At 69.4% G+C, this 57,671-nt stretch carries 53 protein-coding genes and 1 pseudogene; 36 read left to right on the forward strand and 18 right to left on the reverse strand.

What is annotated here, in order from left to right; genetic code table 11:
* Window positions 1–206 (reverse strand): helix-turn-helix domain-containing protein (locus NS4_RS12590; protein WP_157106019.1); only part of this gene is annotated, 206 nt, incomplete at its 3' end.
* Between the two features lie 124 nt (window positions 207–330).
* Entirely contained in the window at window positions 331–1,968 is a 1,638-nt protein-coding gene (gene casG / locus NS4_RS12595; RefSeq protein ID WP_063059716.1) for a steroid-24-oyl-CoA synthetase, read from the reverse strand.
* A 767-nt stretch (window positions 1,969–2,735) separates the two neighbouring features.
* On the opposite strand from casG, the gene NS4_RS12600 reads away from it, so the two are divergent.
* The 5 genes from NS4_RS12600 (at window position 2,736) to NS4_RS12620 (ending at window position 7,223) form a co-directional block, all read left to right on the forward strand.
* Window positions 2,736–3,095 (forward strand): DUF4254 domain-containing protein, encoded by a 360-nt coding sequence (locus tag NS4_RS12600; protein WP_063059768.1) that lies wholly within the window; start codon window positions 2,736–2,738, stop codon window positions 3,093–3,095.
* Window positions 3,096–3,384: 289 nt separating this feature from the next.
* Window positions 3,385–4,032 carry a GntR family transcriptional regulator gene (locus tag NS4_RS12605; RefSeq protein ID WP_063059769.1) on the forward strand — a complete coding sequence of 216 codons (648 nt, stop codon included), beginning with the start codon at window positions 3,385–3,387 and terminating at the stop codon, window positions 4,030–4,032.
* Between the two features lie 81 nt (window positions 4,033–4,113).
* Window positions 4,114–4,977 carry a type I methionyl aminopeptidase gene (map, locus tag NS4_RS12610; protein WP_063059717.1) on the forward strand — a complete coding sequence of 288 codons (864 nt, stop codon included), beginning with the start codon at window positions 4,114–4,116 and terminating at the stop codon, window positions 4,975–4,977.
* Window positions 4,974–6,572, forward strand: a complete 1,599-nt coding sequence (locus tag NS4_RS12615; RefSeq protein ID WP_063059718.1) for a cobyric acid synthase — start codon at window positions 4,974–4,976, stop codon at window positions 6,570–6,572. The genes map and NS4_RS12615 overlap by 4 nt, the downstream gene beginning before the upstream one ends.
* An 87-nt stretch (window positions 6,573–6,659) precedes the next feature.
* The gene (locus tag NS4_RS12620) at window positions 6,660–7,223 is read left to right on the forward strand and encodes a hypothetical protein (RefSeq protein WP_063059719.1); all 564 of its coding nucleotides are present in this window, start codon (window positions 6,660–6,662) and stop codon (window positions 7,221–7,223) included.
* Between the two features lies 1 nt (window position 7,224).
* On the opposite strand, the gene NS4_RS12625 is transcribed toward NS4_RS12620, so the two are convergent.
* The gene (locus NS4_RS12625; protein ID WP_084487169.1) at window positions 7,225–8,256 is read right to left on the reverse strand and encodes an alpha/beta hydrolase; all 1,032 of its coding nucleotides are present in this window, start codon (window positions 8,254–8,256) and stop codon (window positions 7,225–7,227) included.
* A gap of 327 nt (window positions 8,257–8,583) precedes the next feature.
* On the opposite strand from NS4_RS12625, the gene mqo reads away from it, so the two are divergent.
* The 6 genes from mqo to NS4_RS12655 all read left to right on the forward strand — a co-directional run bounded on the left by mqo (window position 8,584) and on the right by NS4_RS12655 (window position 15,227).
* Window positions 8,584–10,032 (forward strand): malate dehydrogenase (quinone), encoded by a 1,449-nt coding sequence (mqo, locus tag NS4_RS12630; protein WP_063059771.1) that lies wholly within the window; start codon window positions 8,584–8,586, stop codon window positions 10,030–10,032.
* Window positions 10,033–10,162: 130 nt separating this feature from the next.
* Entirely contained in the window at window positions 10,163–10,612 is a 450-nt protein-coding gene (locus tag NS4_RS12635; RefSeq protein WP_030521743.1) for a GNAT family N-acetyltransferase, read from the forward strand.
* 123 nt (window positions 10,613–10,735) lie between these two features.
* Window positions 10,736–12,685, forward strand: a complete 1,950-nt coding sequence (locus NS4_RS12640) for a magnesium chelatase subunit D family protein (protein ID WP_245665335.1) — start codon at window positions 10,736–10,738, stop codon at window positions 12,683–12,685.
* Window positions 12,686–12,737: 52 nt separating this feature from the next.
* Window positions 12,738–13,352, forward strand: coding sequence for a cob(I)yrinic acid a,c-diamide adenosyltransferase (gene cobO, locus NS4_RS12645; RefSeq protein ID WP_063059720.1), 615 nt, complete (start codon window positions 12,738–12,740; stop codon window positions 13,350–13,352).
* Window positions 13,353–13,419: 67 nt separating this feature from the next.
* Window positions 13,420–14,826, forward strand: coding sequence for a cobyrinic acid a,c-diamide synthase CobB (locus tag NS4_RS12650; protein ID WP_063059721.1), 1,407 nt, complete (start codon window positions 13,420–13,422; stop codon window positions 14,824–14,826).
* 17 nt (window positions 14,827–14,843) lie between these two features.
* On the forward strand, window positions 14,844–15,227 hold the full coding sequence (locus tag NS4_RS12655; protein WP_063059773.1) for a cobalamin biosynthesis protein: 384 nt from the start codon (window positions 14,844–14,846) through the stop codon (window positions 15,225–15,227).
* Window positions 15,228–15,231: 4 nt separating this feature from the next.
* Here NS4_RS12655 and NS4_RS12660 read toward each other — a convergent pair whose 3' ends face one another.
* Complete coding sequence (locus NS4_RS12660) at window positions 15,232–16,143, reverse strand: alpha/beta fold hydrolase (RefSeq protein ID WP_063059722.1); 912 nt, start codon at window positions 16,141–16,143, stop codon at window positions 15,232–15,234.
* A 131-nt stretch (window positions 16,144–16,274) separates the two neighbouring features.
* Between NS4_RS12660 and NS4_RS12665 the strand changes: the two genes are divergently transcribed.
* Window positions 16,275–17,582: an MFS transporter gene (locus tag NS4_RS12665; RefSeq protein ID WP_245665328.1), complete on the forward strand. Its 1,308-nt coding sequence runs from the start codon at window positions 16,275–16,277 to the stop codon at window positions 17,580–17,582.
* On the opposite strand, the gene NS4_RS12670 is transcribed toward NS4_RS12665, so the two are convergent.
* Both NS4_RS12670 and NS4_RS12675 read right to left on the reverse strand, forming a co-directional pair.
* On the reverse strand, window positions 17,579–18,709 hold the full coding sequence (locus NS4_RS12670) for an Rv3169 family protein (RefSeq protein WP_063059723.1): 1,131 nt from the start codon (window positions 18,707–18,709) through the stop codon (window positions 17,579–17,581). The two genes, NS4_RS12665 and NS4_RS12670, sit on opposite strands and share 4 nt — an antisense overlap.
* 1 nt (window position 18,710) lies before the next feature.
* Complete coding sequence (locus NS4_RS12675) at window positions 18,711–19,844, reverse strand: phosphotransferase family protein (RefSeq protein ID WP_369690210.1); 1,134 nt, start codon at window positions 19,842–19,844, stop codon at window positions 18,711–18,713.
* Between the two features lie 312 nt (window positions 19,845–20,156).
* Between NS4_RS12675 and NS4_RS12680 the strand changes: the two genes are divergently transcribed.
* A complete protein-coding gene (locus NS4_RS12680) occupies window positions 20,157–20,786 on the forward strand; it encodes a DUF305 domain-containing protein (RefSeq protein ID WP_439955780.1) in 630 nt (209 codons plus the stop codon).
* A gap of 39 nt (window positions 20,787–20,825) precedes the next feature.
* A complete protein-coding gene (locus NS4_RS12685) occupies window positions 20,826–21,236 on the forward strand; it encodes a PPOX class F420-dependent oxidoreductase (protein ID WP_063059776.1) in 411 nt (136 codons plus the stop codon).
* 24 nt (window positions 21,237–21,260) lie between these two features.
* On the opposite strand, the gene NS4_RS12690 is transcribed toward NS4_RS12685, so the two are convergent.
* From NS4_RS12690 to yaaA, 3 genes are all read right to left on the reverse strand, one after another.
* Entirely contained in the window at window positions 21,261–22,742 is a 1,482-nt protein-coding gene (locus NS4_RS12690; RefSeq protein WP_063059724.1) for an MFS transporter, read from the reverse strand.
* A 6-nt stretch (window positions 22,743–22,748) separates the two neighbouring features.
* On the reverse strand, window positions 22,749–24,020 hold the full coding sequence (gene cobA / locus NS4_RS12695) for a uroporphyrinogen-III C-methyltransferase (protein WP_063059725.1): 1,272 nt from the start codon (window positions 24,018–24,020) through the stop codon (window positions 22,749–22,751).
* 67 nt (window positions 24,021–24,087) lie between these two features.
* Entirely contained in the window at window positions 24,088–24,831 is a 744-nt protein-coding gene (gene yaaA, locus NS4_RS12700; RefSeq protein ID WP_063059726.1) for a peroxide stress protein YaaA, read from the reverse strand.
* A gap of 148 nt (window positions 24,832–24,979) precedes the next feature.
* Here yaaA and NS4_RS12705 point away from each other — a divergent pair, with 148 nt between their 5' ends.
* On the forward strand, window positions 24,980–26,737 hold the full coding sequence (locus tag NS4_RS12705) for a proline--tRNA ligase (RefSeq protein ID WP_063059777.1): 1,758 nt from the start codon (window positions 24,980–24,982) through the stop codon (window positions 26,735–26,737).
* On the opposite strand, the gene NS4_RS12710 is transcribed toward NS4_RS12705, so the two are convergent.
* Window positions 26,699–27,352, reverse strand: a complete 654-nt coding sequence (locus NS4_RS12710; RefSeq protein WP_063059727.1) for a TetR/AcrR family transcriptional regulator — start codon at window positions 27,350–27,352, stop codon at window positions 26,699–26,701. The genes NS4_RS12705 and NS4_RS12710 overlap by 39 nt on opposite strands.
* 329 nt (window positions 27,353–27,681) lie before the next feature.
* Here NS4_RS12710 and NS4_RS12720 point away from each other — a divergent pair.
* From NS4_RS12720 to NS4_RS12735, 4 genes and pseudogenes are all read left to right on the forward strand, one after another.
* Window positions 27,682–27,978, forward strand: a pseudogene (locus NS4_RS12720) (diacylglycerol kinase); the annotation flags it as partial.
* A gap of 110 nt (window positions 27,979–28,088) precedes the next feature.
* The gene (locus tag NS4_RS12725) at window positions 28,089–28,277 is read left to right on the forward strand and encodes a hypothetical protein (RefSeq protein WP_063059730.1); all 189 of its coding nucleotides are present in this window, start codon (window positions 28,089–28,091) and stop codon (window positions 28,275–28,277) included.
* An 86-nt stretch (window positions 28,278–28,363) separates the two neighbouring features.
* Window positions 28,364–30,259, forward strand: a complete 1,896-nt coding sequence (locus NS4_RS12730; RefSeq protein ID WP_245665330.1) for a hypothetical protein — start codon at window positions 28,364–28,366, stop codon at window positions 30,257–30,259.
* A 247-nt stretch (window positions 30,260–30,506) separates the two neighbouring features.
* Entirely contained in the window at window positions 30,507–31,442 is a 936-nt protein-coding gene (locus NS4_RS12735; protein WP_063059731.1) for a hypothetical protein, read from the forward strand.
* A 12-nt stretch (window positions 31,443–31,454) separates the two neighbouring features.
* On the opposite strand, the gene NS4_RS12740 is transcribed toward NS4_RS12735, so the two are convergent.
* Both NS4_RS12740 and NS4_RS12745 read right to left on the reverse strand, forming a co-directional pair.
* Entirely contained in the window at window positions 31,455–31,889 is a 435-nt protein-coding gene (locus NS4_RS12740) for a ferritin-like domain-containing protein (protein WP_063059732.1), read from the reverse strand.
* Window positions 31,886–32,449, reverse strand: a complete 564-nt coding sequence (locus NS4_RS12745; RefSeq protein ID WP_369690211.1) for a hypothetical protein — start codon at window positions 32,447–32,449, stop codon at window positions 31,886–31,888. The genes NS4_RS12740 and NS4_RS12745 overlap by 4 nt, the downstream gene beginning before the upstream one ends.
* Before the next feature lie 159 nt (window positions 32,450–32,608).
* Between NS4_RS12745 and rimP the strand changes: the two genes are divergently transcribed.
* The 11 genes from rimP (at window position 32,609) to truB (ending at window position 43,929) form a co-directional block, all read left to right on the forward strand.
* Window positions 32,609–33,232, forward strand: coding sequence for a ribosome maturation factor RimP (gene rimP / locus NS4_RS12750; protein ID WP_063059734.1), 624 nt, complete (start codon window positions 32,609–32,611; stop codon window positions 33,230–33,232).
* Window positions 33,229–34,257: a transcription termination factor NusA gene (gene nusA / locus NS4_RS12755; protein WP_063059735.1), complete on the forward strand. Its 1,029-nt coding sequence runs from the start codon at window positions 33,229–33,231 to the stop codon at window positions 34,255–34,257. Before rimP ends, nusA begins: the two co-directional genes overlap by 4 nt.
* Before the next feature lie 266 nt (window positions 34,258–34,523).
* Complete coding sequence (locus NS4_RS33355) at window positions 34,524–34,745, forward strand: YlxR family protein (protein WP_245665331.1); 222 nt, start codon at window positions 34,524–34,526, stop codon at window positions 34,743–34,745.
* 108 nt (window positions 34,746–34,853) lie between these two features.
* Entirely contained in the window at window positions 34,854–37,835 is a 2,982-nt protein-coding gene (infB, locus tag NS4_RS12760) for a translation initiation factor IF-2 (RefSeq protein WP_063059736.1), read from the forward strand.
* A 119-nt stretch (window positions 37,836–37,954) separates the two neighbouring features.
* Window positions 37,955–38,245: a DUF503 domain-containing protein gene (locus tag NS4_RS12765; protein WP_030521718.1), complete on the forward strand. Its 291-nt coding sequence runs from the start codon at window positions 37,955–37,957 to the stop codon at window positions 38,243–38,245.
* Window positions 38,246–38,336: 91 nt separating this feature from the next.
* Complete coding sequence (gene rbfA, locus NS4_RS12770; protein WP_063059737.1) at window positions 38,337–38,777, forward strand: 30S ribosome-binding factor RbfA; 441 nt, start codon at window positions 38,337–38,339, stop codon at window positions 38,775–38,777.
* Between the two features lie 9 nt (window positions 38,778–38,786).
* A complete protein-coding gene (locus NS4_RS12775; RefSeq protein ID WP_063059738.1) occupies window positions 38,787–39,794 on the forward strand; it encodes a DHH family phosphoesterase in 1,008 nt (335 codons plus the stop codon).
* A gap of 95 nt (window positions 39,795–39,889) precedes the next feature.
* The gene (locus NS4_RS12780; RefSeq protein WP_063059739.1) at window positions 39,890–41,239 is read left to right on the forward strand and encodes an MATE family efflux transporter; all 1,350 of its coding nucleotides are present in this window, start codon (window positions 39,890–39,892) and stop codon (window positions 41,237–41,239) included.
* Window positions 41,240–41,308: 69 nt separating this feature from the next.
* Window positions 41,309–42,268 (forward strand): metallophosphoesterase family protein, encoded by a 960-nt coding sequence (locus NS4_RS12785; protein WP_157106022.1) that lies wholly within the window; start codon window positions 41,309–41,311, stop codon window positions 42,266–42,268.
* 93 nt (window positions 42,269–42,361) lie between these two features.
* Complete coding sequence (gene npt, locus NS4_RS12790) at window positions 42,362–43,030, forward strand: 4'-phosphopantetheinyl transferase Npt (protein ID WP_063059740.1); 669 nt, start codon at window positions 42,362–42,364, stop codon at window positions 43,028–43,030.
* A complete protein-coding gene (gene truB, locus NS4_RS12795) occupies window positions 43,030–43,929 on the forward strand; it encodes a tRNA pseudouridine(55) synthase TruB (RefSeq protein WP_063059741.1) in 900 nt (299 codons plus the stop codon). Before npt ends, truB begins: the two co-directional genes overlap by 1 nt.
* A gap of 10 nt (window positions 43,930–43,939) precedes the next feature.
* Here the strand turns inward: truB and NS4_RS12800 are convergent, their stop codons facing one another.
* From NS4_RS12800 to NS4_RS12810, 3 genes are read right to left on the reverse strand one after another with little or no spacing between them, the layout of a single operon-like run.
* On the reverse strand, window positions 43,940–44,623 hold the full coding sequence (locus NS4_RS12800) for a GntR family transcriptional regulator (protein ID WP_063059742.1): 684 nt from the start codon (window positions 44,621–44,623) through the stop codon (window positions 43,940–43,942).
* Window positions 44,610–45,341, reverse strand: a complete 732-nt coding sequence (locus NS4_RS12805; RefSeq protein ID WP_063059743.1) for a maleate cis-trans isomerase family protein — start codon at window positions 45,339–45,341, stop codon at window positions 44,610–44,612. Before NS4_RS12805 ends, NS4_RS12800 begins: the two co-directional genes overlap by 14 nt.
* A gap of 44 nt (window positions 45,342–45,385) precedes the next feature.
* Entirely contained in the window at window positions 45,386–46,105 is a 720-nt protein-coding gene (locus NS4_RS12810; RefSeq protein ID WP_218020341.1) for a maleate cis-trans isomerase family protein, read from the reverse strand.
* Between the two features lie 107 nt (window positions 46,106–46,212).
* Between NS4_RS12810 and NS4_RS12815 the strand changes: the two genes are divergently transcribed.
* Together NS4_RS12815 and NS4_RS12820 are read left to right on the forward strand one after the other, a co-directional pair.
* A complete protein-coding gene (locus NS4_RS12815) occupies window positions 46,213–47,178 on the forward strand; it encodes a D-2-hydroxyacid dehydrogenase (RefSeq protein WP_063059745.1) in 966 nt (321 codons plus the stop codon).
* 13 nt (window positions 47,179–47,191) lie between these two features.
* Entirely contained in the window at window positions 47,192–48,595 is a 1,404-nt protein-coding gene (locus NS4_RS12820; protein WP_084487172.1) for an amidase, read from the forward strand.
* A 460-nt stretch (window positions 48,596–49,055) separates the two neighbouring features.
* Here the strand turns inward: NS4_RS12820 and NS4_RS12825 are convergent, their stop codons facing one another.
* The 3 genes from NS4_RS12825 to NS4_RS12835 all read right to left on the reverse strand — a co-directional run bounded on the left by NS4_RS12825 (window position 49,056) and on the right by NS4_RS12835 (window position 51,868).
* Complete coding sequence (locus NS4_RS12825) at window positions 49,056–49,568, reverse strand: DUF3830 family protein (RefSeq protein WP_063059747.1); 513 nt, start codon at window positions 49,566–49,568, stop codon at window positions 49,056–49,058.
* Window positions 49,569–49,626: 58 nt separating this feature from the next.
* A complete protein-coding gene (locus NS4_RS12830) occupies window positions 49,627–50,874 on the reverse strand; it encodes an aspartate aminotransferase family protein (protein WP_063059748.1) in 1,248 nt (415 codons plus the stop codon).
* A 250-nt stretch (window positions 50,875–51,124) separates the two neighbouring features.
* Window positions 51,125–51,868: a metal-dependent transcriptional regulator gene (locus NS4_RS12835; RefSeq protein ID WP_084487173.1), complete on the reverse strand. Its 744-nt coding sequence runs from the start codon at window positions 51,866–51,868 to the stop codon at window positions 51,125–51,127.
* A 192-nt stretch (window positions 51,869–52,060) separates the two neighbouring features.
* On the opposite strand from NS4_RS12835, the gene NS4_RS12840 reads away from it, so the two are divergent.
* The 4 genes from NS4_RS12840 to NS4_RS12855 all read left to right on the forward strand — a co-directional run bounded on the left by NS4_RS12840 (window position 52,061) and on the right by NS4_RS12855 (window position 57,571).
* Entirely contained in the window at window positions 52,061–53,026 is a 966-nt protein-coding gene (locus tag NS4_RS12840) for a bifunctional riboflavin kinase/FAD synthetase (protein WP_084487174.1), read from the forward strand.
* Window positions 53,027–53,214: 188 nt separating this feature from the next.
* Window positions 53,215–53,484 carry a 30S ribosomal protein S15 gene (gene rpsO / locus NS4_RS12845; RefSeq protein ID WP_063059750.1) on the forward strand — a complete coding sequence of 90 codons (270 nt, stop codon included), beginning with the start codon at window positions 53,215–53,217 and terminating at the stop codon, window positions 53,482–53,484.
* A 399-nt stretch (window positions 53,485–53,883) separates the two neighbouring features.
* Entirely contained in the window at window positions 53,884–56,181 is a 2,298-nt protein-coding gene (locus tag NS4_RS12850) for a polyribonucleotide nucleotidyltransferase (protein ID WP_063059751.1), read from the forward strand.
* Window positions 56,156–57,571, forward strand: coding sequence for a M16 family metallopeptidase (locus NS4_RS12855; protein ID WP_084487175.1), 1,416 nt, complete (start codon window positions 56,156–56,158; stop codon window positions 57,569–57,571). The genes NS4_RS12850 and NS4_RS12855 overlap by 26 nt, the downstream gene beginning before the upstream one ends.
* The last annotated feature ends 100 nt before the right edge of the window (window positions 57,572–57,671 follow it).

The following is a 57,671-nucleotide window of genomic DNA, read 5'->3' on the forward strand; positions in this document are numbered from 1 at the left end:
TCGACGCCGTAGAGGTCCAGCATGGTCATGAGGGTGCGGCGCTGGGGGCGGGCCTGGGCGGTCTCGATGCGGTACAGCGTGGTCACATTGATGCCGGTTCGCGCGCTGACGTCTTCCTTGCTCAACTTCGCGTCGTCGCGCATCTCCAGCAGTAGCACCGAGAGCCGGCGCAGGCCCGCCGTGAGGACGGTGCGTTTGCCTGCCATGTCATCCCTTTCCCTCGCGCCCGGCGCGTCCCGCAGACCACGATCCTCGCCCGCCGCGCTCCCTGTCGAGCAACAATAACGAGGAAAGACCGGCGGTGGGCCGGCACTGGTCACAAACCGGCGTTCACGGCCCGATCTCGCGGCGCATGATCTTTCCGGTCGCGTTGCGCGGCAGTGGCGACGCGGTGATCGTCCAGCGTTCGGGCACCTTGAAATACGCGAGGCGCTCGGCGACGAACGCGCGCAGCTCGCCGGCGTCGAGGGCGTCGGGCTCGTCGGTCACCACCACCGCCGAGACCCGCTGTCCCAGATCGTCGTCGGGCACACCGAGGACCGCCGATTCCCGCACCGCGGGATGTTCGTCGAGGACGTTCTCGATCTCGGTGGGGTACACATTCTCTCCGCCGCGCAGAATGAGATCGGTTCGACGCCCGGCCATCCGGAGCCGCCCGTCGGCCAGCGTGCCGAAATCGCCGGTCCGCAACCAGCGTTCACCGTCGATCGCCGCGGAGGTGGCGGCCTCGTCCCGCCAATAGCCGAGCATGACGTAGGGGCTGCGCACCCAGATCTCGCCTTCGGTGCCCTCGGCCACCGGATCTCCGGCCGGGTCCCGGATCTCCACGGACACACCGAAGATCGGCCGCCCGACCGTCTCCGGGTCGGCGGCGAGTTCGCCCGGCGTCGCTACGGTGGCGGCGGTACCGCTCTCGGTGAGGCCGTAACTGGTGGTGAGTGCGATTCCGGTCCCGGGCAGCCGGGTGCGTAGTCGCTGCTGGAAGGCCGGTGAGGACGGGGCCGCGTTCAGGGACAACGCGGTGAGCGCGGACAGGTCGTAACCGGCCGGATCGTGTTCGAGCAGCCGGGCGGCCAGTGTCGGCACGGCACCCCAGTTGGTCACGCGCTCCCGCGCCATCAGCGACAGCACCCGGTCGGCTTCGAATGCGCCGGTGTGCACGATCACCGCCGCACCTGTCGCGAGCCGGGGGACGACCAGGTTGTGCAGGCTGGCGATATGGAACAGGGGGGAGGTGAGCAGGAACCGCTTATCGCTCGGCTCCCGGTGCGCGCGTCCGGCCAGCGCCGCGCCGAGCGCGTCGGTGTAGCGGTGGTAATCGGTGATCGCGATGAGGTTGCGGTGGGTGTGTACCACTCCTTTGGGGCGGCCGGTGGTTCCGCTGGTGTAGAGGACGACGGCCGGATCGTCCTCGCCGACAGGTATCACCGGGGCCGGGCCCTGATATTCGGCGATCAGCCGGGGCAGGTCGGCGGTAGTGGTGAGAACGGGCACGCCGGTGTCCGCGGCGAGGGCGGCACGTGGGTCGTCGGCGACGACGACCGCCGGTCCGGTGTGCCGGATGCCGAATTCGACCTCCGGTGCGGCCCACCACGCGTTGTAGGCGACCGCGACCGCGCCCAGACACTGTGCCGCCCAGAAGGTGATCACCCATTCGGGGCCGTTGGCGGCCAGGATGCCGATCCGGTCGCCGCGGCCGACGCCGTACCGGTCGGCCAGTGCGCGGGCCAGCGCCTGGGCGTCGGCGGCATGCTCGGCGAAGGAGATCCGCCGGTCGGCGGTGACCAGGTAATCGCGTTCACCCCACGCCTGCGAGCGGTCGAGCAGTTCGCGCAGTGACCGGTGCCGGTGACGCCGGACGGCGAGCGGGGCGCCGAGCACTGTCTCGGTGGACAGTTCGAACGGTCCGCCGGGGCCGGTGAGCTCGGCGGCCGCCTGCGCGGCTCGGGGGTCGGGGGCACTGCTCATGGGTCACATCCTTGTCGGCGACTGTCCACAGCATCCATACCGCACAGCGTGGACGGGACGGCGACCGACCGTCGTGGCCGGGGCGGCCGCGGTTCTCCTCGATCCAGCGAAGGGTCCACGGTCCAGGGCATCCGGCGGAGATGGCAAATGGCCGGCAACCGATGTGGTGTGTTCGAGCGTGCATCCAGAGTGCAAGACCGGATGGCCACCGCGGGATCCGGTGTGGCCGCGCGCCGGCGCCGAGTAGCAGGCTCCTGACGGCGGGCGAAGTGGCCGGGGGTGTTGTGTCACAGGACCATAGGGATCGGTATGGTTCACGGTGTACGCCGCGCGCAGATCTCGGCACGGTTGCGATGTGGTCGCATAACGCGATGTCGTGCCTGGTCTCGACGCTGCGCCGGGTATGGTTCGCGGCGGCGGGGATTCGGACCGCCGACGGGAAGGATATTGGCGGGTACGCGTTTTCGGCGGGACCGCGTCCGGGTTCCGTGGAAGGGATCGTTAGGCTCGCGCACGACGCTGTTCGCAACATTGCGTATCGAAGTCTTGTGTTCTTGCATATGTAAGAGCATGATCCAGCTAGCCTTGTTGTGAACAACGATCCGATGTCCGGGATTACCGAATCGAGAGCCGATCATGTTGGTACAGAGTGTGATGGTGCCGGGTGAGTTCGAGGGGTGCGGATGAGCGCACTCACTCTGGGAACCCTGCCGACTGCGCCACAACTGCTGTGCGCCTTCCAAGGGCGGCGGATCCAGGAGCGTGTGCTGTTGCGTTTCGCGCACGCACTGGTCGAACTGCACAAGCGCCGCGCGCAGGTTCGAGATATGGCGCAGATAGCGGAAATTGATTGTCGCAGAACAGAGCTCGTGGATGACATCAACGACTGGATCACCCGTAGGATGCCCCAGCACCGCAACGGCGCCTCGCTGCACACCGAAAGCCTCGGTTCGGTGATCGACCGGATGGCGCTCAGCTGGGTGGCCGCGAATCAGGCGATCGAAGCCGACGGAGTGCGCAGCGACCGGACGCATCGGCACTGGTACCACCTCGCCGAACTGGTCGACGGGTACACCGATTTGATCGCCGAGGTGGCGGGCGGGCGCCGGCGCCTGCCGGTGCAGTAGGGGTTCGGCGGATCACCGCCACGTTCAGTCCGCTGGACGTCGTCGAACCTTCTGATGGGCACGCGAAAGACCGAAGATTGTCGAATGGCCTAGACCTGTTGTCACCGTACGGCGAATGCCTGGTTAACGCATCGGTACAGGCCAATTGGAGGTAGTTTCTGCCATGAGGCAGACCGAAGGGGTCGTAGGCGCCGTGACGGCGCGCGAGGACCTCGACACAGAGGCAGCCGCGGTGCCGGGAATCACCGCCCTGTCGAAGGTTTACCGAGTACGGGCCGAGCTGGACACGATGCTCGGCGAGCTACGCCCCGGCGACCGGGTACCGGCCGAGCGGGAACTGGCCGGACGTTTCGGAGTCGCCCGGGAAACCGTCCGGCACGCCCTGCGGGATCTCGCGGTCGAGGGCCGCATTCGCAGACAGGGCCGCGGAACCGTGCTGGCCCGTCCGAAGGTGGTGCGGCCCCTGGCGCCCGAACCCACCGTCGAGGACGGATCCGGGGTCGTGCGCAGTCTGCTCTCCTGGGAGGACACCGAGGCCGATGCCGAGATCGCCAGGGATCTGGAACTTCCGCTGCATACCCCGATCATGACCCTGGAACGCCTGCTGCACGCCGACGGCGAACCGATCGCGCTGGAACGGATCGATCTGTCGCTGGATCGTTTCGGCTGGCTGCGTGCGGGTTTCGATCCGCTCGGCTCGCTGTCGGCGACGATCGGCAGCTCCGGTGTCGAATACGGCGGTGCCACCGAGCGTATCGAGACCGTGCTCGCCGCACCCCGGGAAGCCGGTTTACTCGGCTGCCGGCCCGCGGTCCCGCTGATCCGGGTGGTGCGCCGCGGGATGGACACCCAGGGTCGCCCGATCGAACGGGTCGCGGCCCTCTATCGAGGTGATCGGGTCGCTTTCGAAGTCCGTACCGGCGCCCGTATCCGCTGAGGCGGAGCTGCGCGGGGCGCGCTGCGCCGTCGGGGACCGTTCCCGGCGACCGCCCGGCCTGCGCCGACTATTCTGGAGCGCATGTCCGTGCGTACCCGCCAGCCACTGCTTCCAGGAACCCCTACTCCGATCCGTGAGGTCCCGCGTGGGATCGAACGGCCGGAGTACGTCTGGAAGAAAACGGCCAAGGAGGGTTCCGAACCCTGGGTGCAGACCCCCGAGACCATCGAGAAGATGCGGATCGCCGGGCAGATCGCCGCTCGGGCGCTGGCCGAGGCGGGTAAGGCGGTCGCGCCGGGCGTCACCACCGACGAGCTCGACCGGATCGCCCACGAATACATGTGCGACCACGGCGCCTACCCGTCGACACTCGGGTACAAGGGCTTCCCCAAATCGTGCTGCACCTCGCTCAACGAGGTGATCTGCCACGGCATCCCCGACAGCACGGTGATCCAGGACGGTGACATCGTCAATATCGATGTCACCGCCTACATCCACGGCGTGCACGGCGACACCAACGCCACCTTCCTCGCCGGGGAGGTCGACGAAGAAGTGAAACTGCTGGTCGAACGCACCGAAGAGGCGACCGCGCGGGCCATCAAGGCGGTACGTCCCGGGCGGGCGCTGAACGTGATCGGCCGGGTGATCGAGTCCTACGCGAACCGTTTCGGCTACGGCGTCGTCCGGGATTTCACCGGGCACGGGGTCGGGCCGACCTTCCACAGTGGCCTGGTGATCCTGCACTACGACCAGCCCGCGGTCGAATCGGTGATCGAACCGGGAATGACGTTCACCATCGAACCCATGATCAACCTGGGCGGTATCGATTACGAGATCTGGGACGACGGCTGGACCGTGGTCACTAAGGACCGTAAGTGGACGGCGCAGTTCGAGCACACACTGGTGGTCACCGAGACCGGCGCCGAGATCCTCACCCTGCCGTGAGCCGGCCCGGCGGGGCGCTGCTGATCGCCGGGACGACCTCCGACGCGGGTAAGAGCGTGGTGGTCGCCGGCATCTGCCGGATGCTGCGGCGGCGGGGGGTGCGGGTGGCGCCGTTCAAGGCGCAGAACATGTCGAACAACTCCGTGGTCACCCTGGACGGCGGGGAGATCGGGCGGGCCCAGGCGCTGCAGGCCCACGCGTGCGGGTTGGAACCGAGCGTGCGGTTCAACCCGATCCTGCTGAAACCCGGGAGCGACCGGCGTTCCCAGCTGGTGGTGCGCGGCCGGGTGGTGGACACGGTGGGCGCCGCGGACTATTTCACCCATCGCACCCGGTTGCGTGAGGTGGTGGCCGCCGAACTCGCCGCCCTGCGCGCGGAGTTCGATGTGGTGATCTGTGAGGGAGCGGGCTCGCCCGCCGAGATCAACCTGCGGCCCACCGATCTGGCGAATATGGGCCTGGCCCGGGCCGCGGACCTCCCGGTACTCGTGGTCGGCGATATCGACCGGGGCGGGGTGCTGGCACACCTGTTCGGCACGCTCGCGGTACTGGAACCCGAAGATCAACGGCTGATCGCCGGATTCGTGATCAACAAATTCCGCGGCGACGTGGAGCTGTTGCGGCCGGGCCTGGACCAGCTGACCGCGCGCACCGGACGCCCGACGCTCGGGGTGCTGCCGTACTGCGACGAACTGTGGCTCGACGCCGAGGATTCGCTGGGCACCGTGGCCGGGGCCGCGGTGGGCCGTCCCGCCGCCCCGATCGGGCGTGAATGGCTCACCGTCGCGGCCGTGCGGTTGCCGCGGATATCGAATTCGACCGATGTGGAGGCGCTGGCCTGCGAACCCGGTGTCGGCGTGCGCTGGGTGAGCGACCCCGCGGCGCTGGCCGGCGCCGACCTGGTCGTCCTGCCGGGGAGCAAGGCCACCGTGGACGATCTGGCCTGGCTGCGGCAGAACGGTATAGCGGACGCGCTGGCTCGCCGGGCCGCGGTGGGCGGGCCGATTCTCGGCATCTGCGGGGGCTATCAGATGCTCGGCCGCCGGATCGTGGACACGGTGGAATCGGGCGCGGGGGAGGTGGCCGGGCTGGGACTGCTCGATATGGATATCGAATTCGGCCGGCAGAAGGTGTTGCGCCGTACGACCGCGGCCGGTGCCGCGCCGGAGACTACTGCGGCCGGATACGAGATCCATCACGGCCGGGTCCGGCGTACCGCCGAGCAGCCGTGGCTGTACCTCACCGGTTGGGCGGACGCGGCGGCGGACGGCGCCGGTCCGGTGACCGGGGAGCGCGTTCCGGAGGGCGGGGTGCGGGGAGCGGTCTGGGGCACCCACCTGCACGGGCTGCTGGAATCCGACGAATTCCGGCGGAGTTGGCTCACCGAGGTCGCCCGGTGTGCCGGACGCACCGGGTTCACGGTGGCACCCGGGACCAGGGTGGCGGCAGTGCGGGCGGCGCAACTGGACCTGCTGGCCGATCTGGTGTCCGCGCATCTCGACGTCGCCGGGCTGGACCGGCTCCTCGCCGAGGGCGTCCCCGCCGGGCTGCCGAGTCTCGGATCCACCCTGGAAGCGCTTTCGGGCGCGGGCTGACCGTCGCCACGGATCCGGAGTCACGATCTCGGCGCTGTCGACCCGGGCGGCCCCATGGCGCGCGCGGGCGGTGTAGCGTCAACCGGCATGGAATCTCGGCACATCGCGGTCGGTGACCGGGACTGGACGGTGCGGGTGGACGGGCCGGTCACCCAGCATTGCGTGCTGCTGCTTCCCGATTCCGGTGATCCACCGGAGGTCTACGACCGGGTGTGCGCACGCCTGCACAGTTCCGATCTGCGGACCATCGTGTTCGAAACGGCCGAGGGGCTCGACACCGCCGGGGTGTACGCGGCCCTCGACGAGATCGGCGTGCCCTGGGCCAATGTCGCGGGCCGGGGCACCGGCGCCAGCGTGGCCTGGGAAGTCTGCGCGAAGGGTTTCGGCCGCTTCGTGAGCCTGGTGGTCGCCGATCGCGGGCATCCGGCCGTGCCCGACGGGGACGGGGAGGTCTTGGACCCCGCATGTCCGGCGGTCGAACTGCCCACCACGGTGCTGGTGACCAAACGGTTGCCGCGCCCGGTGGCCGACAGTTCCGGCCGCCATGTCTACGGCGAGTTCCGCGTGGTCGGCGTCGACGTCGACAATGTCGCCACCGAAGCCGATCAGCAGTTCGCGACCGAGATCGTGCTGCGGACCAGTATGTGGTGACTCAGGCCGACCGGGCGGCCAGCCAGTCCAGCCAGTTGTCCAGTTCCCGGAAGGCCTCGGTTCGCGGGCCCTCGGCGGACAGGAACACATCGTGGCGGGCGCCGTCGATCGGGACGATATTGGTGCGGTCGCCCAGGCAGCCCGCCCAGCGCTGGATCTGCGCGACGTCGAGGACCGCGTCCGCGACGTCCACCGCGGGCCCGTATTCGCGGGCGAACCTGGTGAGCTTGGAGCGCAGCAGCAATGCGGGCACCCCGATGTCCAGGCCGCGGTGCAGCCGTGCCTGCCCCAGCCGGATCGCGCGCAACCAGCCGGCCCGCACCGGGAAACCGTGCCGCGGCTTCCAGTCCAGGTCGTAGTCCCATTCCCCGGCCACGCTGTGGTGCAGGCTGTCGCCGTAGGCGCTGGATTTGCCCAGCGGCAGCGCCGACTTCGCCCGGAAGCGGCCCACCGTCTTGATGAGCTGGGTACCCACCGTGCGCACATAGGCCGGACCCTGCAGGTCGAACCACGGGCTGTTCAGCACCAGCCCGCTGATACCGGCGGCCGCCGTTCCCCCGGCGCGTTGCAACCGGTCCAGCCACAACGAGGTCACCAGACCACCGGTCGAATGGGCCACCACCAGCACGTTCGCCTCGGTTTCGGTGGTGATCAACCGGAGCGAATCGTCGAGTTCCCGGTCGTAGAGGGCCAGGTCGCCGATGTAGTGGGGGGTCTGGCCCGGTTGCAGTGATCGGCCACATTTGCGCAGATCCAGCGCGTAGAACCGGTGCCCGCGGGCGGTGAAGTGCTCGGCGACGTGCCGCTGGAAGAAATAGTCGGTGAAACCGTGCACGTACAGCACCGCGTCGGCCGTGGCCACCGCGCCGGCCGTGGGCAGATGCCGGACGAGGGTGGCGACGATCTCGCCTTCACCGTCGGGATCGGGTCCGAGTTCGAGGGTGCGATATTCGTACCCGTCACCGAGCACATCCGGCTGCCAGTCGGCGGCTCGGCCGAGGGCGCTGATACCGGCCGCGGATTCGTTCGTCACGGCCTCCAATCTAGGCGACCGATCAGTAGCAACGGCAGGCCCGAAGGTGACGAGGAGGAGGAATCTACGTCACAATCGCCGCCCTGGCTGCGGATTCCGCGCGTGTCGAGGTGCACAATTGGCAGTAGTGAACGACGGGTAACCTACATTCGGCCGAGCCCGGAGGGCTCACCATCGCGACCCGTACACAACTGCACAAGAGCCCGTGCCCCAGCGGGCCGCATCCACGGATGTGCGCCCCGCGCATCAGGACAAGGAAGTCGAACACCCGTGCCGAACGCTGCCCAGACTGAAAAGACCGATGTAGTCCTCATCGGTGCCGGCATCATGAGCGCCACTCTCGGCGCGCTGCTGCGTCAGCTGCAGCCGGACTGGTCGATCTCGGTGTTCGAACGGCTCGACGCCGCCGCGGCCGAGAGCAGTGATCCGTGGAACAACGCCGGTACCGGGCATTCGGCCCTGTGTGAGCTCAATTACAGCCCGCAGAAGCCGGACGGTTCGGTCGATATCGGCAAGGCCGTCGATATCAACGAGCGGTTCCAGGTTTCCCGCCAGTTCTGGGCCTACGCGGTGGAGAACGGGATCCTGAGCGATCCCTCCCGATTCATCAACCCCATCCCGCACGTGAGTTTCGTGCACGGCGCCGCCGATGTGGAGTACCTGCGCAAGCGGTACGAGGCGCTGTCGCGGCATCCGCTGTTCGCCGGGATGGAGTACATCGACAGCCCCGACGAGTTCGCCCGCCGGCTGCCGCTGATGGCCCGCGGCCGCGATTTCTCCGATCCCATCGCCCTCAACTGGTCCGACGGCGGCACCGATATCGATTTCGGTTCGCTGACCAAGGAGCTGCTCGCCCATATCGGTGCCAGTGGCGGGGAGATCGGCTTCGGTAACGAGGTCCGTAACCTGTCCAAGCAGAAGGACGGCAGCTGGAAGGTCACGGTGCGCAACACCCGGACCGGACGCACTCGCACGCTGATCAGCAAGTTCGTCTTCGTCGGGGCCGGGGGCGGGGCGCTGCCGCTGCTGCAGAAGGCCGGGATCAAGGAGATCCGTGGTTTCGCGGGATTCCCGGTCTCGGGTCAGTTCCTGCGGTGCACCAATCCCGAACTGATCGCGAAACACGCAGCCAAGGTGTACGGCAAAGCGGCGGTCGGTGCGCCGCCGATGTCGGTGCCGCATCTGGACACCCGCGTCATCAAGGGCAAGCCCGGTCTGCTGTTCGGCCCCTACGCCGGTTGGACCCCCAAGTTCCTCAAGGACGGCAGCAATGCCGACCTGTTCAAATCGATCAAACCCGGCAATCTGGCACCGATGCTCGGCGTCGGCGTCACCGAGCTGAGCCTGGTCAAATACCTGGTCACCGAGCTGATGAAATCACAGTCCGGCCGGGTGTACACCATGGAGGAATTCATCCCGCGCGCCGAGGGCCGCGATTGGGAACTCATCACGGCCGGCCAGCGGGTGCAGGTGATCCGCCGTAAGGGCGTCGGAGGTGTCCTCGAACTGGGTACCGCCGTCATCGCGGCGCAGGACGGCTCCATCGCCGGTCTGCTGGGCGCCTCACCCGGCGCCTCCACCTGTGTCACCGCCATGCTGGACGTCCTGGAACGCTGCTTCCCGGCCGAGTACGAGCAGTGGACGCCCAAGCTGAAGGAAATGGTTCCGTCGCTGGGTGTGAAGTTGTCGGAGAACCAGCGCCTGTTCGGCGAGGTGTGGGACTGGACGGGTAAGGCGTTGCAGCTCGACCGGTCCGCTACGCCTGCCGGGGTCTGATCCGGAAGAATTCGCGTTCGACGGTCCGCGGGGTCGCAACCTCGTGGACCGCGCTCTGTCGTGGCCGCACGCGGCGGTGTGCTCGCGGCGTTCGCGTGCATCTGACGTCGAGGTGTGATAGCAAGGCGCGATGATGTCTACGGTTGCACTCCGCCGGTCATGGGCGCAGGATCTCGATACCCCCACCCTGTACGAGTTGCTGAAGCTGCGTGTCGAAGTGTTCGTGGTCGAGCAGAAATGCGCGTACCCGGAGCTGGACGGACAGGATCTGCTGCCGGAGACCCGGCATCTGTGGCTCGACGACGAGGGCGAGGTCATCGCGACCCTGCGCCTGCTCGAAGAGCACGAGGACGGCGTCAAATCCTTCCGTATCGGGCGGTTGTGCACCGCGGTCGAGGCCCGCGGTCACGGATACACCACCCGGCTGCTGCAGGCCGCCCTCGCCGAGACCGGATCGCATACCGTCCGGCTCAACGCCCAGACCTATCTGATCGATCTCTACACCAAGCACGGGTTCGAAGTGGACGGCGCGGAGTTCATCGAGGACGGCGTCGCGCACGTACCGATGCGCAAGGGGTAGCCGCCGGGCCCTTCCGCCCGTCTCGGGCAGGGGAGGGCCGGGCCGGGCGGCGGCACGTTTTAGAGTGGGGCCGTGTCCTCCACCGAAACCGCCCGGCCCGCATCCCGACCGATCGCCTCCGCCGTGGACGGTGGTGAGGCCGGGTTCCCGTTCTCCGCGGTGGTCGGGCAGGAGCAGTTGCAACTGGCGCTGATCCTGTGCGCTGTGCATCCCGGTATCGGTGGCGTGCTCGTGCGCGGTGAGAAGGGGACCGCGAAATCCACGGTGGTGCGGGCGCTGGCGCGGTTGCTGCCGCCGGTGGTCGACGAATCGGGCGCGCGCCCGGCGCGGCTGGTGGAACTCCCGGTCGGCGCCACCGAGGACCGGGTCGTCGGCTCCCTGGATCTGGAACGGGTGCTGCGCGACGGCGAACAGGCCTTCCGGCCCGGACTGCTCGCCGCCGCCCATCACGGTGTGCTCTACGTGGACGAGGTCAACCTGCTGCACGACCACCTGGTGGATGTGCTGCTGGACGCGGCGGCCATGGGCCGGGTGCACATCGAACGCGACGGCGTCTCGCACTCCCATCCGGCCCGGTTCGTACTGGTCGGCACCATGAACCCGGAAGAAGGTGAGCTGCGGCCGCAGCTGCTCGACCGTTTCGGCCTGACGGTGGATGTGACCGCCTCCCGCGACGTGGACGTCCGGATGGCCGTGGTCCGGCGCCGCCTCGACTACGAGGCCGATCCCAACGGTTTCGCGGCCGCCTACGCCGCCGCGGACGCCGAGATCGCCGACCGCGTTCTCACCGCCCGCGACCGACTGCCCGAGGTCGCGCTCGACGATGTGGAACTGCGGCGTATCGCCGCGGTCTGTGCCTCCTTCGACGTCGACGGTATGCGGGCCGATCTGGTGGTGGCCCGTACCGCTGTCGCCCACGCCGCCTGGTGCGGCCGCGGCAGTGTCACCGCCGACGATGTACGCGTCGCCGCCGAGCTGGCGCTGCCGCACCGGCGGCGGCGTGACCCGTTCGACGAACCGGGGATCACCTCCGAACAGCTCGACGACGCCCTGCGTGACGCGGTCGAGCAGGCCGGCGATCAGCAGCACGCACCGGCCGGCGACGAGGCGCCGGGGTCTCGGGGTCCCGTCGATCCCGACGACGACCCGGACGGTCCCGGTGGCGGCGGCGAGGCGCCCGGCGCGGACACCGAGCCGGGCGAGAACTCCGGCAACAACCCGGGTGGCGCGGGCGGGACCGGACAGGCGGGCGCGCCGGTCGCGGCGCCGGTCCGGCCGCCGCGGTGGGAGGTGCCGGGCGTGGGCGAGGGTGCGCCGGGCCGGCGGTCCCGGGCACAGACCCGGCAGGGCAGGGTGGTGAACACGACACCCGCGCCCACCGGCGGCCTGCATCTGCTTGGCACGCTGCGGGCCGCGGCGCCGCATCAGCGGGCGCGCGGCCGGCGCACCGGACCGCTGGTGCTCGCGCCCGGTGATCTGCGCGGGGCCTACCGCGAAGGACGCGAGGGCAATCTGGTGCTCTTCGTGGTCGACACCTCCGGTTCCATGGCCGCCCGTGACCGGCTGTCCGCGGTGACCGGCGCGGTGGTGACCCTGCTGCGCGACGCCTATCAGCGGCGCGACAAGGTCGCGGTGATCTCGGTGCGCGGCAGCGAAGCCGAGCTGGTACTACCGCCCACCTCTTCGATCGATATCGCCGTCCGCCGCCTGACCGGCTTGCGTACCGGCGGAAAGACTCCGCTCGCCGCGGGGCTGCGCACCGCGCGGGAGGTGGTCTACCGCGAACGCGTCCGCGACCCGCAGCGCCGGCCCATGCTGGTGCTGCTCACCGACGGCCGCGCCACCGGGGGCACCGATCCGGTGCTGCGGGCCCGCGCGGCGGCCGCCCGGCTCGCTCGCGACGGTGTCACCTCCGTTGTCGTCGACTGCGAACGCGGCATGGTCCGGCTGGGTCTGGCCGCCGAACTGGCGGCCGCGCTGGGCGGTACGGCCGTCCGGCTCACCGAACTGACCGGCGCCTCGGTGGCCGAGGTGGTCCGCTCGGGCGCCTCGGGCGGCGCGCGGGCCGCGTAGGCCCCGGTCGCACCGGGACGAGCACGAAAACCGAATCAGATCAGGAGTTCCCATGCCCAAAGGGATGCCCGAGCACATACCCGACGACGGACTGACCACCCGGCAGCGCCGTAATCTGCCGGTGCTCGCCGTGCACACCGGTCCGGGCAAGGGTAAGTCCACCGCGGCCTTCGGGATGGCGTTGCGCGCCTGGAACCAGGGTTTCGATGTGGCGGTGTTCCAGTTCGTCAAGAGCGCCAAGTGGAAGGTCGGCGAGGAAGCGGCGTTCCGTGAACTCGGCCGGCTGCACGACGAGTCCGGTGTGGGCGGGCCGGTGCAGTGGCACAAGATGGGCGAGGGCTGGTCGTGGACTCGTAAACAGGGCACCGAAATCGATCACGCGGCCGCGGCGCTGGCCGGCTGGCAGGAGATCGCGCGGCGGCTACGTGCCGAAGAGCACCGGTTCTATGTGCTCGACGAATTCACCTACCCCCTGAAATGGGGGTGGGTGGATGTGGCCGAGGTCGTCGAGACCCTGCGCGAGCGTCCGGGCAACCAGCATGTCGTCATCACCGGCCGGGACGCGCCGCCGGAACTGGTGGAGGCGGCGGACCTGGTGACCGAGATGACCAAGGTGCGCCACCCCATGGACGCGGGCCGCAAGGGCCAACGGGGTATCGAATGGTGAGCGGGCCCCGGGGTACCGCGGTCCGGCGCGCCGCCCGCCGCTGCCGCTCGACCGGGACCGGCGTGCGATGAACGCCGCCCCGGGGATAGTGCTCGCCGCCCCGGCCTCCGGCAGCGGGAAGACCACAGTCGCGACCGGGCTCATCGGCGCGCTGCGCCGTGCGGGCCGCCGGGTGGCGCCCTTCAAGGTGGGGCCCGACTACATCGACCCCGGTTATCACGGCCTCGCCGCCGGCCGCCCCGGTCGTAACCTCGACCCGGTGCTGGTCGGGCACGACCGGATCGCCCCGCTCTACCGCCACGGTGCCCGCGACTGCGATATCGCGGTGGTGGAAGGGGTGATGGGCCTGTTCGACGGGCGGATCGACGAACAGGCCGCCGACCCCGTCGCGGAAGGCTCCACGGCCCAGGTGGCGAGCCTGCTGGGGCTACCGGTGGTCCTGGTCGTGGACGCCCGCGGCCACAGCCAGAGCCTGGCCGCGCTGCTGCACGGGTTCGCCACCTTCGACTCGGGTGTGCGGCTGGGTGGAGTGGTGCTCAACCGGGTCGGTAGCGCCCGGCACGAACAGGTGTTGCGCGCGGCCTGCGACCGGGTGGGCCTGCCGGTGCTCGGCGCGCTGCCCCGGCTGGCCGAACTCGAGGTCCCGTCCCGGCATCTGGGTCTGATTCCGGCGGTGGAACACGGCCTCGCGGCGATGCGGGCGGTGGATGCGATGACCGATCTGGCCGCACGCCATATCGATCTCGCCGCGGTCGCGGCGCTGGCCGTCGCGCCGGAGTCCGGGCCGAGCTGGGACGCGGCCCGGGAAGTCGCGGACGGCGTAGCGGTACCGGCCGGGTCGGATCCGGTGATCGCGGTAGCCGGGGGACCCGCCTTCACCTTCGGCTACGCCGAACACCGGGAACTGCTCACCGCCGCGGGCGCCCGGGTGGTCGTGATCGACCCGCTGCACGACACCCTGCCGGACGAGACCGCGGGCCTGGTGCTGCCGGGCGGATTCCCGGAAGAGCACGCGGGGACTTTGGCGGCCAACACCGGACTGCGCGTCGCGGTGGCGGAGCGGGCCCGGGCGGGGCTGCCCGTGCACGCCGAATGCGCTGGGCTGCTGTACCTCACCCGATCCCTGGACGGCCATCCGATGGCGGGCCTGGTCGACGCGGTCGCCGAGTTCGGACCCCGCCTGACGCTGGGCTACCGAGAGGCGGTGGCGCTGGCCGATTCCGTGCTCTGGCGGACCGGTGAGCGGGTACGCGGGCACGAATTCCATCGGACCCGACTCGTGGAATCCGGCGGTGCCCCGCCCGCCTGGGGATGGCGTACCGCCGGGGAACAAGTGCGTGAGGGTGCGCTCGTGCACCGGGTGCACGCGTCCTACCTGCACACCCACCCGGCCGGAAACCCGGGTGCCGTGCGCCGGTTCGTCGCCGCCGCGCGCGCCCATCAGCGCATCCGCCCCGCCGTGCGGGCACGGTGACCGGGGGAGACCGGCGGTTGGAAGCCGGCCCCGCGGCGTACCCGCGAGCACTCGCGGTCGGTCTCGGCCTGCGCCCGGATCTGCCGACCGAGCGGATTCTCGCGGCGCTGGCGGAAGCGTTTCCCGGGCACCGGATAGCGTGCCTGGCGACCCTGGATCGCCGGGCCGGCGAGCCGGGCCCCCGCGCTGCCGCCGCCGTGCTGGGCGTGCCACTGTACGGCTATTCCGTCGAGCGGTTGGCGCGGGTGCCGGTGCCGAATCCGTCGGAGCGGGTGGCCGCCGCGCTGGGAATTCCCGGTGTAGCCGAGGCCGCGGCGCTGCTGGCCGGTACCGGGCCCGTAGTCGTGCCGCGACAGGTGGCCGGGGGTGTGGTGGTCGCCGCGACCGCCGCGCACGGTTGAGCCCTCAGCGTTCTCGTTTCCCGTGGCAATCTCGGTCGATCAGACCGCGTAGTGCCGCAATGATCGTCTCGGGCTGTTCCTCCGGCAGGAAATGGCCACACTTCACCGTTCCGGTGCGCAGGTCCGAGGCCCATCCGGTCCATATTGCCGCCGGGTCGAACGGGAGGACCGTATCGCCCGGATCTTGCCAGAGGGCGGTGACCGGCATATCGAGCCGACGGCCGGACGCGCGGTCGGCCTCGTCATGCGCGTTGTCGACGTATGCGCTCGCGCGGTAGTCCGCGCAGAGGGCATGGATGGCGTCGGGTTCCCTTGCGGCGGAGAGGTACTCGGCACGGACATCCCTGGGGATTGCATCGGATATCCGGGTCCAGCTGTCGAAGAAGTGCCCGAAGAACAGGTCGGGGTCGGCTCGGATCATGCGCTCGGCCAGCTCGGTCGGTTGCGCCAGCAGGTAGAGGTGAAACGCGAAGATGCCGGCTGTTCCCTGGAGTGTGGCCCACATATCAGCGGCCGGGAGGACATCCAGAACGGCGAGGTGGCTGACCGCCTCCGGATGGTCCAGGCCCGCCCGGAACGCGACCAGCCCACCTCTGTCGTGGCCGGCGAGCGCGAAGCGGCTGTGGCCGAGGGATCGCATGAGCGAGACGATGTCGTCGGCCATCGTCCGTTTCGAATAGGTGTGACCGTCCGGTGCGGCGACCGGTTTGTCGCTGCTGCCGTAGCCGCGCAGATCCGGGCAGATCACCTGGTGATCACGGGCGAGGTCGGCGGCGACATGGCGCCACGCGAGGTGCGTTTGCGGAAAACCGTGCAGCAGCACGATCGGCGTGCCGGATCCGGCGACGGCCACCTCGAGCCGCACGTCGCCGACTCGGATCCGTTCGTAACCGAACCCCGGTATTCGGATAGCCATGCTCGGACGGTAGCGGTCGCCACCGACAACGCGAGGTCGGCGAGACGGAGGCGGCCGAAAGAACTTGTCCTTCGACGAGGAAGGCCGATTTCTGCCAGCGCGCGCCGGGCGAGGGTTCTTACCGTCGAACCGTGACCACATTCGCCTCCACTCACGAGGACACCATCGGTAGAGCGTCGGTGACCTTCATGTCTATCGCTGCGGCGCTGGGAACAGCGACGATCTATCCGCTTCAGCCGGCCGTCGCCGAGGTGTCGGCCTCGCTGGGGGTAACCGTCGCCGCCATGGGCGTGGCGCTGGCGTGCGGCCCGGTGGGATACATGCTGGGCCTTGCGCTGCTCGTCCCTCTCGTCGACAGGTTCTCACCACGAATTGTTCTCGCGCTGCAGTTCCTGGCGCTCACTGCCGCACTTGTGCTGACAGCTGTCAGTGGCGTGGTGTGGTTGATCGGGCCGGCGATGCTGGTCACGGGAGCGTGTTCTTCGGTCGGAGCGGGGTTGAGTTCGGTGGTGGGGCGATCGGCCCCGCCGTCGCGCCGTTCGACGAGCTTGGGCATTGTCACCGCGGGGATTTCGGCCGGCATCCTCGCAGGACGAATACTGGGCGGGTGGCTGACCGACCTGGTGGGCTGGCAGAACATGCTCCTGCTGGCCGCGGCGGCATGCGTAGTAGTCGCGGCAGTCTGCCTGCGTGCCCTGCCCGCCTCCAAGGGAAGTGTTACTCAGGGATACCTGGCGGCGCTCGTGTCGACTCCTACCCTGTTCCGTCGGAGCAGAGTCCTGCGGAGCGGCGCGGTGCGTGGCGCTCTCTGGTTTTTCGCATTCTGCGCGGTGTGGTCCGGAATCGCTGTCGCGCTGTCGGAACCACCGTTCTCGCTCTCGGCCGAACAGATCGGGCTGTATGGACTTGCCGGTCTCTCGGGCATCCTCGCGACTCGGATCGCGGGTAGGTGGACAGACCGAGTCGGACCTCGGCCGGTCATCCGGGTCGGGTTGGCCGTAGCAGGTGCATCGTGTGTGCTCCTCGCCTACGGATTGTCCGACGTGGCAGTAACACTCGTTGCTCTCGCGCTCTTCGATGCCGGCCTCTTTGCCGCACAAGTGGCGAATCAAACCACGATCCTGGCGATAAACCCGGCCGCGCCGGCGCAGTTCAACGCCGCCTATATGCTGGTGTACTTCATCGGCGGAAGCCTCGGGACGGGCTTGGGAACAGCGGCGGTCGCCGGTATCGGGTGGCCGGCATGCGTTGCGATCTGCGGTGCGGCGATAGCCGTTGCCGGCGCGCTGACGATGTCCATGGGTGCGGGCGGTACCGATGAGGCCGATCGAGTTGTGTGCCGGGAATCGGATAGCCCGGACTCCGTCGAACAGTCGAAGCAGCGGAGCGTTCCGATTCCGACACGCCACAGCTTCAGCGGCGGCGACAACACTCTCTAAGGTGCCACCGACAGCAGATCCGCGAAACCGGTGGGGTCGTGCCGGCCGACGCTGGCGTGTTCGAACAACCCCCAGCCCTCGGCGTCCCCGCAGCGGGCGTGCGCGATGTGGTCGGTGACGCCCCACGGGATCCGCCCGGCGACCGCCGGATCGGTGAGGTCGTAGCTGTTGGCCCACGACCAGTCGCGGCCCTTCCACTGCCCGTGCTGCCAGTCCGGGTCGCCGCCGTAACCACAGCCGATGTGCAGCGGTATCCCGGTGACGGTGCGGATATCGATGGTCAGCGGTTTCCCGTCGGGAGTCCGCAGTTCCAGGCTCGCGCGCTCGGGATGGCGGGTCCCGGACCGGTAGTCGATGGTGATCCGCGGCCAGCCCAGCTGTTCCACCGATCCGTCCGGGAACACCCGGACGGCATCGTTGAGGGTCCGGTAGCCGTCGGGGTTCTCCTGGATGATCACCACCACCGCGAAATCGTCGAATCGCAGGGGCACATACAGCCACCAGAACCCACCGGCGCCTTCGGCGGCCGCCCGGCCCGGCGGTTCGGCCTCACCGACGGGACGGATACCCCAGGAGCGATCCCGGGTGCCGGTCCAGATCGCCGGATCCACGGTGATGTCCTCACCGCCGATCGCGAGCGTGCCCGCCCACGAGCCGACCTGGGCGAAGCGGGACGCGTCCAGGGTCGGACGGTTACCGGCCAGCATGACGTGCGGCTGTTCCTGCACGGCGGGGAAGGCGCCGGTCCAGGTGAGGTCGAGACCCAGGTCCTCGTGTTCGCACACCACCCGGATGCGGCGCAGTGGTTCGACCACTTCGATCCGGTAACCGCCGACCGCCATGTCCAGGCTCCGGTCACCGCGTGCGTCGGAGAACCGCACCGAGGTGATCTCGTCGCCGCGGCGGACCGCGGCGTAGGCGTCGGCGACACCCAGGTTCGGGTACACCCCGAATCCGGTCACCAGCATGATCGCGCCGTCGCGGTTGTGCGCGTTGAAATAGCTGCGGTCGTAGAAGTTCCGGTCGCTGGTCGCGGTCCGGGCGATGGGCAGCGGTGTCTGATGGATCGGGTACTCGTCCAGGGGCCCCGGGGCGGTGGCCGGGGTGTGGGCGGTGGTTTCGCTCATCTCAGTCCCATCCGTAGGTGCCGTCGAGCATGGCTTCCAGGGTGGCGCGGTGCATGATGTAGTCGTCGCGCTCCGCCGGGGCGGTGTCCTCGCCCATATGGATCATCCGGCGTTTGATCCGGGCCATGACGATCGCGTGCCGCAGCGCGGCGTAGGTGAGGTAGAAGTCCAGATTCGTGACGGTGTGGCCACTGACCTTCTCGTAGTGCGCGACGACCTCGTCGCGGCGCAGGAAATCGGGGAGGCCTGGAAAACCGAATCCGGTGGCGATGTCCTGGAAGAAGCGGTGCAGGAAGATCATCCAGGCCAGATCGAGTTCGCGCGGGCCCAGTCCGGCCATCTCCCAGTCCAATACGGCGACCGGCGAGAACCCTTCGTAGATGATATTGCCGGGCCGGGCATCACCCCAGCTCAGCACATCGGGCCCGGGATCGTCGGGAAAGTTGCGGTCGAGCCAGTCGAAAGCGCGCTCGATGAGCGGAATCTCGTAGCCGTCGCCGGCCAGTGCCCAGTGGTACCACCTCCGGTCCGATTCGATGTGGCGGCGCAGCGCCGGTCCCGGCCCGTCCAGTTCGGGGAACCGCTGTGCCGGGTCGGGCAGTGCGTGGATCCGGGCCAGGACATCGAGGGTGTTGCGGGTGAGTTCGGCCCGCTCGGCAGCGGTCGCGTCGTAGAGCCAGCCGGCGAACACGTAGGGCGGATTGTCCCCCGGGATGCGGCCGGGTACCCGGTCCATCACGAAGAACGGCGCGCCGCAGGCCGCGCTGTCGGTTTCCAGCCAGCGCAATCGTGGTACCGGGACATCGGTGGCGGCGGCGATCTCGGTGATGACCCGGTACTGCAGTTCCAGATCGTATTTCTCGAAGACCGGGAACGCGCCCTCCTCCGGGATCATCCGCGCGACGAAGGCGCCGCCCTCGGTGCGGCCGCCGGATTTCCAGTGCGCGTCGAACAACACCGAGGCACTGGACAAGCCCCCGGACAGCGGCCGTTGCAGGTCACTGATCACCGGCGCTCCGTCGGCTCCGACCTTGTGGCGTAACCATTCGGAGAGTTGCCCGGCCAGCGCCTCCAGATCACGTTCGCTGGTGGTGAGCCGCATATGTTCGGTGGGGTTCACATCGTCGGGCATCATCGTCCTCCTGACGCCATCCGGCCTCGGCGCGGAGCGGCGCACACCGTCTCGCCTGACACGACGCTGGGCCGCCCGCGTGCGGGAGACTGTAACGTGTTTCAGTCTCGGGTGGTGCCGATTCGGCGGATCACCGGCCGCGTGGCGCGAATCGCTCCCCGGGCGCGGCCGGCCGACCATAATTCCTTCGATGGCCGGGGTGAGCCGCTCGGCCGGGTGGGAGGATCACGATGAGCGTGGCGCTGTGCCGGCGCGACCGAGTGAGATGGGGTGCGGCGGGCTCGCGCCCCCGTCCCGGCAGGCGGGGAGGCCCGCGTGAAGCGCTTACGTGACGCGATCGCCGTGCTGGTGGCGGCGGTACTGCTCCTGATGCTGGGAGCGGCTCTGCGTCCGCTGTTCGTCGACGACCCGCCGGCGCCGGAGATCCTGTCCGCCACCGAGATCGGATTCGTCCAGGACATGGCAACCCATCACCATCAGGCACTGGTGATGGTGCAGCGGCTCGATCCCGGCGTCGCCCCCGCGGTGCGGGGTCTGGCCCGGCAGATCGAGGACGCCCAGCTCTCCGAGATCGGCACCCTGCTGGGCTGGTTGCGGCTGGCCGGAGCGCCGGCCGCGGGCGCGGAGCCGATGAGCTGGATGCCCACGCGGACCCACGATCACCACGCCGCCCACGGCCCGGGCGCGGCCGGGATGCCGGGGATGGCCACTCAGGCCGAACTGGACGATCTGTCGGCCGCGCGGGGCCGCGCCGCCGCAATCCTGTTCCTGCACCTGATGCAGCGCCACCACGAAGGCGGTATCGCCATGGCCCGGGTGGCCGACGCGCTGCTCGCCGAGGGAGTGGTGAAACAGGCGGCCCGGGAGATGATCACCGCGCAGACCCAGGAGTCGGGGCTGATGACTCTGCTGCTGGCGGAGCTGGAGGCGAATCCGCCGCGGTGAGCCGGAATGAACACCCACCGGAGCCGGTTGCTCGTGTGCATGAACGCTATCTCGTTGCCCGACACCGTCAAGAAGTACATCGACGATGCCAAGCTGTTCGTCACCGTGGCCACCATCGGTCGCGACGGGCACCCGCATCTGACCGTCACCTGGATCGATCGGGACGGCGACGAGTTGCTCTACTCCACTACGACCGATCGCGTCCAGGGCAAGAACCTGGCCCGCGATCCGCGCATCTCGGTGCTGATCGCGCCGCCGGACAACCCGTACGTCTACGCGGAGATCCGCGGTACCGCCACCCTCACCCCGGACCCCGACATGCTGGTCGGCGACCGGATGTCGATCAAATACACCGGAAAGCCGTACGCCGAGTTCAATCCGGCCTCGGTGGACGACGGCCCCCGGGTGGCGGTCCGGATCACCCCGACCAAGATCACCGGGAGGCTGTGACGCGGTGACCGGTGGTCGCCCGGCTCAGACCGACTGGGCCTCGTCCTGGGCGTGCTGGGCCCGGGCGACCTCTTCGGCCGTGTAGCGCAGGGTCAGCGCGATCAAACCCACCAGCAGCCCGCCGATCGCGGCCACCAGCAGGGCCAGGGTGTAGCCGTCACCGAGCGCGGTGATCTCCGCGGCCGTCATCTCGGCCGGTTTCTTGATGGTCCCGCCCTCGGACAAGGTCCGGGAGGCGGCCAGCGGGGTGAGTACGCCGATGGCGATGGGAGTCCCCAGATTCAGGAACATCTGACCGATCGCCGACAGCGGGCCGATCTCGTCCGGCGGCACTCCGACCAGCACACACAGCGGAATGAGCACCATGGCGATACCGATTCCGAAACCGATCACCGAGAACAGCGGCAGCAGGGTGGACCAGTAGCCGACGTCGGCGTCCAATGTCGAGCCGTAACCGAGACCGGCCATCAGCACCACCGCCGCGCCGACCAGCAGCCACCGGGGCGCGACGTGCAGCGCCAACCGGGTGGCCACCGCGCTGCCGAGGCCGACGCCGACGGTGAACGGGATGAACGAGATCCCGGCGACCAGCGGGCTGTAACCGACCACGTTCTGCACGAACAGGCCGGCGAAATAGGTGGTGGCGCCCAGTACGCCGCTGGCGAGCAGGATCACCACGAAGGTGGCGACGCGGTCGCGGCTGTCGAACAGGGTCCACGGCAGCAGGGGGTTGTCCACGTGCCGTTCCGCGAAGACGAAAACCGGCAGCAGTACCGCGCCCGCGATCAGGGTGCCGTAGACCAGCGGGTCACCCCAGCCGAGTTCCGGTCCCTCGGTGGCGCCCCAGACGATCAGGGCGCACGCCAGGGTACCGAGAAACGCGCCGCGCACGTCCAGAGTGAGCCGCTGATGATGGGTATCGCGAAGTGCGACCAGCGCGCCGATCACGATGAGCACACCGATCGGCACATTGATCAGGAAGATCCACCGCCAGCTGGCCTCGGTGAGCGCCCCGCCGATCACCAGCCCGCCGACCGAGCCCAGCGCGACCATCGAGCCGAAGATGGCGAAGGCCTGGTTGCGGACCTTACCCGGGGCGAAGGTGCTGGCGACCAGCGCGAACGCGGTGGGTGCGGCGAGCGCGGCGCCGGTGCCCTGGAAGGCGCGTGCGGCGACGAGCATCTGCTCGCTCTGCGCCAGCCCGCACAGCATGGAGGCCAGTGTGAACAGGCCGACACCGAGGATGAACATGCGCCGGCGGCCGAACGAGTCGCCGATCCGGCCGCCGAGCAGCATCAGGCCGGCGAACGGTAGCCCGTAGGCGGTGATGGTCCACGCGCTGCCCGAACTGGACAGGCCCATTTCCTCCTGCAACCGCGGCAGGGCCAGGATCACCACGGTGCCGTCCAGCACCACCATCAGCTGTAACCCGCTGAGTACGAGAATGGCGAGGCCGAAGGCTCGTTTCGTCACCGGATATTTGATAGCTGGGGGGTTATCGAGCACAGTGGGTCACTGTAACCGACTGTCGCCGGCCGCTACCGGCACGGCGCTGAACCCGGCCGTGGGCCCGATCACAATGATCGCGGGCGGCCGGATCTCCTCGGCGCGGACGCGTTCGGCCACATCGGCGAGGGTGGCCCGCAGTACCCGCTGGCCACGTAGGGTTCCCTCCTGGATCACCGTGGCCGGCGTCTCGGCGGGGCGGCCGCCCGCGCGCAGCACCGCCGCGAATTGCTCGATCCGCTCCACCGCCATCATCAGGACCAGGGTGCCGCGCAGCCGGGCCAATGCCGACCAATCGACCAGCGAATCCGGATGGTCCGGTGGGATATGGCCACTGACCACCACGAATTCATGGGTGACACCACGATGGGTGACCGGAATCCCCGCGGCCGCCGGAACCGAGATCGGGCTGGTCACTCCCGGCACCACCGTCACCGGCACCCCGGCGTCGACACAGGCCTCGAGTTCCTCGTAGCCGCGCCCGAATACATAGGGATCCCCGCCTTTGAGCCGGACCACGAATTTGCCCGCTCGGGCACCGTCCACCAACGCCTGGTTGATGGCGTCCTGCGCCATCGCGCGTCCGTACGGGATCTTGGCGGCGTCCACCACCTCGACATCGGGCCCCAGCTCGGCCAGCAGCTCCGGCGGGGCCAGCCGGTCGGCCACCACCAGATCGGCCCGGGCCAGGAGCCGACGGCCGCGCACGGTGATCAGGTCGGGATCGCCGGGTCCGCCGCCGACCAGGGCGACGCCGGGCGTCATGGGGGTCGCGTCGTCGGTGACCACACCTGATTGCAGTGCTTCCAGCAGCGCCGTGCGGACCGCGGCCGAGCGCCGATGCCTGCCGCCGGCCAGCACACCCAGGGTCATTCCGTCGTAGCGGGCGGTCGCCGGCGTGACCGCCGTCCCGGATTGCGCGTGATCGGCGCGGACACAGAAGATCCGGCGCCGGGTGGCCTCGGCGACGACGGCGGCGTTGGTCTCGGGTCTGTCGGTGCAGGCGATGGCATACCAGGCGCCGTCGAGATCACCGTCGGCGTAATCACGCAGGGTCAGCGCGATCTGACCCGCGGTGGCCATCGCCTCGACCGCGGGGGTGGCCTCCCGGGTGATCACCTCGACGGCCGCGCCGGCGGCGATGAGCAGGCCCAACCGGCGTTGTGCCACGCTGCCCCCACCCACGACGACGACCCGGCGTCCGTTCAGATCGAGCCCCACCAGGTAGTTCGAGTCCCCGGTGGACAGGTTGTCGGTATCGGCTGACGTGTTCGGCACAAGGCTCGAGCCTACGGCCCGGCGCGGTGCGGTCCGCAGCCGCCCGCCGGAGGTTCGGCGACCCGGGTCAGGTGAGGACGACCAGCTCGGTATCGGAGGCGACCTCGGTGCGTAGCCCGGCCTTGTTCGCGACCCGGGCGACCGCACGGATATCCCCGGGTTCGGCGCGGGTGAGTACGAGGGCACGGGCCAGGAGACCCTTGTGGTGCTTGTTGAAGTGGCTGACCACCGTGCGTGAGCCGTCCGGATGCTCGGTGAGCACCGTCGCGGTGACCGCGCCCGGTACCCGGCCGAGTTGCTGGTACGTGCCCGATCGCAGGTCCACCACGAGTTCGTCGCCGGCCGCGTCGCGCAGGGCCGGGCCCAGATGCTCACGCCAGACCGCGGCGAGGGTCGGCCGGCCCGGCAGTTTCGAACCGCCCGACAGCCGGTATGCGGGAATGGGATCGCCGGCCCGGACCGCGCCGAAAAGCGCCGAGCCGATCGCGATCCGGGCGAGTGCTCTCGCGCCCTGCGCCCGGGTGAAGGAACTCGCTGCCAGCGCGTCGTACAGGACGCCGGTATAGCGTTCCAGTGCCGGCCGGGTGGGGGAGGTGCGCACCGCGGCGTTACGGGCCAGCTCGGCCTCGGCGTTCTTACCGAGTCCCAGAGCGGCCCGGGCGGCGTCCGGGTCACCGGCCAGTGCGGCCAGGTCGCCGACCAGCAGTGCGCGGATCTCGGTGAGCGAGTCGAAGGCCAGCGCCGACAGATCCAGCGGGCCGCCGGAACCGCCGTCGGATTTGGTTTCGGAAGGGGGGAGCAGCACCAGCACGACCGGTTACGGTACCGGTCGCCGCCCTCTGTCCCCGCCGGCCCCGGCGGGGAAGGATCCGGGATGCGGCGCCCGCGCCGAGCGCACGGCGCCCACCACCGGTAATCGGATGTGGCCGGCGGGCGAACAGGGGCTACGCTGGGCAACCGTGATCACCCGCCTCTCCCGACTGTTCCTCCGTACGTTGCGCGACGATCCCGCCGACGCCGAGGTGCCCAGCCACAAGCTGCTGGTGCGCGCCGGCTATGTGCGCCGGATCGCGCCGGGTGTGTACTCGTGGCTGCCGCTGGGCCTGCGGGTGCTGCACAAGGTGGAGGAGGTGGTGCGCGAGGAGATGAACGCCATCGGCGCGCAGGAGATCTCGCTACCGGCGCTGCTGCCGCGCGACCCCTACGAGGCCACCAACCGCTGGACCGAATACGGTGACGCCCTGTTCCGGCTGCGGGACCGCAAGGGTGCGGATTATCTGCTGGGCCCCACCCACGAGGAACTGTTCACCCTCACCGTGAAGGGTGAGTACAACTCCTACAAGGACCTGCCGGTCACCCTGTACCAGATCCAGGCCAAGTACCGCGACGAGGAACGGCCCCGGGCCGGCATCCTGCGAGGCCGCGAATTCATCATGAAGGACTCCTACTCCTTCGATCTGGACGAGGACGGCCTGAAGGCCAGCTACACGGCGCACCGCGAGGCCTACCAGCGCATCTTCGACAGGCTCGGCGTGAAGTACGTGATCGTCGCCGCGACCTCCGGCGCCATGGGCGGCAGTGCCTCCGAGGAGTTCCTGGCCGACAGCCCGGTCGGCGAGGACACCTATGTGGTGTGCCGGGAATCCGGGTACGCCGCGAATGTGGAGGCCGTGGTCACCCCCGCGCCCGAGCCGCTGCCCCTCGCGGGGCAGCCCGAGGCGCAGGTCCACGACACCCCCGACACCCCTACCATCGCGACCCTGGTGGACTGGGCGAACGGTGCGGGAATCGCCGAACGCTACGGCCGCCCGGTCACCGCCGCGGACACGCTGAAGAACGTCATGGTGAAACTGCGGTATCCCGACGGGAAGACCGAGATCGTCGGTATCGGGGTGCCCGGTGATCGCGAGGTCGACGACAAGCGTCTCGGCGCGTCGGTCGAACCGGCCGAGGTGGAACTGCTCACCGACGCCGATTTCGCTGCCAACCCCTTCCTGGTGAAGGGCTATATCGGCCCGAAGGGGCTGCAGACCAACGGTATCCGCTACCTGGTCGATCCGCGGGTGGTCACCGGGACCTCCTGGATCACCGGCGCCGACGCGCCCGGCAAACATGTCGTCGGCCTGGTGTGCGGCCGTGATTTCACCCCGGACGGCACCATCGAGGCCGCGCAGGTGCGCGACGGGGATATGTCGCCCGACGGCCGTGGCCCGCTGGTCTCGGCGCGCGGTATCGAGATCGGCCACATCTTCCAGCTCGGTTACAAGTACACCGATGCCTTCGAGGTCGATGTGCTGGGGGAGAACGGTAAACCGGTGCGGCTCGTGATGGGGTCCTACGGGATCGGCGTCTCGCGCATGGTGGCGGTCATCGCCGAACAGCAGCACGACGACAAGGGTCTGCGCTGGCCGTCCGAGGTCGCGCCGTACGACGTGCATGTGGTGATCGCCAACAAGGACGAAGCGGCCCGAGCCGGGGCCGAGGAAGTGGTGTCGGCACTGGACGCGCAGGGCCTGGACATCCTCTTCGACGATCGCACCGCCTCGCCGGGGGTGAAGTTCAAGGACGCCGAACTGCTCGGTATGCCGTACGTGCTGGTGATCGGCCGGGGCTGGGCCGAGGGCAAGGTGGAGCTGCGCGATCGATTCACCGGGGAGACCCGCGACGTTCCCGCCGAATCAGCGGTCGAGGCGGTGCTCGCCCGGGTCCGCGGCTGACCCGTCGCTTCCTCGCCGGGCGGGCCGGCCTTGTGTGGCCTGCTCGGCGAGCTGGAGTGCGGCCGCCCGTGTCGCGGCCGCGGCGGTCTGCTCGCCGGTGATGGAAAAGCTGATGATCGCGCCCTCGTGCAGGCTCAGCAGCTGCACCGCGAGCCGGTCCGGGTCCGTGACCCCCGCCGCCGTGGCCAACTGCCGGAAGAGGTCGCGTAGCCAGGTCTTCTCGTCCACGATCACCCGCCGGCCCGGGTGGTCGGGTTCGGGCAGTTCGGCGAAGGCGTTGATGAAGCCGCAGCCACGGCTGTTGCCGGGCAGCCATTCCGGGAGAACGTCGAAGGGCACCAGTAGCCGCCGGATCGGATCGGTGTGCCCGGCCAGGTGGTCGGCGATCCGAGCGCGCCAGCGCCGGTCACGATCTTCGAGATAGGTGACGAGCAGACCGTCCTTGGAACCGAAGCGGTCGTACAGGGTGCGTTTGGTGACGCCGGATTCGGCGGCGATCGTATCGACGCCGACGGCATGGATACCGCGCGAGTAGAACAGTTCGGCGGCGGTGTCCAGGATGCGCCGGGCCGCCGGGGTGAGTGCCGGTTGCGCCCTGTCCGTCGTGCCGGTCATACGCACCTCCTTGCCTTCACAGGTCTGTGTACTTATCGTATAGGACTACGGACTTTACAGATCTGTGTAGTGGAGGTCGGTATGCGGCGGATGATGCGTGGTCTGGTGCGGTTCGCACGCGATTTCGCGCTGGGAATACACACGGCCCACGGGATACGGCACGGCGTAGTGCGCCCCGAGGGCGCGCGGGAGCCGGCCGCGGAGACGGCGGAGGAAGGCCGGGTGTGGGCGATGCGGGGTGGGTCGGTGGTCGCCGGCTGTGGGCTCGGATGGCCGAATTCCGTGGCGTCCGGGAGCTGAGTGGCCGGGGCAGGTGCGCCACCGGGTTCGGCCGCCCCGGCACCGTGGTCGAGCACATCACCCGCCTGCGCGACGATCTGCGACCGGACTGGGCCCGGCCGGCGCAACCCGGCGGGGCCTACCGGGGGGAGATCACCGGCGAACCCTCCTACGCGGTGGACATTCGTCCGTCCAGCCGGCACGGTGACCACAACTACGCGGCGATCCTGGCCGGTGTGGGCCGCGTGGTCAACGCCATATCGGCCGTGGTGGCCGCCGAACCGGGCATCCGAACCACCGGTGACCTGCCGTTGTACACCGGCCCGGGGCTCGCGGCTCTCGGCTGACCGAGTGGTCCTTCCTGCGGATTCGGCGGCGATCCGGCAACCCACCTAAGCTCGGATGCCGGAGCGTACGAGTCGCTGGCTCGGCGCCGAACATCCAGGGAAGGTGCTGTATGTATGAGCCCGAACGGTCCGGCCATCGCGAGCCGAACCTGACCGAATTGCGCGAACGGGCCGCGCACGGCGATTCCGACGCCGTCGCGCAACTGCTGGATATCGGGGACGAACGCACCGATGCCGTGGATTTGAGCGAGTACGACCTCGGCGTGGATACCGAGCACAACGCCGAGGCCGACAAGTAGGACTCACTCGTGGAAAACCGTCGCCGACCCGGCCGGAGCACCGATCTCACGGTGCTGCGGCCGGGTCGCTTGTAGGGTGGGTCGACATGGGAACCGCTCCGGCACTCACACCGGAGCGAACGTCTATCCGGAGCCCGGCGGCGTTGCCGGCGCACGCGCGGGCCGCGGTGTGGCAGCGGCTGCGCGCCCCCGGCGCCACCGTGCTGTGGTTGGCGGCCGGGCTCATCGCGGCACAGCTGGCGGTACGCGCGTGGGTGACCGCGAACGGATACTTCTACTGGGACGATCTGATCCTGGCCGGCCGGGCGGGGACCCTGCCGCTGCTATCCGGTGATCTGCTGCTGCACGATCACGACGGTCATTTCATGCCGTTGGCCTTCGCGGTGTCCTGGCTGGTCAACGCCGTGGCGCCGCTGAACTGGGGAGTGACGGCGGTGGTGTTGCTGGCCGGTCAGCTGGCGGCCTCGCTGGCGGTGCTGCGCATGCTGCTGGTGCTGCTCGGACGGCGCCGGACACTACTGATCCCCCTGGCTTTCTATCTGTTCTGCCCCCTGACCCTTCCTGCGTTCGCTTGGTGGTCGGCGGCGCTGAACGCCCTACCCCTGCAATTCGCGCTCGCCTGGGTGGTGGGCGACGCGGTGCTCCTGGACCGTACCGGCCGCCGTCGGTACGCGATTTCGGGAGTCCTGGTCACGACGGTGGGGTTGCTGTTCTTCGAAAAAGCGGTCGTGGTGCCGTTCGTGGCATTGGCCGTGGTGCTGCTGCGGCGCTACGTCGACGGGCGCCGCCCGGCCGTGGCGCAGGTGCTGCGACGCGGTGCGGGGCTGTGGGCCGGTGCCGCGGCGGTCCTGGCGCTGTGGACGGTGCTCTATCTGGCGGCCGCCGGGGTGTCGACCGGCGAGGGTGGTTCTGCCGACCTGGCCCATATGCTGCCCCGCGCGGCCTGGGCCGCAGTGGTGACCGCATTGCTGGGTGGGCCGTGGGGCTGGGAACGATGGGTGCCGTCCGCGCCGTGGGCGGTCGCCCCCGGCTGGGCGGTCTGGGCGGCGTGGGCGCTACTGGCCGTCGGGATACTCCTGACCATCCGGGCCCGGCGCGTGGTGTGGCCGGTATGGGTGGCGGCGGTGGTCTACCTACCTGCGGTCCAGATCCCGGTGGTCGTGATGCGGGCGGGGCCCAATACCGTCGACGAACTCATGATGTCGCTGCGTTACCTGGCCGATGCCGCGGTAATCCTCACCGCCGCGGGGGCGCTGATCTTACGGGCCTTCGTACGTGGCCGGGCGGCGGGCGGCACCCCGCGGGGACAGGCGTCGGAATACCGGCGGAGCGGCCGGTGGCGTGGACCTGTGCCGGCGACCGTCGTGGTGGCGGTGTTCGCGCTGAGCAGCCTGTGGTCCACCTACACTTTTACCCGTAGCTGGTCCGAGAACCCGACGAAAACTTATGTGACCACGGTGAAATCCGAGTTCGCGCACTGGGACGGTACCGCGCTGCTCGCTCAGGAGGTGCCGTGGAACGTGTTGAATCCGACGGCGCATCCCGAGAACGAGGCGGGGCGGGTGCTCTCGTCGATCGCCCCGCCCGGCGCCTTCGCCGACGCCACCGACCGCCTGCGCATGATCACCGACTCCGGCCGATTCACCGACGCCGAGGTGTGGTGGAATCGTGGCATCCGGCCCGGTCCGGAGCCGGGCTGCGGTTACCGGATCGGCGGGAATCTTCCGGTCCGGGTCCCCCTCGACGGCCCCATGATCGCGCACGAGTGGACCGCGCAGCTCAACTATTTCGCAGATCGGGACGCGACTCTCATCGTGGGCCTGGAACGTGGTGACCGGGTCGAGGCGCCGGTACGGGCCGGCCTCAACACCGTCTACGTGCGGATCGCCGGCAGCGGTTCGGCACTGATCATCCGCAACAGGACCCCGGGCTCGGTGGTGTGCGTGGGCACCGGTCCGGTCGGAGTCGCGTCGTACCCGTAGCGAGGTCGCGCGCCGCGCTCGCGGCCCGCGTGCCCCGCCCCCTGCTGTCGAAGACGCTTCGCGGGTATGTCTTCCCACTCCCGGTGGTAACGGCCGGGAGTGACGGTGGTTACGTGTCGGATGTCGTGTGGTGTCCGGGCCCACGGCCGAACTGCCGAATTGTTCCGTGTCGGCGGCGTGGGGTTTCGTGCACGGTACAGCGGCCGCGGTCGCGACTGCCGGGCGATGGTGAAGTGAGGCGGTGACGATGACCGAGGACGGTGCCTCCGTGGACTCCGTCACCGGGGAGTTGGCTATCAGACTCGGGGTGGTCGGTGGGTACGCCGGGGAGGCGATGCGCCGCGGCGTGCGGGACGCGGCCGGTGGTGCGCAGACGATCGCTTCGCTGGTGCAGGCGGATACGGCGGCCGCGCAGCGCGTCGAGCCGGCCGATATCGCCGCCCCGGACGCGCCCGGACCCGCGAAACCCCCGGCCCCGGCGGAGCGCGCCCTCCCGGAAGCGGAGCGTCCGCTCCAAGCGGAAAAGCGTTCCCCCTCGAACGATGAGCTCCCCGAAGCCGGTGCGGCCGATCACGATCCGGGCTCCCGTGACCGGTCGGCGGCCGGCGATTCTCCGAAATCCACGGCCACTGGTGCAGCGGTAGGCGACCGGCACGCTCCGGACCCGGCCGCGACACCGCACGCGGCGGCCGAGGCGCACCCGGGCCCGGACACCGCTGCCCCGGCCCCGGAACCACCCGGGACCGCCACCCACCCGTCGGACCCGGGGCAGCAACCGTCGGACCGGGGGCGACAACCGGAGGTGCCGGGGCAGCAGCAACCGGCGGTGCCGGCCCCCGCGGCGGACGACCGGCCCCGGGCCGACGCCACGCTGCCGCCGGGCGAGCCCATCGCCGCGGCGACCGGGCACCAGACCCCGTGGACTCCCGCGGGAGCGGAGCAGGCATCCGGCCATACACCCGGGCCCACACCGTGGAACTCGGGGGCGGGCTCGTCGATGCCCTACCTTCCCGGTATGCCGGGCGGCGGACTGGGATCCCTCACTCCACAGGAACGCCCACCGCGGGGCAGCGCCCCCTGGTCGCGTGGCCGCGGCAGTCAGGAGGAGACGGTCTTCCCACGGCCACGGCCCCGGCCGGACCGGCCGGCCTCGACCAACCGTACGGAATGGGCGCCGCCCTGATCCGGTACCGGATCAGGGCTGTCCGGGAAACGCGGTGGTCGACGGGGCGATACCGGCGACCGCCTGCCAGACGGCTCGCCGTCCGGCCGCTTCGGTGAGTGCTTCCAGACCGGTGCGCCGGATGAGCTCGGTACCGGCGCGTTCGATCACCGAGCGCCAGGCCACGGCGGTATCGGTTTCCACCACGACGGCCAGCCGTGCTGCCGACGCCGGGTCGGTGACCTCGACGGGCACCGTGTAGGCGGGCTCGGGGGGTGGTGCGGCTGCCCCGTCGCCGGTGAGGAGATCGACGGTGCCGTCCCGGCGGGCGCGGTGCGCGGCGGTGTGCTCGTTGACCGTGCGCCGCAGTTCCAAGCTCGAATGGGCGGCGATCAAGCCGTAGGCGTAGACCGCCCCGTATTCGGCGTCGAGGGCTTCCCGCAGTGCCTGCTGTTCGGTGCCGCTCATGCCAGCAGCACCCCCACCTGGACCGCACAGGCGGCACTGATCGAGGCGAGCAGCCCCGCCCGGTAGCCGGACTGGGTGACGGCCAGATCGGACGCGGCTCGCTGCGAAGCCGTGAGCTGATCGCGCAGCGCGGCGATACTCGGCGGCGCGTCCGGAGCCGGAGTCGTGGTGGGCGCCGGGGTGCGTACGGCGGGGGTCGTACCGTCGCCGTAGACACCGATCGCCCGGTCGATCTCGGTGCGCAGGGCCGCTGCGTGCGCGGTGCGTTCCGCGGCGATGACGGTGAGCGCGTCCGTGCGTTGCGGCTCGATCGCGATGGCGGCGGTGGCCGCCGCGGCGTCGCTGCGGGCCGAGAATTCTTGAGCGACCAGTACATCCGGTTCGGTGATCGGATCTTCCGCGCAAGCGGCCAGGGCGCCGACGGTGAACAACCCGACCGTGCCGCCGCCCGCGACCCGTAGCGCGGCACGGCGATTCATCCGGCGGGCGCTACCCGGCCGGTCGGGGGAGGGGCCGCGGGGACACCCGGCCGCGGGCCGGTCGGTAACGCGCTCGGTCACCGGACCATCGTGCCAGACCGGGCCTGCCACCCGGCTGCGGGCACCACCGCACGGACTTACCGGCGACCGCTGGTCCTTTACCTTCTCCGGGCGCGTTACGCTAGGTCACCGGCACAGAACATTTCCGTCCGCGTGACAACTGAACCAGGAGCTGCCCATATGCCCATGCCGACCGAGGAGAGGGTGAGCCGGCTCGTCGCCGGACTCGTCGCCGGTCGAGGATTCGATCTCGAGGGCGTCGAGGTTTCGACCGCGGCGGGCCAGACCCGGGTACGGGTTATCGTGGACAGTGACCGCAGCGCCGACCTGGACAGTATCGCCGAACTCAGCGCGCAGGTGTCGGCTTGCCTCGACGACGCGGACGACGAATTCGAGGCCGCCCGGTACCTGCTCGAGGTGACCACTCCCGGGATCGACCGCCCGCTCACGGCCCCCCGGCACTGGCGCCGCGCTCGCGGCCGCAAGGCCGAGATCACCTTGAAACCGGGCGTCGCGCCTCCCGAGCCCGGGCTGCCGACGCGCTTCACCGCCCGGATCGGTGTTCTCGACGACGACCGGATCGCGCTGGTACTGAGTGGTAAACCCGGACCGCGCCTGGTGAGCGTCGGTCTGGCCGATATCGCGCGCGCCGTGGTGGAGGTGGAGTTCTCCGCACCGAACGCGCGCGAACTCGAACTCGCCGGGGGCGTCGCCGCCGGCCGCCCACCCGCGGGAGTGGACGCCGCGGAGCCCACCGGAACTGCTGTCGCCGCGTCCGATTCGACCGAAGGGACCATGGAATGAACATCGAAATCGAAGCCCTGCGCGCCATCGTGGCGGATAAAGGGATCTCGATCGAAACCGTGATCTCCGCGATCGAATCCGCACTGCTCACCGCCTATAAGCACACCGAGGGCCATCAACCCAACGCCCGGGTCGAGATCAATCAGCGCACCGGAGTCGTGCGGGTGCTGGCCACCGAACTCGACGCCGACGGCAATGTGATCTCCGAATGGGACGACACCCCGGAGGGTTTCGGCCGGATCGCCGCCACTACCGCCCGGCAGGTCGTGCTGCAGCGGTTGCGCGATGCCGAGAACGAGAAATCGTTCGGCGAGTTCTCGACTCATGAGGGCGATATCGTCGGCGGCGTGGTGCAGCGCGATGCGCGCGCCAATGCCCGCGGCACGGTGGTGGTGCGGATCGGTAGCGAGTTGCACGGGACCGAGGGACTGATCCCGTCCGCCGAACAGGTGCCCGGCGAGAGCTACGAGCACGGCGACCGGATCAAGTGCTACGTGGTGGGGGTGTCGCGGGGCCCGCGGGGTCCGCAGATCACACTGTCGCGGACCCATCCCAATCTGGTCCGGCGGCTGTTCGCCCTCGAAGTGCCCGAGATCGCGGACGGGTCGGTGGAGATCGTGGCGGTGGCCCGGGAGGCGGGGCACCGGTCCAAGATCGCGGTACGTTCCACGGTGTCCGGGGTGAACGCCAAGGGCGCCTGTATCGGTCCGATGGGGCAGCGGGTGCGCAATGTGATGAGCGAACTGGCCGGGGAGAAGATCGACATCATCGATTACGCCGATGATCCGGCTACCTTCGTCGGTAATGCGCTCTCGCCGTCGAAAGTGGTTTCCGTCACAGTTGTGGACCCGGATGCCCGGGCGGCCCGGGTGGTCGTCCCCGATTTCCAGCTCTCGCTGGCCATCGGCAAGGAGGGGCAGAACGCCCGTCTCGCGGCCCGGCTCACCGGTTGGCGGATCGATATCCGCAGCGACGCGGCCCCGGACGCCGGAGGCGCGGTGCGAACGGAGGCGCATCGCCGGTGACACCCGACGCCGAATCGGAGTCTGCGCGACCGGTGGTTCGCGACCAGCGGACACGCCGCGCCGACTCGGTCCGCGTGCCGTCATCGGGGGCGGGGTTGGAGGGCGCGCGGCGGTCAGCGGTAGAGTGGTACGAGGTTCGGTCCGAGTCTTCGGTTACCGACCGCGAACGCGGCGATGAGTCGGCGGCGCTCCGGCGCCCTGCGACCCCCGTCCGGACGTGTGTCGGTTGCCGGAAACGAGAACCGGCCCCCGAACTGCTGAGGATTGTGGCGGGTGAACGTTCGACCGGCGACGGTACGGACATTGTCACGGTCGTTCCCGATCCGCGGCGCAGACTTTCCGGGCGGGGTGCGTGGCTGCACCCCCTGTCGGCTTGTCTGAGCACAGCGGTCCGGCGCCGAGCGATCGGCAGAGCACTACGAGTGTCCGGACATCTGGATATCTCAGCCGTGGAGCAACACCTCGAGAACAGGCACGAGCACTCATGAGCACACCGTGAAGTACCAACGATGAACGTCCATCGGAGTTAACCCGAGGTCGTGCGGGTCCCCGCCAGCAGGCGGGCGGCACTGCTCGACCTCTCAGTGAGGAGAGCAGTGGCAGGCAAGGCCCGCGTGCACGAGTTGGCCAAAGAACTCGGTGTCACGAGTAAAGAACTACTCGCGAAGCTCAAAGAGCAGGGCGAGTTCGTGAAGTCCGCGTCGTCGACGGTGGAGGCACCCGTCGCGCGTCGACTGCGCGAATCGTTCGCGGCGAAATCCGCCCCGGCGAAATCCGGATCCAACGGATCCAAGACCACCGCGCGTCCCGGCCCCGCGGGCGCGGCGAAACCGGCGGCGCCCGGTCCGCGTCCCGGCCCGCGGATTCCCGCGGCCACGAGCCCGGCCGATACCGCGCCGACCGCCGAGTCCACCGTGGCACCGGCTGCCGGTAACGGGCCGAAACCGGCGGCGCCCGGTCCGCGTCCCGGCCCCGCGGTGAAACCGGGTCCGGCGCCCACCCGGGAGCCCGAGCGCCCCCAGGCGCAGGCCCCGGCGGCCAAACCGGCCACCCCCGGCGCACGTCCGGCCGGCAATGCCCCGCGTCCCGGTCAGCCGCGTCCGGCCGCCCCCGGCCAGAGCCCGGCCCGCCCGGGCCCCAAACCCGGCCCCAAGACCCCGCGCGTGGGCAACAACCCGTTCTCCTCGGCTCCCGAACGTGAGCGCCCCAGCCCGCGTCCGCAGCCGGGCCCCCGCCCGACTCCGGGCCAGGGTGGTCCGCGTCCGGGTCCGGCGCAGGGTGGCCCGCGGCCGCAGGGCGGTCCCCGTCCCGGCCAGAGCGCCCCGCGTCCCGGCCCCGGCGGTCCGCGTCCGGCGGCTGCTCAGGGCGGTCCCCGCCCCGGTGGTCCGCGTCCCAGCCCCAACTCCATGCCGCCGCGTCCGACCCCCGGTGCCATGCCGCAGCGTTCGGCCCGTCCGGGTCCGGCCGCCGGTGGGCGTCCCGGTCGTCCCGGTGGCGGTCCCGGTGGCGGCGGTGGCCGTCCCGGCGGTGGTGGCGGCGGTTACCGCGGTGGCGGTGGCGGTGCCCCCGCGGGCACCGGTGCTCCCGCCGGTGGTGGCGGTTTCCGCGGTCGTCCCGGTGGCGGCGGTGGCCGTCCGGGTGGTCCCGGTGGCCGTGGTGGTGCGGCCGGTGCGTTCGGTCGCCCCGGCGGTGCGCCCCGGCGTGGTCGCAAGTCGAAGCGGCAGAAGCGCCAGGAATACGATTCGATGCAGGCCCCCTCGGTCGGCGGCGTGCGGTTGCCCCGTGGCAACGGTGAGGTGATCCGCCTCGCTCGCGGCGCGTCGCTGTCCGATTTCGCGGAGAAGATCGACGCGAACCCGGCCGCCTTGGTCCAGGCCCTGTTCAACCTGGGCGAAATGGTCACCGCGACCCAGTCGGTCAACGACGAGACCCTCGAGCTGCTCGGCGGCGAGATGAACTACGTCGTGCACGTGGTCAGCCCCGAGGACGAGGACCGCGAGCTGCTGGAATCGTTCGACCTGACCTACGGCGAGGACGAGGGCGGCGAGGAGGACCTCGAGCAGCGTCCGCCCGTGGTCACCGTCATGGGCCACGTCGATCACGGTAAGACCCGACTGCTGGACACCATCCGTAAGGCGAACGTCCGCGAGGGCGAGGCCGGCGGCATCACCCAGCACATCGGCGCCTACCAGGTGCTCACCCATCTGGGCGACGACGACCGGCTCATCACCTTCATCGACACCCCGGGTCACGAGGCGTTCACCGCCATGCGTGCCCGCGGCGCGAAGGCCACCGATATCGCGATCCTGGTGGTCGCCGCCGACGACGGCGTCATGCCGCAGACGGTGGAGGCGATCAACCACGCGCAGGCGGCCGACGTGCCGATCGTGGTGGCGGTCAACAAGATCGACAAGGAAGGCGCGAACCCGGAGAAGATCCGGCAGCAGCTGACCGAGTACGGGCTGGTGGCCGAGGAATACGGCGGCGACACCATGTTCGTCGACATCTCCGCCAAACAGGGCACCAATATCGACGCTCTGCTGGAGGCCGTGCTGCTCACCGCGGACGCCGCGCTCGACTTGCGGGCGAACCCGGAACAGGACGCCCAGGGTGTGGCCATCGAGGCGCATCTGGACCGCGGTCGCGGCCCGGTCGCCACGGTGCTCATCCAGCGCGGCACGCTGCGGGTCGGCGATTCCATCGTCGCCGGCGACGCCTACGGCCGCGTCCGCCGGATGGTCGACGAGCACGGCGTCGATGTCGAGGCTGCCCTGCCGTCGCGGCCGGTGCAGGTGGTCGGTTTCACCTCGGTGCCCGGCGCCGGTGACAACCTGCTGGTGGTGGACGAGGACCGTATCGCCCGCCAGATCGCCGACCGGCGCAACGCGCGTAAGCGCAACGCGCTGGCCGCACGCAGCCGCAAGCGCATCAGCCTGGAAGATCTGGATGCCGCGCTGAAGGAAACCAGCGAGTTGAACCTCATCCTCAAGGGTGACAACTCCGGTACCGTCGAGGCGCTCGAAGAGGCCTTGCTCGGGATCCAGATCGACGACGAGGTCCGGCTGCGGGTCATCGACCGCGGTGTCGGTGGTGTCACCGAGACGAACGTGAACCTGGCGTCGGCGTCGAACGCGATCATCATCGGGTTCAATGTCCGGGCCGAGGGCAAGGCGACCGAACTCGCCAACCGCGAAGGCGTGGATATCCGGTACTACTCGGTGATCTACCAGGCCATCGACGAGATCGAGAGCGCGCTCAAGGGCATGCTCAAGCCCATCTACGAAGAGGTGGAGCTGGGCCGGGCCGAGATCCGCGCCATCTTCCGCTCCTCGAAGATCGGTCTCATCGCCGGCTGCATGGTCACCTCGGGCAGCGTCAAGCGCAATGCGAAGGCCCGTCTGCTGCGCGACAACGTGGTGATCGCCGAATCCACGACGATCAACTCGTTGCGCCGGGAGAAGGACGATGCCACCGAGGTCCGCGAGGGCTTCGAATGCGGTATGACGCTGACCTACTCCGATATCAAGGAAGGCGACATCATCGAGGCCTACGAGTTGCGCGAGAAGCCGCGCGACTGAGCTGATGCGGACCGGGCGGAATTCCACCGCCCGGTCCGGTCATCGATATCGGCACAGCGGCGAACCGGCCCGTAGGGCGGTCCCGCCGGGCCGGAATGTCGCTATAACTGGGAGGTTGCGTGTACCTGGGTGCACTCGAATTCGACATCCTGCTGGGTGATGTGCACTCGTTGAAGGAGAAGCGTTCGGTGATCCGGCCGATTCTGGCCGAACTCCAGCGCTTCGGGGTGAGCACCGCCGAGGCGGGGGAACACGACCGGTATCGCCGCACCCTGCTCGGGGTGGCGATGGTGTCGGCCGGAATGGACCATCTGACGGCCGTGCTGGATCGATGCGAACGGCATGTCGCGGCACGCCCGGAGTTACAGTTGCTGGCAGTACGCCGGCGCGTCTTCGGGCCCGAGGACTGACCGGCCGCGAGTGATATCAGCGGTGGCCGCGGTCCGCGCGGCACTGTCGTGCGGACCGTCCCACCGTCGCTGAACAGGGAAAGGAGCGGCCATGGTGGATCAAGCCAGGGCACGCCGGCTCGCCAAGCGGATCTCCGCGATCGTAGCCACGGCAATCGAATACGAAATCAAGGATCCGCGGCTGCGTTTCGTCACCGTCACCGATGCGCGCGTGACCGGTGATCTGCACGATGCGACGATCTTCTACACAGTGATGGGCGAAACCGTCGACGCCGAACCAGACTACGCGGCCGCAGCCGCCGGCCTCGAGAAGGCAAAAGGGGTGCTGCGGTCCAAGGTGGGCGCCGGCACCGGGGTGAAATTCACCCCGACCCTCGGCTTCGTGCTCGATACCGTGCCCGACGCGGCGCGCCAGATGGAGGATCTGCTGGCGCGGGCGCGGGCCGCCGACGACGAAGTCGCGCGGGTGGCCGCCGAGGCCACCCCGGCGGGCGAGGCGGACCCGTACAAAGCCCCCCGCGACGACGACTGAGTCGCCGATATGACCACAACCGGTGCCGCTGCCGATTTCACCGCGGCCGTCGGGGCGCTGGACAGTGCGCGTTCGGTGACCGTCCTGTGTCATATCCAGCCCGACGCCGATACCCTCGGCAGCGGTCTGGCGCTGGCTGCGGTACTGGACCGCCGCGGTGTTCCGGTACGGGTGTCGTTCGCCGAACCGGCCGAGCCGGCCGCCGGACTGCGCACCCTGCCGGGGTTGCGGTTCCTGGTGCCGCCCACCGAGGTGCCGGCCGAGGTGGATCTGCTGGTCACGGTGGACTGCGGCAGCGTGGGCCGGCTCGGCGCACTTGCCGACCGGCTGCCCGGCGCGTCGCGCACGTTGGTGATCGACCATCATCGGTCCAACACCCGGTTCGGGGAGATCAACCTGATCGATCCCGACGCGGTGTCCACCGCCAGCGTGATCACGGCGCTACTGGACGCATGGGGGGAGCCCATCGATGCCGGAATCGCCCACTGCCTGTTCGCCGGGCTGGCCACCGACAGCGGGTCGTTCCGCTGGGTGACCCCCGGGACCCATGCGTTGGCCGAACGGTTGCTGGGCACCGGTATCGACGGTGCCGCCATCACCCGCACCCTGATGGACACCCATCCGTTCGCCTGGCTGCAGATGTTGTCGACGGTGCTCGCCTCGGCCCGGCTGGATCGCGCGGCGTGCGGCGGAACCGGGCTGGTCGCGGCTTTCGTCCTGGCCACCGATCTCGCGGAAGTGCGCCAGGAAGAGGCCGAGAGTGTGGTCGATATCGTGCGTGCGACCGCGGAGGCCGGTATCGCGGCCGTTTTCAAAGAGGCCCCGCCCACCGACGGACGGCGCCGCTGGACGGTATCGCTGCGGTCCAAGGACAGCGGGTCCGGTACCGGCGACGGCGCCGATGTCGCCGCGGTGGCCGCGGGGCTGGGCGGTGGCGGCCATCGCTACGCGGCCGGGTACACGACCTACGGCGAGCCGGCGGAAATTCTGGCGCAGTTGCGCACCGCCCTGGGCTAGCTCGCGAGCCACTCGACAGTTGAGGAGGCGCCCCCCTGCGCGCCCCGGGCCACCGGGCGCGTTCGCACGGCGCGAGTACGGATGGGAAGCCGACGATGCACACGGAGCTGACCGGGTCACCGGCCCCGGCGGTGGAGGCCGGGCCCCGGCGGATCCTGGGTCTGGCGCTGCCGACCCTGGGTGTGCTGGTGGCCGAACCGATCTACCTGCTGTTCGATCTCGCGGTGGTGGGCAGGCTGGGAGCGTCGGCGCTCGCGGGGCTGGCCGTCGGCGGCCTGATCCTCGCCCAGGTCAGTTCTCAGCTGACCTTCCTCGCCTACGGGACGACCGCCCGCTCGGCGCGCCGGCACGGCGCGGGGGACGAACCGGGAGCGGTCGCGGAGGGCGTACAGGCGAGCTGGCTGGCCGGCGGTATCGGGCTGGTGATAGTGCTGGTGGCGCAGGTGGCCGCGGTGCCGGTCGCCGGAGCCGTTGCGGGGGATGCGCAGATCGCGGCCGAGGCGCTGGCCTGGCTGCGGATCGCCCTGTTCGGGGTGCCGCTGATCCTGCTGTCCATGGCCGGGAACGGGTGGATGCGGGGTGTGCAGCAGACGCGGCGCCCCCTCACCTACGTGGTGCTCGGGCTGGGCCTGTCGGCGGTGCTGTGCCCGCTGCTGGTCCACGGCCTCGCCGGGCTGCCGCGGCTGGGACTGCCGGGTTCCGCGGTGGCCAATGTCGTGGGTCAGGCGGTGACGGGCGGGCTGTTCCTGAGCGCGCTCGTCCGGGCCCGGGTGCCGCTCGCGCCGCGGCTGCCGGTGATGTGGGCCCAGCTGGTGCTGGGCCGTGACCTGATTGCCCGCAGTCTCGCCTTCCAGGCGTGTTTCGTTTCGGCCGCCGCCGTCGCGTCCCGGTTCGGGGCGGCGTCGGTGGCGGCGCATCAGCTGGTCCTGCAACTGTGGAATTTCCTCGCGCTCACGCTGGATTCCCTGGCCATCGCGGCGCAGACGCTGGTGGGTTCGGCGCTGGGCGCCCGGAACGCGGCGGGAGCGCGGGCGGTGGCCCGTCGGGTGACCGGCTGGTCGGAGATATTCGCGCTGGGCCTGGCGGCCGCCTTCGCAGCGGGCGCGGTGCTGATTCCGCCGCTGTTCACCACCGACGCGGCGGTCCTGGACCGGACCGGCGTCGTGTGGTGGTACTTCGTGGCCATGATTCCGGTGGCCGGGGTGGTCTTCGCGCTGGACGGGGTGCTGCTGGGCGCGGGGGACGCCGCCTATCTGCGCACCACGACCCTGGGGGCGGCCCTGGTCGGTTTCCTGCCGGCGATCTGGTTGTCGCTGGCCTTCGATTGGGGGATCGGCGGAATCTGGTGCGGCCTGATCGCGTTCATGCTGTTGCGGCTGGCGGCGGTGAGCGCGCGGGCGCTGTCGGGGCGCTGGATCCGTGTCGGTGCCGTAATCCCGTCGTGAGCGGGTAACACGCGGCTGGTCCGGTACGGAGGTGCCGGGCGACGTAGGCGATATGCGAAGGTGGGTGTGGTGATACCCAAGTTGATGGCGGTGAGCGATATCCATGTCGGTCACCAGGGCAACAAACCGGTGGTCGAGGAGATCCGTCCCGATTCCCCGGAGGACTGGTTGATCGTCGCCGGCGATGTCGCCGAACGCAGCGACGATATCCGCTGGGCGTTGAAACTGCTGCGGGAGCGGTTCGCCACCGTGATCTGGGTGCCCGGCAACCACGAACTGTGGACCACCGCCAAGGACCCCGTGCAGATGCACGGGGTGGCGCGTTACGACTACCTGGTCTCGATGTGCCGGGATCTGGACGTGCTCACCCCGGAGGATCCGTTCCCGGTATGGACCGGCGCGGGAGCCGAGGCGCACGGCGGCGCGGTGACCATCGCTCCGCTGTTCCTGCTCTACGACTACTCGTTCCGGCCCGAGGGCGCCCGCACCAAGGCCGAGGGACTGGCCATCGCCCGGGAGCGCAATGTGGTGGCCACCGACGAATTCCTGCTGTCGCCGGACCCCTACCTCACCCGCGACGCCTGGTGCGAGGCCCGGCTGCGCGCGACCCGGCGCAAGCTCGACACCCTTCCCGAGGGCACCCCGCTGGTCTTGATCAACCATTTCCCGCTGCTACGCGAGCCCACGGATATGCTCTGGTACCCCGAGTTCGCGCTGTGGTGCGGAACCGAGCAGACCGCCGACTGGCATACCCGCTACAACGTGCTCTGCGCGGTCTACGGACATCTGCACATCCCGCGGACCACCTTCCATGACGGGGTCCGGTTCGAGGAGGTCTCGCTCGGCTATCCGCGGGAATGGCAAAAGCGCGGTAAGCCGGACAACCTGCTGCGCCAGATCCTGCCCGACCCGAAGTACGCCCCCGGCGATCTGAACGAGTGGGGCGGCCACTTCCGGGTCACACCCGAGATGGCGGCCGCCGCGGCGGAGATGCGGGCCAAGGCGCAGCGGCGGCGGGGGTTCGACTGAGATGGCCGGTCGTACCTCGCAGTTCCCGGCGGCGGCGCCGCACGTGGGCGGTGCCCGGCGTCGCCGGGCGCGCACCCAGTAGGCTCGGCGACGATGATCGAGACAATCCTGCCCGCCGATGTCGCCTCCGCCGAGTTGCTCGACTATCCGGAGGATCTGAAACCGCATCCCGCCGAGGAGCACCTCATCGCGAAATCGGTGGACAAGCGGCGACGTGATTTCATCGGTGCGCGGCACTGCGCCCGTCAGGCCCTGGCGCAGCTCGGCGAACCGGCGGTGGCGATCGGCAAAGGCGAGCGGGGTGCACCGGTGTGGCCGCGCGGAATCGTGGGCAGCCTCACACATTGCGACGGTTTCCGCGGAGCGGCGCTGGCCCACAAGATGCGCTACCGGTCGATCGGGATCGACGCCGAACCACACGACACCTTGCCCGAGGGAGTTTTCGACTCGGTGAGCCTGCCCGCCGAACGGGAATGGCTGCGCACCAGCGACTCCCCGTTGCACCTCGACCGCCTGCTGTTCTGCGCCAAAGAGGCCACCTACAAGGCGTGGTTCCCGCTCACCACTCGCTGGCTCGGTTTCGAGGACGCGCACATCACCTTCACCGTGGACGAGGCCACCGACAACACCGGCTCGGGGACCTTCCGCTCGCAGCTGCTGGTACCCGGGCAGACCGGTGACGGCGGGTTGCCGCTGACCTCGTTCGACGGGCGCTGGCGGATCACCGGCGGCTTCATCGTCACCGCGATCGCGCACAGCTGATGGCGGATCTGCTGGGCGGTCTGCTGATCGTCGACAAACCGGAGGGCCCGACCAGCCACGATATCGTGGCGAAAACGCGGAAATTGCTGCGCACCAAGAAGGTCGGGCACGCGGGCACGCTCGATCCCATGGCGACCGGGGTACTGGTGCTCGGGGTGGAACGTGCCACCAAACTGCTGGGACTGCTCACCCTCACCACGAAGAGCTATACCGCGACCATTCGCCTGGGCCGGTCCACCACCACCGACGACGCGGAGGGTGAGGTGCTCACCGGCACGGCGGCCGATGGTATCGACGACGCCGAGATCGCGCGGGTAATCGCCACACTCACCGGTGAGATCCGGCAGGTGCCGGCCACCGTGAGCGCGATCAAGGTCGGCGGGGAGCGCGCCTACGCTCGGCACCGGGCCGGCGAAGAGGTGAAACTCGCGGCGCGTCCGGTCACCGTTTCCCGGTTCGAGGTGCTGGCGCGGCGCGACCTTCCGGACGAGGGCCTGGTCGATCTGGATGTAGTGGTCGATTGCTCGTCGGGCACCTATGTGCGCGCACTCGCCCGCGATCTGGGTGCGGCGCTCGGGGTGGGCGGCCATCTGACCGCATTGCGGCGGACCCGGGTCGGTCCGTTCACGCTGGAGCACGCCCGCACGCTGGAGGAGCTGGCCGAGGACCCGGTGCCCGGTTTGGACATCGATGCCGCGGTGGCTCTGTGCTTCCCGCATCGCACGATCGATGCCGCCGAGACGGAGAAACTGCGGGACGGGCGCTGGCTGGAGCCGGTCGGGACAGCGGGGGTATACGCCGCCCGCACCGCGGACGAGAAGGTGATCGCGCTGCTCCAGGAGAAGGGCAATCGTGCCTCGCCGGTCCTGGTGGTGCGGCCGCGGGGCCTGATCGACTGATCGTCGACAGTCAGCCGGGGATCGGTTCGGCGGCGGTGTACCGGCCGCGCAGCCGCTGGACCGCGTCGTCCATATGGTCACGCAGGAGCCGGTGTACCCGGGGCGCCGCGGCGGCACCGATCGCCTCGCGCAACGTCACGTGCTCCTGCGCCTGGACCCCCAGGTCCGGGTAGGTGGTCTGCAGGGCGCCCAGGCACATCCGGGTCTCGATCAGCAGTGTGCGCGCCGCCCGGACCAGCCGTGGGCTGCCGGCGGCCGCCACCAGTGCCTCGTGGAACTGCCGGTCGGCATCGGAAACGCCCGCGGCGTCCCCGGCCTCGGCCCGGTCGAGCATGGCCTGCACACTCGGCCCCAGTGCCTCGTAGGCGATCTCCCGGCGGCCGTCGAGGATGAGGGTGAGCGCTCCGCCTTCGATGGCGGTGCGCGCACGGTAGATATCGACCACATCGGCGAGAGTCAGCTCGATGACGAAGATGCCGCGATTTCGGATACTGCGCAGCAATCCTTCCGACACCAGGCGCTGCATGGCTTCCCGGACCGGCCCCCGGGAGACCCCGAACTGCGCGGCCAGATCGGCCTCGCCCAGCTGGGCGCCCGGTTCCAGCGCGCCGCGCACGATCGCCTCGCGTAGTTTGTCCGCGATCACTTCGGCGGTGGACCGCTGATCGACCGGTTCGAAATCAACCACCGACATGTTCAGACCCTTCCGCGAACAATGCGCCCAGCGACGACGATATCGGGGTTGCGCCGACGAGCCGCAATCCTTCCCAGATGGTGACCTGGTTCGCGGTGAGCACCGGTTTGCCCAGCGCTTCTTCCAGCCGCGGCAGTACCTCGAGCGTGTGCATGGCGGTATCGGGGATCAGTAGTGCCTGCGCGTCGGGGTGGTCGTTCGCGACGGCGAGTTCGAGTACCTGCTCGCCGGTGAGCGTGCCGACCTCCGCCGCGGTTTCGATACCCGCGCTCCGGAACGCGACGACCTCGATCCCGGCGTCGGCCAGGAAATCGGCGAACAGCCGTGCGACCTCGTCCGGGTAGCTCGCCGCCACCGCCACCTTGCGCACACCGAGCGCTCGGGCCGCCGAGACGAAGGCCCAGCTGGTGCTGGAGGCGGGTACGCCCGCGGCGTCCGCCAGCCCGCGAACCTGTTCGCGGGCCCCGTCCGGGCCGAAGACGAAACTGCCCGAGGTGCAGGCCCAGACGACCGCGTCGGGTTGCCGGGCGGCGAGCTGCTCGGCTCCGTGCCGGAGTTTGTCCGGGCTGCCCAGATCCAGCAACTCGGGGATCGCGTGCAGGTCGGTGCCATAGATATGGGCCACCGGCAGCCGGACGCCGAGCAGCGTTTCCGCGCGTGGGTAGTCGTCCTCGGCGGCGTGGTCGGGATAGATGAAACCGATCGTGGGTGCCGTCATGGGTTCTCCGTTCCTGGATCGGGTTCTGCCGGGGTCCGGCATGGTCAGAACACCTCCAGCAGCCATCGGCCGGGGCCCATCATGGGCAGTTTCATCCGGCCGAGACAGGCCCACATGGTGAGCTGGTTGGCGGTGAGAATCGGCTTGCCCAACGCCTTTTCCAGAGGTTCGATGATGTCGTAGGTGGGCAGGTTGGTGCAGCTGACGAAAATGGCCTCGGCCTGTGGGTCGTCGGCGCCGATGATCCGTTCGGCGATGGTGCGGTAGTTGACTTTCCAGATACCGCCGCCCAGGCCCAGGTGTTCGGAACGGACCACTGTGCACCCGGCCTCGTCGAGGAAATCGCGCAGTTTGCCGGTGAGCACTTCGTCGTAGGGGGTCATGATCGAGATCCGGCCGATGTCGAGATGGCGGACGGCCTCGAGCAGCGCGCCGGAGGTGGTGACGGCGTTCGCGGCCCCGGCGCGGCAGATGGTGTCGCGCAGCGAGCGTTCGTAGTCGATGCCCTTGATGAAACTGCCCGAGGTACACAGATAGGCGACGACCTCGGGTTCGACATGCAGCACATTGCGCGTGGCTGCGGTCAGATGCACCGCGTCGGAGACCAGTTCGGCCATGGCCAGCGAGACCGGCACCGGTTCGTACGGTGTCCGGGCCAGGTGCAGGCTCACCTCCAGCGGTGCCCAGCGCCAGAGTTCGCGCTCGAGCGCCAGATCGAACGGTGCGATGACACCGATGCCCCGCTGCGCGACCGGGCCCTCCATATCGGGAAAATCGAACTCCACTGCGGCCCCTCTCGCACTCAGCCGGGAAGACCTCCGAGAACGATCGGATTGTTGACAATCATACGATGTGACCATACCGTGTCAATATGGAATCGGGACCGATTGTCACCGTTGTGCACAGTGGCCGTCCGCCCGATCCGGCCCTCATGGCGCCGGTGAGTGCGCGGGCCACTGTGCGGTACACCGACTCCGCCGGATTGGCGGACGCGCTACCCGGCGCCCAGGTGCTCTTCGTCCACGACTTCCAGACGCGCGCGCTACCCGCCGCGTGGCCGGCGGCCGATCGGCTGCAGTGGATCCATGTCGCCGCGACCGGTGTCGATACCGTGCTGTTCCCCGAAGTGTGCGCAAGCGACGTGGTCGTCACCAACACCCGGGGCGTTTTCGACACCGCGATCGCCGAGTACGTCCTCGGACAGATCCTCGACTTCGCCAAGGATCTCACCGGCTCTCACCGCTTACAGCAGCAACAGATTTGGCAGCACCGCGAATCCGAGCGTATCGCGGGCGCCACCGCGCTCGTCGTCGGCACCGGGGCGATCGGCCGGGCCATCGCCGGACTGCTGCGCGCCACCGGGATGCGGGTACGCGCGGTCGGTCGCCGGGCTCGCCACGCCGATCCGGATTTCGGCGTCGTGACCACCGATCTCTACTCCGAATTGCCCTGTGCCGATTATGTGATCGCCATCGCCCCGCTCACCGACCGCACCCGGCATATGTTCGATGCCCGCGCGTTCGGCGCCATGAAACCCCACGCCCGCTTCATCAATGTGGGCCGCGGCGAACTCGTGGTGACCGACGACCTGGTCGCCGCCCTGCGTTCGGGTGGAATCGCCGGCGCCGCGCTGGACGTGGTGGACCCGGAACCGCTACCGTCCGGCCATCCGCTGTGGACCCTGCCCACCGCGCGGATCACACCGCACAATTCCGGTGACTTCATCGGCTGGCGCGCCGAGATGGTTTCCGCGTTCGCCGCCAACTTCGACCGCTGGTCGACCGGCCGTCCGCTGGACAATGTCGTCGACAAAACGCTCGGGTACGTGCCCGGCTGAAGGAGGGCCCAAGATGAGCCGACCCGAGACCCCGCGACCGACCGACCCTGTCGAGATGACCGCGGTGGAACTGGTCTCGGCCTATGCCGCCGGGACGCTGTCCCCGGTCGAAGCGACCGAGGCCGTACTCGCGGCCATCGCCGCCCGCGATGCCGATATCAACGCCTATTGTCTCGTCGATCCCGACCGGGCGTTGGTGCAGGCCAAGGAATCAGAGGCCCGCTGGCAATCCGGGCACGTCCGCGGCCTGCTCGACGGTGTACCGATCTCGATCAAAGACATCTTCCTCACCGAGGACTGGCCCACCCGGCGCGGCTCGCTAAGCATCGGCCCGGAGGGTCCGTGGCCGGTGGACAGTCCTGTCGCCGCGCGGGTGCGGGAGGACGGGATGGTGATGGTCGGGAAGACGACCACACCCGAGATCGCCTGGAAGGGCGTGACGGACAGTCCGCTCACCGGGATCACCCGCAACCCCGTCGACCCCACCCGGACCGCGGGCGGATCCTCCGGCGGTAGCGCCGCGGCGGTCGCCGCCGGGATGGGTCCGGTTTCGGTGGGTACCGACGGCGGCGGCAGCGTGCGCATCCCGGCCGCGTTCTGCGGCATCGTCGGATTCAAACCCACCCACGGCCGCATCCCGCTGTATCCGGCCAGCCCTTTCGGCCCGCTCGCCCACGGCGGGCCGCTGACCCGCACGGTCGAGGACGCGGCACTGCTGCTCGATATTCTCTCCCTCCAGGATCCACGCGATCCCACCGCGCTCGCGCCCACGCTGACCACCTTCCGCGGCCAGATCCAGCGCGATGTCCGTGGCGTGACCGCCGCCTATTCGCCGACGCTGGGCTACGTGCGGCCAGATCCGGAAGTCGAGGCGATCGTGTCGGGGGCCGTGGACGCACTCGAGACCGCCGGGCTGCGTGTCTCGGTCACCGACCCCGGTTTCCCCGACCCGCGCGACGCCTTCGACGTGATGTGGGCCGCGGGGGCCGCGGCGATGCTGGCGACCTTCCCGGCGGGTGCGCGCGAGAACGCCGACCCCGGCCTGCGTCGGGTCTGGGAACACGGTGAAACCCTCACCGCGACCGACTATCTCGACGCCCGCGCGGTGGCCGCCCAGGTGGCGATCACCATGGGGACGTTCCACACCGCCTACGACATTCTCCTCACGCCCACGGTGCCGATCACTGCGTTCGAAGCCGGCCATGACGTGCCACCCGGCAGCGATATGTCGGATTGGCCGGATTGGACGCCCTACACCTACCCGTTCAATCTCACCCAGCAGCCCGCGCTCAGCATTCCGGCCGGGCGAACGCGCGACGGTATGCCGGTGGGGTTGCAGATCGTCGGCCCCCGGCACTCCGATGATCTGGTTCTCGCGGTAGGGCGGTTCGCGGAGGCGGTGTTGTCCGCGCGCTGAACGAGCAGGCCGCGATATGCCGTGCCGATCATTCTGGTGCGGTCGAGCCACTATGGCGATTATCGCAGCGATGCGACCAGTGTGAGCAACCCTGTGGCCAGGGCTCTGGTCGAGATCAGGCGCTCTTCGACCCGCTTGACCAGGAGTGAGTCCGAAGGCTTCGCCGATATGGGCACGGGTGCGTCCGAGTTCGTCCTGCGGGGGCCGGGCGAGAAGACGGAGCGGCACCGGACGACGTGGACTTCCCGTCCCCGAGTGAACTCGCCGCACTGGTCGGCGACGATCCCGGCCTCGGAAAGACTCCGATGGCGGGATCGACCTGGCACGGGGTGAAGCTGCTCGGGTGAGGCGGGCAGTCCACCCGGGCGTTGTCTTCGACCGAGTTCACGCTGCTGCGGTATTTCATGGTGAACGCGGGCACGGTGCTGCCCCTGATATGTACCGTCCGCGCGCTCGGTGCCTAGGTGGCCTCCGGCTCTCGGGCCCGGGCGAAGGCGAGGGTTTCGCCGGCCACCCCGTGCAACCAGAGGGCGTTGCAGGCGGTGGCCAGTTCCGGCAGGCCCTCCTCGATGGTGGCGAAGACATTGCCGGGTACCCAGCCCAGATCGCCGTTGATGAGCAGGTTGTTGCGACCGTAGAACACGGCGAGATCGGTGGCGCCCTGATCGTGGTGGGCGGTCGACCCGGGTTCGTACCCATAGGCCGGATTGCCGATCTCCCAGGGCTCGAAGTCGAACAGGCAGACATCACCCGGGATCGGGGTGACCGTGGGATTCTCCCGGCGCGGGGCGCCGGGGATCCGGGGCACCAGCGTGTACAGCTCGTTGCGAGCGTATTTGGCGTGGAAGGCATCCCCTTCCTGAGGGAGGGCCTCCCATACCGCGGCGCAGGTACGTGGCGCCTCGTCGTCGAGGAGACGGGCACGGCAGGTGAGTCCGGTCTTGGTGAGGGTGATCGTGATGTAGCGGGCCATCGATCCGTCCTGGGCGTCGTACGGGTGGGGCCGGCGACGATGCCGGAGATTTCGCGGGTCAGCTGTCCAGTTCGGCGAGGACCTCCGACCAGATGGTCAGGGCGTCGGCGATTTGGGCTTCGGACACGATGAGCGGCGGGATCATCCGCACCACGTTCATATGGGCCCCGCAGGTCAGCAGCAACAGGCCTTTGGCGGCGGCCAGTTGCTGTGCGGCAGTGGCGGTTTCCCGGTCTGGGGTGCCGTCGGGGGTGGTGAATTCCGAGCCCACCAGCAGGCCGAGACCCCGGACGTCGCCGACGGCTTTCGTTTCGGCCGCGCGCACACCGGCCAGCAGCTGTTCACCGCGGACCGCCGCGTTCGCGACCAGCCCTTCCGACTCGATCACCTCCAGGGTGGCCAGTGCGGCCGCGCAGGCCACGGCGTTACCGCCGTAGGTGCCGCCCTGCGATCCGGGCCAGGCCTTGCCCATGAGCTCGGCCGAGGCGGCGATTCCGGAGATGGGGAAGCCGCTGGCCAGACCTTTCGCCATGGTGATCACATCGGGGCGGACGTCGAAATGCTGATGACCGAAGAATTTTCCGGTGCGGCCGAAGCCGGTCTGGATCTCGTCGAAGACGAGCAGGATGCCGTAGCGGTCGGCGCGTTCGCGCAGCCCCTGGAAGAACTCGCGCGTGCCGGGAATGTAGCCGCCCTCGCCGAGTACCGGCTCCACGATGAACGCGGCTGTTTCCGCGGGGGAGGTGAGGGTGGCGAAGATGTAGTCGAGTTCGCGCAGCGCGAAGGCGGTGGCCTCGGCTTCGGTCCAGCCGTACCGGAAGGCGGTGGGGAAGGGCGCCACATGCACACCCGACATCAGGGGGCTGAAACCGGCCGAGAAGCGGGTGCCGGAGGTGGTCATGGTGGCGGCAGCGACGGTGCGGCCGTGGAAACCGCCGTGGAAGACGATCACATTGGGCCGGCCGGTGGCCTGCCGGGCAAGCCGCAGTGCCGCTTCCACGGCTTCGCTACCGGAGTTGGAATAGAAGACCGAGTCGAGTCCCTCGGGCAGCACCGTGCCCAGACGTTCGGTCAGTTCCAGCATCGGGCGGTGCATCACGGTGGTGTACTGGCCGTGGATCAGCTTGCCGACCTGTTCCTGAGCCGCCGCGACGACCCGGGGATGGCAGTGGCCCGTACTGGTGACGCCGATACCGGCGGTGAAGTCGAGAAACCGGCGGCCGTCGACGTCGTAGAGGTAGCAACCGGCGCCGTGATCGACGGTGACCGGTGTGGCCTGTTTCAGGATCGGGGAAAGTTCGGCCATGATGTTCCGCCTCCCGGGACAGTCGGTGCGGCGCGCCGGACCGACGGGTGTGCGAGGCCGAGTGGAAGCCACTCGGAAAATTGTCGGATTGTTGACAATATGAATAGCACGGCGGCGCTGCCCGCGGCAATGGTTACGCCGTGCGCGTCGGTTGTCTATCTCCTCCGCCGGCCTGTCGTGGTCCCGGCGTGTCGCACGGCGATCCACTCTGTGCGCCCCGGTCGTCCGGTGGGGCCGGGGCGCGCCCTGATCACTCTCGGAGCCAGATGGCCTCGGCGGCGATACTGCCCAGATCTGTCACCGATTCCTCACGCCCGATCCGCACCGCGATGGTGCCCGCGAAATCTCGCCGCTCCACCACGACGATCACCGTGTCCAGGGAGATGCCCACCGAATCGAAATACCGCAGCATCTCCGGATCGGAATCGGAGATACGGGCCACCCGACCCGACTCGCCGGCCTCGAAATCGATCAACCGGCGCGCGGGCGGAGTGGGCACCGCACCGTCCACCGACGGGATCGGGTCGCCGTGCGGATCCCGGTCCGGGAAACCGAGTTTCGCGTCGATCCGGGCCATCAGCAGATCCGAGACCGCGTGTTCGAGGATCTCCGCCTCGTCGTGCACCTCGTCCCAGCCGTAACCCAGCTCGCTCACCAGGAAGGTTTCGATCAGGCGGTGCCGGCGCACCATATCGATGGCGGCGCGGCGGCCCTCCTCGGTGAGGGTGATGGATCCGTAGCGGGCGTGCTCGACCAGGCCCTGGTCCGATAGTTTGCGCACGGCCTCCGACACCGTCGACGCGGAAACGCCGATCCGCTCGGCGAGCAGTTTGGTGCTCACCCGTTCTTGTGACCACTCCTGGGCGGTCCAGATGACTTTCAGATAGTCCTGGGCCACCGACGACAGCCCCGGAGCGACCGATTCCCCGGCGTCGGCGAGGTCCCGTCGGGTGGCGATATCTCGTTTTCCGGGCACAATCACGAGCTTAAGCATTCCCTGGGCGATCTACCTAGATGGCGCTGTCGGGCGGAGTCCATCCATAGCCGGCGCATGGCCGGAGCGCAAGCGAAGGTACCCACCGTGCGCAGTCTCCGGGAAACCCGGCGTTCGCCCGGATGTTGCGCAGTCGAACACCGGTCGCACCCGAATACGGTACGGCCGCATGTTTGCGTAGGCTTGGCGTCTGTGCAGAGGTGGCGAAGTCTCGACGACGTACCCGCGGACTGGGGGCGGTGCGTTCTCACGATCGGCGTGTTCGACGGTGTTCATCGCGGACACGCGCAGTTGATCAGCCGTGCGGTGAAGTCCGCTGCCGCGCGTGGTGTCCCGGCGGTACTGATGACTTTCGATCCGCACCCCATGGAGGTGATCCGGCCCGGTTCCCATCCCGCGCAGCTCACCACGCTCACCCGCCGCGCCGAACTCGCCGAGGAACTGGGCGTCGACGTCTTCTGTGTCATGCCCTTCACCCACGACTTCATGAAGCTCACCCCGGGCGAGTACGTGCACGACCTGCTGGTGGAGCGGTTGCATGTCAGCGAAGTGGTGGTCGGCGACAACTTCACCTTCGGTAAGAAGGCCGCGGGCACCGTGGACACCATGCGCGAGCTCGGCGGCCGGTTCGGCTTCGAGGTCGACGGGGTCACGTTGCTGGGCGAACACGCCGTCACCTTCTCCTCCACCTACATCCGCGCCTGTGTAGATGCCGGCGATATGGCCGCCGCCGCCGAGGCGCTGGGCCGTCCGCACCGGGTCGAGGGTGTGGTGGTGCGCGGCGACGGTCGCGGCCGCACGCTGGGTTTTCCCACCGCCAATGTCGCGCCGCCCATGCATGCCGCCATCCCGGCCGACGGGGTCTACGCGGGATGGTTCACCGTGCTGGGCCCCGGGCCGACCATCGGCACCGTGACTCCAGGGGAGCCCGTGATGGCCGCCATCTCGGTCGGCACCAACCCCACTTTTTCCGGGCGGGCCCGTACGGTCGAGGCCTATGTCCTGGACCGCGAGGCCGATCTCTACGGGCAGCACGTGGCCGTGGATTTCGTGGATCATCTGCGCGGTATGCGGAAATTCGATTCGGTCGACGAACTGGTCGCGGTCATGGGCCGGGACGTGGACACGACCCGCAAGGTCCTCGGTTCCGGAAGCTGATCGCGGCCCGGCGCGGGTGGGTGGGATCGGCTCGGGTAAGGTGGCCCGTCGGGTCTGCTGCGGTCCGCGGCGGCGCCCCACCCGGTTATCCGGCCGGACCACGACGGTGCACGCCTCGGGCGAGCCCGCCGGTGGCGCGGTCACCGGGCCAATTGCGCGCGGAACTGAGAAATAGGAGTGGATGCCCCATGGCGTTGACCACCGAGCAGAAGAAGTCGATCCTCGCGGAGTACGGTCTGCACGAGACCGACACCGGTTCGCCGGAGGCGCAGATCGCGCTGCTGTCGAAGCGGATCTCCGAGATCACCGAGCACCTCAAGGTGCACAAGCACGATCACCACACCCGGCACGGTCTGATGGCGCTGATCGGCCGCCGCAAGCGGCTGTCGAAGTACCTGCAGGACAAGGACATCAACCGGTACCGCAGCCTGATCGAACGCCTCGGCCTGCGCCGCTGATCGATCTTGAACACGCCCGGTTCCACGAGCCGGGCGGTACGTATGCCGACGGGGCGCATACAATCGCCTCGTCGGCATTTTCGTGTACCGGGTAGCCGGGCACGGAACGACAGAACCAGCCGTGCACACCCGCGCTCGTGGCGTCGGTCTTCGGTAGTGGCTTTTCGGCCCGGACACAGATGCGCCGGAGAGCTTCGATCGATGACCGCCTCCGCGTCGCCGGCTCCAAGGGGAGCCCGGCCGGGTGTACGCGCCGCAGCACGAATACGGCCACCGCTGACCCCGACGGTCACCGCGGTTCCGCCGACGCGCCGCGTTCGAACCTGGTACGGCTGACACAGCCGGATCGCGCCACTTCGGCGCCTGGATCCGGCGAGACGAGAGGTTGAGAACAGAGATATGCCAGAAACGATTGAACGCTCGAACAGCTCGGCCATCGAGGTCGAACCGGGTGTTTTCGAATCCGTCGCGTTGATCGACAACGGCGCCTTCGGCACCCGCACGATTCGCTTCGAAACGGGCCGGCTCGCGAAACAAGCCGCCGGATCGGTCGTCGCCTACCTGGACGACGAGACCATGCTGCTGTCGGCGACCACCGCCGGTAAGCACCCCAAGGACCAGTTCGATTTCTTCCCGCTGACCGTCGATGTCGAAGAGCGGATGTATGCCGCGGGCCGGATCCCCGGTTCGTTCTTCCGGCGTGAAGGCCGCCCCTCCACCGACGCGATCCTGACCTGCCGCCTGATCGACCGGCCGTTGCGTCCGTCGTTCGTCGACGGCCTGCGCAACGAGATCCAGGTCGTGGTGACGGTGCTGAGCCTGGATCCGAAGGATCTCTACGACGTGGTCGCGATCAACGCGGCTTCGGCGTCCACCCAGATCGCGGGTCTGCCGTTCTCCGGGCCGGTCGGCGGCGTGCGGGTCGCGCTGATCAACGATCCGGCGGCCGGGACCGCCGCCGGTGGCCAGTGGGTGGCCTTCCCGACCAACGAGCAGCTGGAGAAGGCTGTTTTCGATATGGTCGTGGCCGGCCGGGTCACCGGAACCGGTGATGTCGCGATCATGATGGTCGAGGCCGAGGCCACCGAGAACGTCATCGCCCTGATCGACGGTGGCGCCCAGGCGCCGACCGAGACCGTGGTCGCCGAGGGCCTCGAGGCCGCCAAACCGTTCATCGCGCGGCTGTGCCGGGCCCAGCAGGACCTCGCCGCGCTGGCGTCCAAGCCCACCGAAGAATTCCCGCTGTTCCCGCCCTACGCCGACGACGCCTACGCCGCCGTCGACGAGGCCGCGAACGCGCCGCTTTCGGAGGCGCTGGGCATCGCCGGTAAGCAGGAGCGCGAAGAGAAGATCGACGAGATCAAGCTCGACGTGCTGTCGCGGCTGGGCGAGGCGTTCGAGGGCCGGGAGAAGGAACTGGGCGCCGCGTTCCGCTCGGTCACCAAGAAGCTGGTCCGCCAGCGTATCCTCACCGACGGTTTCCGGATCGACGGTCGTGGTCTGGCCGATATCCGGGCGCTGTCGGCCGAGGTCGCCGTGGTGCCGCGGGCACACGGTTCGGCGCTGTTCGAACGTGGTGAAACCCAGATCATGGGTGTGACCACCCTCGATATGGTCAAGATGGCGCAGCAGGTCGATTCGCTCGGCCCGGAAACCTCCAAGCGCTATATGCACCACTACAACTTCCCGCCGTACTCCACCGGTGAGACCGGTCGCGTCGGTTCGCCCAAGCGCCGCGAGATCGGCCACGGCGCGCTGGCCGAGCGGGCGCTGATCCCGGTGCTGCCGAGTCAGGAAGAGTTCCCCTACGCGATCCGGCAGGTGTCGGAGGCGCTGGGCTCCAACGGTTCGACCTCCATGGGTTCGGTCTGCGCATCGACCCTGTCGCTGCTCAACGCCGGCGTGCCGCTCAAGGAGCCGGTCGCCGGTATCGCCATGGGCCTGGTGTCGGACACCGTCACCAACTCCGCCGGTGCGCAGGAGGTCCGCTATGTGGCGCTGACCGATATCCTCGGCGCCGAGGACGCCTTCGGCGATATGGACTTCAAGGTCGCCGGAACCCGGGGCTTCGTCACCGCCCTGCAGCTCGACACCAAGCTCGACGGTATCCCCTCGCAGGTGCTGGCCGGTGCGCTGAGCCAGGCGCACGACGCCCGCACCACCATTCTGGACGTGATGGCCGAGGCCATCGCCACCCCGGACGAGATGAGCCCTTACGCCCCGCGGGTCACCGCCATCAAGATCCCGGTCGACAAGATCGGCGAGGTGATCGGGCCCAAGGGCAAGATGATCAACCAGATCACCGAGGACACCGGCGCCAACATCTCCATCGAGGACGACGGCACCGTGTTCGTCGGCGCCACCGACGGCCCCTCGGCGCAGGCGGCGATCGACGCGATCAACGCGATCGCCAATCCGCAGCTGCCCAAGGTCGGCGAGCGGTTCCTCGGCACCGTGGTCAAGACCACCGCATTCGGGGCGTTCGTCTCGTTGCTGCCGGGGCGTGACGGTCTGGTGCACATCTCCAAGCTGGGTAACGGTAAGCGTGTGGCCAAGGTCGAGGACGTGGTGAACGTCGGCGACAAACTGCGCGTGGAGATCGCCGATATCGACAACCGCGGCAAGATCTCGCTGGTTCCCGTCGACGAGACCGCCGACGAGGCGCCCGCCGATGCGGACGCGGCGCCGACCGAGTAGTACTGGTCGGGTGACGGAGCAGAAAACGACGACCCCCCTGCGCCCCAGCGGGCAGGGGGGTCCGTCATCGGTGTGGCGGATCGGCGAAACAGTCGATATCGACCACGGAGTACGGCGTACCGTCCTGCCGGGTGGTCTGCGCGTGGTGACCGAGCATGTACCCGGCGTGCGTTCGGCGTCCGTCGGCGTATGGGTGGGGGTCGGTTCGCGCGACGAGGGCCCGACCGTTGCCGGCGCCGCGCATTTCCTGGAACACCTGCTGTTCAAGGCCACGCCGAGCCGTTCGGCGCTGGATATCGCCGAGGCCATGGATGCCGTCGGCGGCGAACTCAATGCGTTCACCGCCAAGGAGCAGACCTGCTACTACGCCCATGTGGTGGACGAGGATCTGCCGCTGGCGGTGGATCTGGTCACCGATGTGGTGCTCAACGGGTTGTGCCGGGCGGCCGATGTCGATGTGGAACGACAGGTCGTGCTGGAGGAGATCGCGATGCGCGACGACGATCCGGAAGATCTCGTCGGCGACGCCTTCCTCACCGCGCTGTTCGGCGATCATCCGATCGGCCGGCCGATCATCGGCTCGGTGGAATCCATCGAAGGGATGCGCGCGGGCCAGCTGCGGTCCTTCCACCAGCGCCGCTATACCCCCGACCGGATGGTCGTCGCGGTCGCGGGCAATATCGAGCACGAGCACACCGTGGAACTGGTACATCGTGCGGTCGCCGGCCGGCTCGACCCCGGCGCACTGCCCGCGCCGCGGCGCGAGGGCCGGTTCCGTACCCGGCACGAGCCGAGGCTGACCTGGTCCAACCGGGACAGCGAACAGGCGCATCTGGTGTTCGGGGTGCGGGCCTACGGCCGCCACGAGGGACAGTTGCGGTGGCCGCTGTCGGTGCTCAACACGGTGGTCGGCGGCGGCCTGAGCTCCCGGCTGTTCCAACGGATCCGGGAGGAACGCGGGCTCGCCTACTCGGTGTACTCCAGCGTGGACACCTTCGCCGATACCGGCGCGTTCTCGGTGTACCTGGGCTGTCAGCCGGAGAATCTCGGCGAGGTGGCGACGCTGGCGCGCGGGGTGCTCGAGGAGATCGCCGCGGACGGTATCACCGACGCCGAATGCGCCCGGGCCAAGGGTTCGCTGCGCGGCGGGCTGGTACTGGGGCTGGAGGATTCGGCGTCCCGGATGAACCGGATCGGCCGCAGTGAGCTCAGCTACGGTAACCACCGCAGCGTGTCCGAGACGCTGGCCCGGATCGACGCGGTGACCACCGAGGAGGTCGGCGAGGTCGCGGCGGCATTGCTGTCCCGGCCGTTCGCCGCCTCGGTGGCGGGGCCGTATCAGCGGGTACGTGATCTCCCGGCGCCGGTCCGGCGGCTGGCCGCGAGCTGAAACGAGGCGGTTCGACACCCGAAGCGGCATCCGGGGTGTTCGTGACCGTGGAACGCGGCGGCCGCGGTGGCGTGCCGCGGCTGCTCGGGTGCCGTTCTCC

Origin of the sequence: Nocardia sienata NBRC 100364, assembly GCF_001613205.1 — a bacterium.
In the GTDB taxonomy this organism is placed as follows: Bacteria; Actinomycetota; Actinomycetes; order Mycobacteriales; family Mycobacteriaceae; genus Nocardia; species Nocardia sienata.

Bases quoted from the DNA above. Each gene is read 5' to 3' on its own strand.
- casG (WP_063059716.1), bottom strand. From the start codon at position 1,968: ATGAGCAGTGCCCCCGACCCCCGAGCCGCGCAGGCGGCCGCCGAGCTC.
- NS4_RS12605 (WP_063059769.1), top strand. From the start codon at position 3,385: ATGCTCGGCGAGCTACGCCCCGGCGACCGGGTACCGGCCGAGCGGGAA.
- map (WP_063059717.1), top strand. From the start codon at position 4,114: ATGTCCGTGCGTACCCGCCAGCCACTGCTTCCAGGAACCCCTACTCCG.
- NS4_RS12620 (WP_063059719.1), top strand. From the start codon at position 6,660: ATGGAATCTCGGCACATCGCGGTCGGTGACCGGGACTGGACGGTGCGG.
- mqo (WP_063059771.1), top strand. From the start codon at position 8,584: ATGAGCGCCACTCTCGGCGCGCTGCTGCGTCAGCTGCAGCCGGACTGG.
- NS4_RS12635 (WP_030521743.1), top strand. From the start codon at position 10,163: ATGATGTCTACGGTTGCACTCCGCCGGTCATGGGCGCAGGATCTCGAT.
- cobO (WP_063059720.1), top strand. From the start codon at position 12,738: ATGCCCAAAGGGATGCCCGAGCACATACCCGACGACGGACTGACCACC.
- NS4_RS12650 (WP_063059721.1), top strand. From the start codon at position 13,420: ATGAACGCCGCCCCGGGGATAGTGCTCGCCGCCCCGGCCTCCGGCAGC.
- NS4_RS12660 (WP_063059722.1), bottom strand. From the start codon at position 16,143: ATGGCTATCCGAATACCGGGGTTCGGTTACGAACGGATCCGAGTCGGC.
- NS4_RS12670 (WP_063059723.1), bottom strand. From the start codon at position 18,709: ATGAGCGAAACCACCGCCCACACCCCGGCCACCGCCCCGGGGCCCCTG.
- NS4_RS12675 (WP_369690210.1), bottom strand. From the start codon at position 19,844: ATGATGCCCGACGATGTGAACCCCACCGAACATATGCGGCTCACCACC.
- NS4_RS12685 (WP_063059776.1), top strand. From the start codon at position 20,826: ATGAACGCTATCTCGTTGCCCGACACCGTCAAGAAGTACATCGACGAT.
- NS4_RS12710 (WP_063059727.1), bottom strand. From the start codon at position 27,352: ATGACCGGCACGACGGACAGGGCGCAACCGGCACTCACCCCGGCGGCC.
- NS4_RS12725 (WP_063059730.1), top strand. From the start codon at position 28,089: ATGTATGAGCCCGAACGGTCCGGCCATCGCGAGCCGAACCTGACCGAA.
- NS4_RS12730 (WP_245665330.1), top strand. From the start codon at position 28,364: ATGGGAACCGCTCCGGCACTCACACCGGAGCGAACGTCTATCCGGAGC.
- NS4_RS12735 (WP_063059731.1), top strand. From the start codon at position 30,507: ATGACCGAGGACGGTGCCTCCGTGGACTCCGTCACCGGGGAGTTGGCT.
- NS4_RS12740 (WP_063059732.1), bottom strand. From the start codon at position 31,889: ATGAGCGGCACCGAACAGCAGGCACTGCGGGAAGCCCTCGACGCCGAA.
- rimP (WP_063059734.1), top strand. From the start codon at position 32,609: ATGCCCATGCCGACCGAGGAGAGGGTGAGCCGGCTCGTCGCCGGACTC.
- nusA (WP_063059735.1), top strand. From the start codon at position 33,229: ATGAACATCGAAATCGAAGCCCTGCGCGCCATCGTGGCGGATAAAGGG.
- rbfA (WP_063059737.1), top strand. From the start codon at position 38,337: ATGGTGGATCAAGCCAGGGCACGCCGGCTCGCCAAGCGGATCTCCGCG.
- NS4_RS12775 (WP_063059738.1), top strand. From the start codon at position 38,787: ATGACCACAACCGGTGCCGCTGCCGATTTCACCGCGGCCGTCGGGGCG.
- NS4_RS12780 (WP_063059739.1), top strand. From the start codon at position 39,890: ATGCACACGGAGCTGACCGGGTCACCGGCCCCGGCGGTGGAGGCCGGG.
- npt (WP_063059740.1), top strand. From the start codon at position 42,362: ATGATCGAGACAATCCTGCCCGCCGATGTCGCCTCCGCCGAGTTGCTC.
- truB (WP_063059741.1), top strand. From the start codon at position 43,030: ATGGCGGATCTGCTGGGCGGTCTGCTGATCGTCGACAAACCGGAGGGC.
- NS4_RS12800 (WP_063059742.1), bottom strand. From the start codon at position 44,623: ATGTCGGTGGTTGATTTCGAACCGGTCGATCAGCGGTCCACCGCCGAA.
- NS4_RS12805 (WP_063059743.1), bottom strand. From the start codon at position 45,341: ATGACGGCACCCACGATCGGTTTCATCTATCCCGACCACGCCGCCGAG.
- NS4_RS12810 (WP_218020341.1), bottom strand. From the start codon at position 46,105: ATGGAGGGCCCGGTCGCGCAGCGGGGCATCGGTGTCATCGCACCGTTC.
- NS4_RS12815 (WP_063059745.1), top strand. From the start codon at position 46,213: ATGGAATCGGGACCGATTGTCACCGTTGTGCACAGTGGCCGTCCGCCC.
- NS4_RS12820 (WP_084487172.1), top strand. From the start codon at position 47,192: ATGAGCCGACCCGAGACCCCGCGACCGACCGACCCTGTCGAGATGACC.
- NS4_RS12825 (WP_063059747.1), bottom strand. From the start codon at position 49,568: ATGGCCCGCTACATCACGATCACCCTCACCAAGACCGGACTCACCTGC.
- NS4_RS12830 (WP_063059748.1), bottom strand. From the start codon at position 50,874: ATGGCCGAACTTTCCCCGATCCTGAAACAGGCCACACCGGTCACCGTC.
- NS4_RS12835 (WP_084487173.1), bottom strand. From the start codon at position 51,868: ATGCTTAAGCTCGTGATTGTGCCCGGAAAACGAGATATCGCCACCCGA.
- rpsO (WP_063059750.1), top strand. From the start codon at position 53,215: ATGGCGTTGACCACCGAGCAGAAGAAGTCGATCCTCGCGGAGTACGGT.
- NS4_RS12850 (WP_063059751.1), top strand. From the start codon at position 53,884: ATGCCAGAAACGATTGAACGCTCGAACAGCTCGGCCATCGAGGTCGAA.
- NS4_RS12855 (WP_084487175.1), top strand. From the start codon at position 56,156: ATGCGGACGCGGCGCCGACCGAGTAGTACTGGTCGGGTGACGGAGCAG.